Source organism: Streptomyces sp. NBC_00210 (assembly GCF_045160975.1).
GTDB lineage: Bacteria > Actinomycetota > Actinomycetes > Streptomycetales > Streptomycetaceae > Streptomyces.
Genome location: NZ_CP108120.1, coordinates 5,171,103 through 5,228,483, shown reverse-complemented (window position 1 = coordinate 5,228,483; position 57,381 = coordinate 5,171,103). Strand labels below are relative to the sequence as shown.

Genomic DNA, 57,381 nt, shown 5'->3' with positions numbered 1-57,381 from the left:
GCGACCGTGCCCTCGCCGACCCCGCCCAGCTTGATCAGCGCACTCGGCTTCATCGCGCCCTTGCCGAGCTCGACCGGGCTGGACGAGACACCCTTCTGGAACGACATGGTCAGCTGGTAGCCGCTGCCGCTCTTGACAGCCTTGATGTCGATCGGCGAGACGGCGCCCTTGGGACCGATCGGCGTCTGACACTGGTAGTCGACGTCTACGACACTGGCATGGGCAGCAGGGGCGGCCACCAGCACCACCGAGCCCGCCACCGCAGCTGCCAGCGCGAGAGCTGTCCGCTTCTGGTACGACACCTCAGAGTTCCCCTCACGCCGGAAGTCGCCACAAGTCACTGATGAGACAAACTGACGACACATCAGATCGGGCGCTCAAGGTACGCCTGGGACCTTGGGGAGGGAAGACAAAGAGCACGCCGTATTGACGTGCTCCACAAGAGCTTCAAAACCTTCTTCACACCCTGCGAACGGGGTGAGGCAGGCGAGGGGGTGTCTTTTGGATCAGGCCGGATCAGTGAGTGGGGGTTCCCCCACGCCCCCAGGCGTAGGGGGAGGGTCTGGCGTGGTGCATCGCAAGGCGGAGGATGGGGGCCCCCCGCCGAAGGCAGGGGGAGAGTCCACGCGGAGCGTCGGCGACTGACGACAACGCAGCGTGGGGGTACCTCCCGTGCCCGAAGGGCTACGGGGGAGTGCCGTGCCAGGGCACGCGAGCCCGGCAAGATCCGAAAGACACCCCCTACGAGGGGGCCGCGAGCTCCGCCCACACCGTCTTGCCGGGAGCCCCGGGCACCCGTACAACTCCCCAGTCCAGACAGAGCCGTTGGACGATGAACATGCCGTGCCCGCCGGGCCGTCCCGCCCGGTGCGGGGTGCGTGGCGCGGGCTGGCCGGCGCCCCGGTCCGAGACCTCCAGGCGCAGCACCTTGCCGTCGCAGCCGACTTTCAGCTCCTCCGGACCCTCCGCGTGCAGACAGGCGTTGGTGACCAGTTCCGAGACGACAAGGAGCACATCCTCGGCCGCCGCCCGGCGGTCGGCCGTGGCGGCGGGCAGCCACCCCCAGTCGTACAGCGCCTGGCGGGTGAAGTCTCGGGCGAGCGGAACGATGCCGCTGGCGCTGCCCAGGGCAAGGCGGCGCACCGCCCCGCCGGGGACCCCGGAGGAGGCGGTGGCGCCGTGCGGCTCGGAGCCGCGGTCGCCCGGCGGCTGCTGCCGGGTGGTGCTCATCAGCGCTTCACCTCACCGATTCACCAAATTCGCCATTACGTCGATACTGAGAGTTCCGGGCCGTCATCGTTCTGCGGGGTTCTCCTGCCCTGCCGAATCGTGACAACACCCACCACGCCGCACGTTGCGCGGGACGCGAACAACAACAGAGGGGGCCGTCAGCCGGAGAGAGCCTCTTCGAGGGAATCGTGCACGGTGAAGACGGCCTCCGCCCCGGTGATCTCGAAAACCCTCGCCACTACCGGCAGCATCCCGGCCAAATGGACCCCTCCCCCGGCGGCCTCCGCCTTCAGCCTCGCGCTGAGCAGCACGTTCAGGCCGGTGGAGTCGCAGAACTCGAGCTGTGAGCAGTCGATGACCAGACGTGCACGCCCCCGCTCGAGCGCATGATCGAGCGGCGCGCTGAGCAATTCGGCGGTGTGGTGATCCAACTCACCCGCCGGTTTCACAATCTCGCTGTGACCCTCGGTCCGGACCTCGACCTGAAGCCGGCCCCGATTCGCGCTGCCGACCGTGCCGCGGTCCATGCCGTCCCTCTTCGCCGTGTCGTTTGCTGCGTCATCACTGCGCACTTGCCGATTGTCGTCGCTTCGTCGGCCGTGTCGCTCGGTACGCCCGGCACCGTCCCTCGACGGCGCCGACGTCCGTCGAACATTACGCCCTCGACACGCAGACCTGCCAGCCGAACTCCCCATCAAAACGGACATATCGAACATACGACACTTGCGACGGCCGGTGAGGAGCGGGTAGGCCTAGATAAGACACAACGAACCACGACCGGCTTTGGAGGCGCCGCTCACCGCAGCGCATGTATTGGCATCGGCAGCCATATGCCGAGAACGATGGAGGACCACCATGTCACCCCGGCTCGACGAATCGCGTACCCCCACCGCGCCGTCGACACTGCCCGCCCCCGCCACCGCCCCTTCCGAGGGCCCGGAAGGCCTGGAAGGGCTGCCTGAGATCCCCCCCTTCGACGAGGTGGCGGCGCTGGACGCCCGCGCCCTGTCGAAAACCCTCTTCGGACGGCTGGAGTCGCTCGAGGAAGGCACCCACGAGTACGCCTACGTACGCAACACACTCGTCGAACTCAACCTGGCACTGGTCAAGTTCGCCGCCTCCCGCTTCCGCTCCCGCAGCGAGCCGATGGAGGACATCATCCAGGTCGGCACCATCGGCCTGATCAAGGCGATCGACCGCTTCGAGCTCAGCAGGGGCGTGGAGTTCCCGACCTTTGCGATGCCGACCATCATCGGCGAGATCAAGCGCTTCTTCCGCGACACCTCGTGGTCGGTGCGGGTGCCGCGTCGGCTCCAGGAGCTGCGGCTCGACCTCGCGAAGGCGGGCGACGAACTCTCCCAGCAGCTCGACCGCGCACCCACCGTGGACGAACTGGCAGAGCAGCTCGGCATCAGCAGGGACCAGGTCGTCGAGGGCATGGCGGCGAGCAACGCGTACACCGCGAGCTCGCTGGACGCGCAGCCCGACGAGGACGACTCGGAAGGCGCGCTCGCGGACCGCATCGGCTACGAGGACCACGGCCTCGAGGGCATCGAGTACGTCGAGTCGCTGAAGCCGCTGATTGCAAGCCTTCCGCCACGGGACCGTAAAATCCTCTCCCTGCGTTTCGTCGCCAACATGACCCAGGCGGAGATCGGCGAGGAGCTCGGGATCTCGCAGATGCATGTGTCCCGGCTGCTGTCCCGCACCCTGATCAGCCTCAGGAAGGCCCTGACGCTCGAGGAGTGAGCAAGGACCTGCCGGGGACGCGCCGCGCAGGCCGTTCGAAGGGCCCATTCCGTCAAGGAATGGGCCCTTCCTCGTTATTGACGGGGCAGTCCCGTTTGGTCCACATTGAGCGCGGGGTTAGTGGGGGGACAACATGGCTCTTGGGGAGGGCTGCCCGGCGGCGTACGCACCACTGGAAGCGCTGATGCGCAACCGCCTGGGCAGGGAATGTCTGTATGTGCCGTCATGCCGTCTCGGGCTCTATGTGGCGCTGCGCCACTGGTGCCCGCCCGGCGCCCGGGTGCTGATGTCCCCGGTCAACGACGATGTCATCTTCTTCGTGCTGCTCGCCGCCGGACTGCGTCCCGTACAGGCACCGCTCAGGCCGGAGGACGGCTCCATCGACATGGCGGCCGTGCCCGAGTCCGTATGGCGCGGCCTGGGTGCCGTGCTCACCACCAATCTGTACGGAAATCCCGACCCGGCTCCCGAACTGCGCGCCCGCTGCGGCCAGTTGGGGATCCCGCTCATCGAGGACGCCGCGCACGCGATCGGCAGCCAGACGGCCGGGCAGCCGGTCGGGAGCTTCGGCGACGTGTCCGTCTTCAGCCTCTCCAAACACACCGGGGCCAAGACCGGCGGATTCCTCACCGTCGCCGACCCGGCGCTGCGGGCGGGGCTGGAGCGGGCACGCGACGAGCTCCTCGAACCGGCACGGCTGACGGCGGAGCTCGCCTACGGCCTGCGACCGTACGCCGAGGCGGGCGTGCGGGGGCTGCGGCTGGTGGGGGCGGCCCGTGCCACCCTGCGGCTGCTCGGTCTCGAGGAGCGCCAGGACATCCGGATGGAGCTGCGGCCCGGCGAGCTGAAGCAGGCACTGGCCGCCGCGCCCGCGCCGGCCCTGGAGGACTTCCACTCCTGGATACGCGTGGACATGCACGACTACCGGCTCAGACCGGGCGGGCTGCGGCTGCGGCGCACCGGGCGGCTGCTGAAGCGCCTGGAGAGCCGGCTGGAGGCACATCGCGCCGGGGCGCTGCGGCTGTCGGCCACCCGATGGGCGCTGCCGCGACCGGGCCCCGTGCAGCCGCTGTTCCGGGTGCCGCTGCTGGTGGAGGACCGCGACGCCGCCATCGCGGCGCTCGCCCGGCACCGAATGACCACCGGCTATCTCTACGACCCGCCGCTCGACGCCTACGCCGGCGAGGTCTTCACCGATCCCTCGCCCGCGCCGGAGGCGGCCGCCTGGTTCGCCCGGCACGCCCTGCCCGTCGACCCGCTCCGGGCGGAGGCGGCGATATCCGTACTCACCGAGCTGGGCGCCCGGCCCGCCACGCCGCCGTCCGGGGCCACGGCCACACAGCCGCCCGTGCGGGGCGACCGCGGTGTCTGACACCACCCGGCTGCGCAAGCCGTCGGACGCCGCGCCGCCGCCCGAGCCGTCCGCCCCGGATGTGACCGGGGCGGACGGCGCGGCGAATGCGGCGAAGCCCGCCAGCGGCGACTCGATGTTCCGCAACGCCTACGCGCTGATGCTCTCCACCGGCGTCTCCGCGGCCCTGGGCCTCGGCTTCTGGCTGGTCGCCGCCCGCTACTACACCGAAGAGGCGGTCGGCCAGGGCTCGGCGGCCATCGCCGCCATGCGGCTGCTGGCCTCCATCACCGCGACCACCATGATCGGAGCAGTCGTACGGTACGTCCCGCGTGCCGGACGGGCGACCGGACCTCTCGTGTGGCGCGCCTACGCGGCCAGCTCGCTGGTGGTCTGTGTCGCGAGCGCCGCCTTCCTCTTCACGCTCGATCTGTGGGGCGCCTCGTTCGCCCCGCTGCACGGACTGACCGCCGGGCTCTTCTTCACCGTCGCCTGTGTCGCCTGGGCGCTGCTCACGCTCCAGGACGGCGTACTGACCGGTCTGCGCAAGGCGGTCTGGGTGCCGGTCGGCAACGCCGTCTTCTCGACCGGCAAGCTGCTGCTGCTCGTCGCCTTCGCCACCACCATGCCGGTGCTCGGCATCTTCGTGTCCTGGGCGCTGGCCATCGCCCTGTCGGTGCTGCCGCTCGCCTGGCTGATCTTCCGCCGCCTCATCCCCCGCCAGGCAGCAGCCGACCGCAACCGCGAGCCGCCCGGCATGCGGGAGCTGGTCCGGTTCCTCGCCGGGGACTCGGTCGGGGCGCTGTTCAGCCTCGCCATGATCAACCTGCTGCCGGTGATCGTCGCGGTCCGCTTCGACGCCGCGCACAACGGCTTCTTCTACACGGCGTACACCGTCGGCGGAACGATGGAGTTCATGGCCATCAACATGGCCTCGTCGCTCACCGCCCACGCCTCGCACAGCCCGGAGAGCCTCGCCGAGGGCGTGCGCGGCGCGCTGCGCCGCATGGCGATCCTGCTGGTGCCCGTCGTCCTGATCCTGATCGCCTTCGCCCCGCAGATCCTCACGCCCTTCGGCGCCCACTACGCCGAGCACGGCACCACCGTGCTGCGACTGCTGGCCGCCGCCGCCCTGCCGCGGGTGGCCGTCGAGCTGTACATCGGGGTGCTGCGCGTCCAGGGGCGTACGGGCGTGCTCGCCGTCCTCCAGGGCACGATGTGCGCGCTGGTCCTCGGCAGCGCGGCCGTGCTGCTCGGCCACACCGGGATCTCCGGCGCGGGCTGGGCGATGCTGCTGTCGATGACCTTCATGGCCACGGTCTCGGCGCCGGGACTGCGCGCCGTGCTGTCGGGCCGCGAGCCGCGGCCCTCCCGGCTGGCCCGGCTGCTGTACCGGGGGCGCGAGGAGGAGATCGAGTACGGCACGACCTGGGCCCGGAAGGCCGCCGACCGGCGCCGGCAGGCGGCGGCCGAGTACGCCAAGGAGTACGGGACGGACTGGGCGCGGCAGACCGCGTATCTGCGCGGCGCACACGACGACACCGCCACACCCGCCTTCGGCATCGTGCACGTACAGGATCCGGCGGCCCGGGCCACCGGCGGGCGCCCGGAGGCCGAGCCCGGCGAGGAGCGCCTCGCCACCGCGCTCTGGGCTCTTCTCGGCCTCGCGGCCGTGCTCTTCTGGGGCCCGATGTTCCACGCCCCGGACATCACGATGGACCAGCTCTCGGGTACCCAGCTGCTGGCTGCGCTGCCGCCGGTCACGCTCACCGCGGGCATTTTGCTCATCGTCGTGTACTGCGCCGCGCTCTCGCTGCTGCGACCGCGCCCCGTGCTGCTCGGCGCCGGAATGCTGGTCACCTTTGCCGCGCTGCACACCGCGCCCGCCGTGCTCGGCTGGGAACCGGAGCCCGGCGAGGGTGCGTGGTACGAGACACTGGCCGGCTTCCTCGCGTCGGCCGCAGGTCTCGACAGCCCCGAGCCGTTGCTGCGCTGGCTGCCGACCGTCTGCCAACTGCTGTGTCTGGTCGCCGTGCTGGCGATGGTGCGAGCGGTCGGGCTGCCGGTCGCGGCGCAGTGGGGGACGCTGTGGCTGCTCGCGGTGTGCGGCTGGGCGTTGCAGAGACCTCTCGCGCCCTTCGCGCTCCCGCTCCAACTGCTGCTGACCTGTGCGGCGTTGGCACTGATCTGGATACGCGCGGCGCGTTCGGCGCCGGCTCGGAACTGAACCACCAGGGGGACAAGCGTGCACCAGCCAGCCACCGACGCCGGGAGACCTGTGGCCGCCCCCCACCACCAAGCCGGGAACGGCTCAGCAATGGATCTCGCCGATCTGCCCGTTGCCGACCACACGCGCTGGACGGGCCCGCTGGGCCTTGCCGCCCCGCTTGTCGGCGCACTCGCGCTGTGGGCGTACGCCGTGGCCCGGACCGACACCTCACGGCTCGGCGACTTCGGTCTTGTCGGGGCGCTGCCCGCGGCCTTCTGGATCGCGCTGGCGCTGCTGACGGCGGGCTTCTGGATCTGCGTACGGGATCCGCTGCGCGCGGGCCGATGGTCACTCGCGTACACGGTGGGCCTGATCGTGCTGGAGCGCGCCACCCAGGCGCTGGTCTACCCCACCCCGCTCTACTCCTGGGCGTGGAAGCACGACGCGGTCATCGAGCATCTGCTCACGGCGGGCGGCATGCAACGCGGCGACCAGCTCGGCGACATGGCGGTGTACGACCAGTGGCCCGGCTTCTTCGCCGCGCAAGCCGCCCTGGTGCGGCTGACCGGTGTGGAGAACGCCGCGATGTACATGGCCTGGTGGCCGCTTCTCTCCAGCCTGCTGCTGCTCGCACCGCTGCTGCTGATCTACCGCACCTTCACCCAGGACCGCCGGCTGATCTGGACCGCGGTCTGGCTCTTCTACGTCGCCAACTGGGTGGGGCAGGACTACTTCTCGCCGCAGTCGCTGGCGCTCGCCCTGTATCTCGGCGTGATCGCGATCGCGCTGAGACGCGGCGAGCGTCCGACGCGGGGCCGCCGATCGCGGCAGGCGCTGTGGACCGCCCTGCTCATCCCGCTGATCACCGCCATCGTCATCTCGCACCAGCTCACCCCGGTGATGCTGGTGGCGTCTCTGGCCGTGCTGTGCGTGACCCGGCGGTACCGGGACTGGACGCTGCTGGTCACGCTGCTGCTGGTGTTCCTGGCCTGGAATCTCACGGCCTCGCTGCCGTTTCTGCGCGAGGCGGTGCCCGAGATGGTGAGCTCCTTCGGGGATGTGAGCCACAACCTTCAGACGGGGTACGGGTCGACGCCGACCGGTACCGGACCGGTGATCGTCTCCTGGGTCTCCCGGCTTCTTTCGGCCTCCGTACTGCTGCTGGCACTGATCGGCGTGCTGCGCAGACGGGTGCTGCGGCATCGCGCCCGGCCGCTGCTGCTGCTCGGCGCGGTCCCGCTGCTGATGCTGGTGGCCAATGACTACGGCAGCGAAATGATCTTCCGGGTGCTGTTGTTCATGCTGCCCGGCGCCTGCTTCTTCGCGGCGTCGGCGCTGCTGCCCGACGTACGGCCGCTGGCCGCCGAGCCCGGCGGGCACGGGGCGCCGCAGCCCGTGTCCGGCCTGCGCGCCGTGCTGCCCGGTGCCGCGCTGCTCGCGCTCACGGCGGCGTTCGTGCCCAGCTACTCGGGCAAGGACCGGCTCAGTTACTTCCCGCCGCAGGAGGTCGCGCTGGTCCGGCAGGTCATCGACCAGGCACCCAAGGGCTCTCTCGTCGTTGCCGCCCACCGCAACTACCCGCTCGCGTACGCTTCGTACTGGAATGTGCAGCATTACTGGTTCCTCGACGATGCCAAAAGCCATGTCGAGGAGATCCTGAGAGACCCGGCCGCAACCCTCGCCCGCGACATGGCCTCGGTCGAGCCGCCCGGCCGGGCGTACTTCCTGCTCACGCAGGGCCAGATCGCCAACTCCGAGATGAACGGCATGCTCACGGGCGATCAGCTGCGGAGCATCCGGAAGTCCGTCGCGGCCTCGCCGCTCTTCCAGCAGGTGGGCCGCAACAGCGCAGGCGTCGTCTACGAACTGAAGCGCACGGAAGCCCCCAAAGACGCCGAAGGCACCGAAGGCACCGAAGGCACCGACAGCTCGGCGGGGAGGACCCCATGAGACCTCAGACGCTCGCGATCCGGCTGCTGCCGCCCTTCGTGGGCTGGTGCGCCATCGGCGCCACCGCCCTCCCCGCCGGATCCCCGCTGCGGGCCGCGCCCGTTGCCGTGTTCCTGCTCGCCGGTCCCGGAGCCGCCGTCCTGCGCGTCTGCGGACCCGCCCTGACGCGTCATCGGGCGATAGGACCGGTGGAGAGCTTCGACCACCGCTTCGAACGGGACTCCGACCGTCTTGAGCAGCTCGTCCTGGCCACCCTGCTGAGCGTGAGCGCCGCGGTCGTCAGCGCCACGGCACTGATGGCCGCCCACGCGTTCAGCGGCCAACGGGTCCTGGTGCTGCTCACCCTGCTGACGATGCTCGCCGCCTGCTGTCCGCAGCTGCGCGGCAGCCGGACCAGGACCGCGCGGGCATCGTCACCGCCCCAGAAAGGCGCACCTCTGTGACGTTACCCCGACGCCCCTTTCCCGGGGCGCCAGGCATCCATCGCAAGCCGCACGACCGACGACGGCTGTGGGCCGTTTCCACGGCTCTCCTCAGTGTGCTGCTGGTGGGCGTACTCGCCCTGAAGTCGTCCGGAACAAGCGACTCCAACCCCTCGGCGAACAGCCCTCAATGCCGCCCGACCAAGCTTCTGGTACCGCGCTGCGGCGCCTGGTTCGGCGCCTATGTACGGCACAGCAAGCCCGACCTCGAAAAGAACGTCCTCGCTTACGAGAAGCGCATCGGCCGCACGCTGGACATCGTGTACACGTACCACGACATGTCCCTCGGCGGCCTGGAAGGACAGCTGCTGACCGAGCAGGAGCAGCGCGTGGGCAAGAAGCGGATGCTGCTGCTGTCCTGGGAGAGCAAGCGGTGGAACGGCACCCCGGCCGAGCAGCCGCGGTGGAGTCAGATCGCCGCGGGGGCACTGGACAAGAGCGTGATCGACGTCCAGGCCGGGCGCATCAAGGCGTACGGAAAGCCGCTCTTCCTCTCCTTCGACCTGGAGATGGACACCCGTACCCCGGCCAGCGGCACACCCGCCGAGTACGTCGCCGCCTACCGGCACATCCATGACCGGTTCCGCGAGCTGGGTGTGACCAATGTGGTGTGGACGTGGATCATCACCGGCTACACCGGCCACAGCGAGCTGTTCCGGGGGCTCTATCCGGGCGACGCGTACGTCGACTGGATCGGCTACAACCAGTACAACTACTACCGCTGCCACAAGGCGCAGTGGCAGAGCTTCGCGCAGACCCAGACGGCCTCGCACGACTGGATCCGCGAGAACATCTCCGCCGGAAAACCGCTGATGCTCTCCGAGTTCGGCACGGCGGACGAGCCCTCGAAGCCGTCCGCGCAGGCCGAGTGGTACGAGCAGGTGCCGCGCGTGGTGAAGCGACTTGAGGGCGTGCACGCCGCGCTCCAGTGGAACTTCCGCGACCCGGGTCCCGGCTGTGATCTCTCCCTGGCCAGGGACGAATCCTGGAAAAGCCTGCGCAAGGCGGTCGCCGACCCGTACTTCAACCAGGTCGGACCCGGATCCTGACGGCCGTGCGAACCGTCGGCCGATCCGTCAGCCCGCGAAGACCGGGCCCTTGACGGCGGCGCGGGCACGCCGGAAGAGCCGGTACCCGATCGTCGGAAGCGAGTCGGGGTACGGCGCGACCGGCGCACCACGCCCGTCCATCCACGCCTCGATGTCCGCCACCGTGTGGCCGCGGCGCAGGATGAGGCGGGCGATGCGGTACGACTCGTCGGTCTCGGAGCTCAGCGCATGCCGTACGGCCACGGCCGAGGCATAGCCGGCGCCGAGAGCGGCGTTGCGCACCGCCCGGCTGTTGTAGCCGTGCGGATAGGCGAGATGCGCCACCTCATGGCCGAGCAGGTCCTCGAGCACCGCCTTGGGCTCGCCCAGTTCGCGGCGCAGGGCCCGGGGCGGGAGGGTGTCCAGCTGCGGGTGGGTGACGGTGTGGGCACCGACCTCCAGGCCGTGCTGCTCGAGCAGCGGTGCCTGCGAGAGCGTCATCATCGGCGCGGGCGGCAGCAGACTGCGCCGGCCCGGCGTGATCGCTCCGGTGGTGAGGTACGCGGTGGCCGGCAGCGAGCGGGACGCCAGCGCCTCGGCGGTGGGGCCGGGCAGATCGGCGAAGCCGTCGTCGAAGGTGAGTACGACGGGCCGCTCCGGAAGCGGTGAGTTGCCCGCGAAGTGGCCGGCGAGCGCGCTGATCCCGACCGGTGTGCGGCCGCTGTCGACGATCGCGTCGAGCTGCGCGCCGAAATCCTTTGGAGTGACGGTGAATTCGGCGATCCAGTCGGGCGGGTCGTCCATCACGGCGTGGTAGAGCAGTACGGGAATCCGGGGTGTCGTCATCCGTCCCCCTGAGGCCTGGCCCGCTCTTCCCAGGGCAGTGGCAGGCCCCGGACCCTGCGGCGTGCCTTCGCATACCCGATCGGCCCGGCGAGCATGCCGCGGCGCTCGAGCCGGGAGAGATGGCGCGGCCATGGGTAGTCCTGCGCGCCGTGCCCGCCCGGCACCGCCGCTCCTGCCGCGTCGCGGTGGGCGGTGATGGTGCGGGCGTGCGCCAGTCCCCGGGGGAGCCTGCGCAGCAGCGCGGGCAGCATGGCGGGATGGCGGGCGAGTACGGCGGTGAGATACGCGGTCAGGCCCGCGCCGTATCCGTACGCCTGGTTCTTCAGGTCCTGCCAGGTCTCCCGGTGGTGGTGCCAGACCAGCGCTTCGGGTGTGTAGCGCAGCCGGTGCCCGGCGACGAGGACGCTGACGAAGGCGTAGAGGTCGTCGCCGCCCATGGCGGGGGTGCCGGTGCCGGTGGCGGGGTCGAAGCCGCCGATGTCGCGCAGGGCCGCGGCCCTGAAGGCCATGTTGGCGCCGGAGCCGAAGCTGCCCGCGGTGAACGGGAAGAGCGGTTCGCCTGCGGGCGGGTGCGCCGGATCGTACTCGCGGGCCGCGAAGCCCTTGGCGAAGCCGCCGTGGCTCTCCAGGAGGATCTGTGCGGGTGTGCGCAGCCTGGCGGGCAGGATCAGCCCGGTGGCGCAGCCGAGCCCCGGATCGGCGGCGAAGGGCGCGGTGAGCGCGGTGAGCCAGTGCGGGTCCGCCACCACGTCGTCGTCGGTGAAGGCGATGACCGCGCCGTCGGCGACGGCGATGCCGCGGTTGTGGGCCATCGCGAGACCGGGCACGGACTCACGGGCGTACCGGACGCGCTCGCCGTATTTGCGCTGGACGAGGTCCTGGGTGGCGCTGGTCGCGGGCGCGTTGTCGACGACGACGATCTCGAAGTCGGGGTGGTCCTGGGCGAGCAGCGAGTCCAGCGCGCGGGCCAGCTGGTCGGCGCGCTCGCGGGTGGCGACGACGACGCTGGTACGCGGCAGATCGCCCGCGGGGCGCCCGGCATCCCGTGCTTCGGGCGGGCCGGGGGCGTCGTCGCCGAGCGCGTTGTCTCCGGGCGGGGCCGTCGGCCCGCGGCCACCGAGCTTCGCGCGGGCGGTGGCTGCGACGGCGTCCGCGGGCCGCTTTCCGGGCGGGACTCGGCAGACGACGGTGGCGACGGGCCGCCCGCGCAGGCGTACCAGGGCGTAGACGTCACCGCCGCGGACGGCCGGTCCGCCCGGCAGGGCGGGGCCGAAGCTCAGGACGGCGCCGTCGGGCCCGTCCAGGTCGAGCTCGGTGACCTGGAGCTCGGCCGGCCGCGGTCCGAGCGGTGTGCTTTTCATGGCTCTCCCCCGTCACTGGCCGCGGAGCCGGCCGATCTGCTTCAGCGTCTGCTGCGCGTACCCGGCGAGCCGCGGCCGGTTGCGTACGAAGCTGTGCGCGAGACGCGAGGGCTCACGGCTCATCCAGTACAGGGCGGCCCGCGCCCCCGGCCGTACCGAGAACCCTTCGTGCACCCGCAGCTCGCCGGTCTTCAGCGAGTCCTTGTACTCCGAGGACCCGCGCCCCAGGTCGAGCATCCCGATGCCCTCCGCGGCGGCGGACTCGGCCATCCGCAGATGCAGGATCAGGCCCGGTGAGTACTTGGCGAAATCCGGGTCGTACGCGGGAAACCAGCAGGACAGGACGGTGCGCGAGCGCAGCCCGAAGTGCGCGGCGACGGGCCGGTCGGCGACGTACAGCACGGAGAGCACCCCGGTGCAGCCGGGCGTGCGCGTCTCGTGCAGCAGCCGGACCAGGGTGTTGATCCACTCCTTGGCGAAGCGGTCCCTGCGGCCGGTCCTGCGGTACTGCGCGGACTTCCACCCCATCAGTGTGCGCAGCGCGGCCGGGTCGCGCTCGTCGAACACGAAGCGCACCTCGCCGGCCTGCCGTCCCAGCTTGCGCTCCTTGGCCAGGGTCGTCCTGAGGAACTTGGGCGACTGGGCGCGCAGCACCTCTTCGTAGGCCGCATAGCCCGCGCCGACATCGATGACGGGTGAGGTGAACTCCTCGGCGGCGGAGGGAACGAACAGTGCCTGGTCGGCTTCGAGATTGTCGAACTCCCAGGCGGAGAGTGCGCAGGCGCGCAGCAGCTCGCGGGGCGCGACGTGCACGCCGGGGCGCAGCACGGCGCCCTGGCAGTCGGAGACGCCCAGGCCTATCGCCCGGCCGTGGCCGAGCGGTCCGCGTTCGTACGGGAAGAAGCCGGCGGGCTGTCCGTCCTCCCAGAGCACGGCCACTCTGGCGGCGGGCCGCACCCGGCCGACAGCCAGGGTGAACTCGGGCTCCATGAACGGGTTGGCGGGCGCCCCGCTCTTCGCGCGCAGTTCTCGCCAGGCCTCTATCTCCGCCTCGGCAAGATCGTCGGGTTTCACCACATCTATACGCACAGCACTGCGGACACCGCTCAACTCGACCCCCCGGTCCTCCCCTTTGAGCCATTCCCCGTACAGGACGGTACCGGCCCATATACCGACAGGATAGGTAGCGTCACCACTTTTGTGACGGATCCGTGAAGGAGTCGAGAAGGAGGGATACGGATGATGTTCGAGTGACGGAGGGGGGTGCACGCCGCCCGCGATCCGGCCCTCGGCGGGCGGCAGCCCCGGGCCGGTGACATGCTGCTCATCGGCCCGGCCGGGACCAGGGCGTGTTTTAGACGTCCCGCCCAACGCGGAGTCAGGAGAGCTCAGTTGACCACTTCACGTGATACGCCGCACCGGATGGACCCGGCCGGCGGCTGCCCGCACGCGGACAACGCCCGGCTGCTCACCGAGGGACCGGTCGCCGAGATCGTGCTGCCCGGCGACGTACCGGGCATGGCGGTGCTCGGCCATGAGGCGCTCAGGGAATTCCTCGCCCACCCCGATGTCGCCAAGGGTGCCCAGCACTTCACGGCGCTGCGCGACGGCCGGATTCCCGACGGCTGGCCGCTGAAGACCTTCGCGACCGTGCAGGGCATGACCACCGCGGACGACGCGGACCACCGCAGGCTGCGCTCGCTGGTGAGCAAGGCGTTCACGGCCCGCCGGGTGGAGGAGCTGCGGCCCCGGATCGAGACGGTGACGGCCCAGCTGCTGGACGACCTGGCCGAGGCGGCCGCGGCGGGCGACGGCGTGGCCGATCTGCGTACGCACTTCGCGCTGCCGCTGCCGATGGGCGTCATCTGCGAACTCCTCGGCGTGGACGCCGAGTTCCAGGACCGGCTGCACCATCTGTCGAACCAGGTGGTGAGCACCTCCATCGGCCGCGAGGAGGCGATGGCCGCGAACCGCGAGATGGTCGCCGTCCTCGCGACGGTGACCCAGACCCGGCTGGACAACCCGGGCGACGACCTGACCAGCGCGCTGCTCGCCGCCCGCGAGGAGGACGGCGACCGGCTGAGCCCGCACGACCTGATCGGCACCCTGCTGCTGATGATCATCGCCGGGCACGAGACCACGCTGAATCTGATCACCAACGCCGTCCGCGCCCTGTGCGGCCACCGCGATCAGCTCCATCTCGTGCAGTCCGGCAAGGCGTCCTGGTCGGACGTGGTCGAGGAGACGCTGCGCTGGGACAGCCCGGTCAGCTACTTCCCGTTCCGCTACCCGACCCGGGATCTCACGCTCGACGGGACCGTGATCCCCAAGGGCACGCCGGTGCTTGCCGGTTACTCGGCGGCCGGCCGCGACCCGTCCGCGCACGGCCCGGACGCGGACCGCTTCGACATCACCAGGACGGGCGGGGCCCGGCATCTCTCGCTGGGGCACGGCCCGCACTACTGCCTGGGCTCGCCCCTGGCGCGGATGGAGGCGACGATCGCGCTGGAGCGGCTGTTCACCCGCTTCCCGGAGCTGGACCTGGCGGTCCCGGAGGCGCAGTTGCGTCGGCACGCGAGCTTTGTGGGCAACAGCGTGCGGGAGTTGCCGGTACGGCCGCGGCCCCGGGCCTGAGCCGCCTGCCGTGGGCGGGCGTCAGCGCCCGCCCAGAGCGGCGTCCACGGCGGCCTCGGCATGCAGCCGGGTCGTCGGGAACACGGGCACCGGGCTGTCCTTCTCCCCGATGAGCAACTCGATCTCGGTGCACCCGAGTACGACACCTTCCGCCCCCGCGGCGACGAGCTTGCCGATGACGTCCTGGTACGCGGAGCGGGACTCCTCCCGTACGACTCCGCGGCACAGCTCCTCGTAGATCACCCGGTGCACCAGCGCACGCCCGTCGGCGTCTGGGGTGAGCACCTCGAGACCGTGCCCGGCCAGCCGGTCCCGGTAGAAGGCCTGCTCCATGGTGAAGGCGGTCCCGAGCAGCCCGACCCGGGTGAGTCCCTCGGCGCGTACGGCATCGGCGGTGGCATCCGCGAGATGCAGCAGCGGCACGGAGACGGCGGCCTCCACCTGGCCGGCGACCTTGTGCATGGTGTTGGTGCAGATCAGCAGCAGGTCCGCGCCCGCCGCCTGGAGGCCTCGGGCAGCGTCGGCGAGGATCTCACCGGCGCGCTCCCAGTCGCCCGCGACCTGGAGCTCCTCGATCTCCGCGAAGTCGAGGGAGTGCAGGATGCAGGGGGCGGAGTGGAGACCGCCGAGCCGCTCCCGTACGAGCTCGTTGAGCAGCCGGTAGTACTCCGCGCTGGATTCCCAGCTCATGCCGCCGATCAGCCCGATGGTCTTCATCGCCCCACTGTGCCACGCGGCTCGGCCGCCCTTGTAGCAATTAACAAAATATAATGAAAGCGACAAAAGACCTGTTCTCGGGGGCTCTCCCGTGGGAGGCACCATGATGGCGTTGCACAACGCAGAACCTGCCCAGCCCCTCCAGCACCGAGACCTCTGGCCCGGGATAGCCGGTCTCGCGGCCGCGGGGCTGCTGATCGCCGGGTATGTGCTGTGGTGGAACACCCCCGACGTGAGTGGCACGGGCGCGCTTCGGAGGGTCCTGTTCTTCTATCTCAGCGAGAGCAACCGGGACGCTTCCGAAGCCACGGCGTTCATCCTCCTCGCGGCAGGACTGTTGTTCCTGTTCTTCCTGGTGGCCATCTCCCGCCTTGCCGGGAACCGCTCGCACCTGGTGCTGGTGGGAGGGACGGTCTTCGTGGCGTTCCTGATGGTCGCCGCGCTCGCCGGGAACATCTTCGCCATCACGGTGAACCACACCGATGTCTTCCCGGTGCTGCCGGGAACTTCGCTGATCGCGATCCTGCTGCTGAACGTGGCGTACGGCGCGGTCATCGCGTCGATGGCGGGTGCGGCGGTGATGCTGTTCGCGGTCTGGCGCGCGGCCCAGGACAGCCATGCCATCCCGGCCTGGCTCGGCTGGTCGGGCCTGGTGGTGGCGGTGCTGTCGCTGGCGGGACCGTTCAGCGCATGGTTGACGCCGGTGCTGCTGGCGGCGTGGGTGCTGGGGGCGAGCGTGGTGCTGATCCTGAACGCGATCGAGAGCAGGCGCGAGGGGCAGACGGGGAAGACCGAAACTCCGGCGGGCCCGCCGCCTGAGCAGGCCGAGGGTGAGGGGCTTGGGCAGCCGTAGCCTCGGGGCAAGCAGCACGACGAAAGGACGCGCCCATGACCCCGCTCATCGCCGTCACCGGAGCCGGCGGACAGATCGGCGGGCGTCTCGCGCGGCGGCTCTCCGAGCGAAGGGTGGGGGCGCGGCTGCTGGGCCGTGATCCCGCACGGCTGCCGGAACTCGCCGGGTGCGTCAAGGCGCCGCCCGCGTCCTACGGAGACGGGGAGGCCATGCGGCAGGCGGTCGACGGGGCCGGCGTTCTCTTCCTGGTGTCGGCGCACGAGTCGGCCGACCGGGTGCGGGAGCACATCACCGCCGTGGACGCGGCCGTCGCGGCGGGGGTCGAGCGGATTGTGTACATCTCGTTCCTGGGCGCCGCGCCGGACGCCACGTTCACCTTCGCGCGCGACCACTGGCACACCGAGCAGCACATCCGCGGCACGGGCCTCGCGTACACCTTCCTGCGGGACAGCCTCTATCTGGCCGCGCTGCCCGCCATGACCGGCGCGGACGGGGTGATCCGCGGTCCTGCCGGGGACGGGAGGGTCGCGGCAGCGGCACACGAGGACATCGCCGATGCGGCCGCCGCCGTACTGCTCGGGGACGGGCACGACGGAGCGACGTACGACATCACCGGGCCCGAGGCGCTCACCCTCGCGGAGGCCGCCGCCGAGCTGAGCCGCGTCACCGGGCGCGAGATCCGCTATGTGCCTCAGACCCGCGAGGAGGCGTACGCCTCACGTGCCGGATACGGAGCCCCGGAGTGGGAGGTCGCCGGGTGGGTGTCCTCGTACGAGGCCATCGCCGCCGGTGAATTGGCCACTGTGTCCGATGCGGTACCGCGGCTCACTGCGCATCCGGCGATGTCGTTCGCGGACTATCTGACGCTGAATCCGGGCAGTTACCGGCACCTCTTGCCCTGACGCCACACGTGCGACACGAGCGGTACGCCCGGCCGGTACGCGAGGTGGACATGGCTCGGCGCGTCGAGCAGTACGAGGTCGGCGCGGGCGCCGGGGCTGATGCGGCCGACGTCGTCCCTGCGCAGGGCCGCCGCGCCGCCCGCCGTCGCGGACCAGACCGCCTCGTCCGGGGTCATCCCCATGTCCCGTACGGCCAGGGCGATACAGAAGGGGACGGAGGACGTGAAGGACGAGCCCGGGTTGCAGTCCGTGGACAGCGCGACGGTCGCGCCCGCGTCGAGGAGGCGGCGGGCGTTCGGCCACTCGGCGCGCGTCGAGAACTCCGCCCCGGGGAGCAGCGTGGCGACGGTCGCGCCGCCGGCCAGGGCGTCGACGTCCGCGTCCGTGAGGTGCGTGCAGTGGTCGGCGGACGCGGCGTCGAGCTCGACGGCGAGCTGCACGCCGGGGCCGTGGCCGAGCTGGTTGGCGTGCACGCGGGGGTGCAGGCCCTTGGCCTTGCCGGCGGTGAGGATCGCGCGGGCCTGGTCGCCGTCGAAGGCGCCCTTCTCGCAGAAGACATCGACCCAACGGGCGTACGGAGCACAGGCGTCGAGCATCTCGCCGGTGACGAGGGCGACGTAGCCGGCGGGGTCGTCGGCGTAGTCGGGCGGGACGATGTGGGCGCCGAGGTAGGTGACCTCGTCGGTGTGCTCGGCGGCGATCCGCAGGGCGCGGGCCTCGTCCTCGACGGTGAGGCCGTAGCCGGACTTGGTCTCGAAGGTCGTGGTGCCCTGGCGCAGTGCCTCGTCGAGGTAGCGCGTGAGGTTCGCTTCCAGCGCCTCGTCGGTGGCGGCGCGGGTGGCGGCGACGGTGGTGCGGATGCCGCCGGCGGAGTAGGCGCGGCCGGACATCCGGGCGTTGAACTCCTCGGTGCGGTCGCCCGCGAATACGAGGTGCGAGTGGGAGTCGACGAACCCGGGGATGGCGGCGCGGCCGTGGGCGTCGTGGGCCTCGTCGGCGCCGGGGGCGGCGGCGGCGGGGCCCACCCACGCGACGCGGGTGCCGTCGAGGACGACGGCGGCGTCGTGGATGAGGCCGAGGGGGCCGTCGCCGAGGGCGGGGTCGTTGGTGACGAGGCTGCGGATGTTGGTGATAACGGTGCTCATGGGTTCCTCTCCGGGGGTTGTTTCCCCTACCCGCCCCTTCCCGTAACCGGGGCTCCGCCCCGGAGCCCCGGACGGGCTTGATTCTCAAGCCCCCGGTTACGGGAAGGGGCGGGGTGGGGGAAGAAAACACGGCCTCACGACCGCAGCGCGCCGATCGACGTCGCCAGCGCCTGCGCAACGTCCGGGATCTGCGTGTGCACCCCGTCCCGCACCACCTGCCGGCCTCCCACAATCGTGTGGCGTACATCCGCCGACGTCGCCGCGAACACCGCCGTCTCGACCGCCAGGCGTGGCAGCGGACCCGCCGTACGGATCGAATCCAGCGCCACCGTCGTGAAGTCCGCGAGCGCGCCCGGCTCGATGCGGCCGGCGTCCGGGCGGCCCAGCGCGGCGTGGCCGTCCGAGGTCGCCGCGCGGAGCAGGGCCGCCGCCGTCCAGTGGCCCCGGGTCCGGGTGCGCAGGCGTTCGTTCAGTTCCATCGCGCGGGCCTCTTCGAGGAGGTCGATCACCGCGTGGCTGTCGGAGCCGAGGGAGAGCGGGGAGCCCGCGTGCTGCAGGGCGACCGCCGGGCCGATGCCGTCCGCCAGGTCGCGTTCCGTCGTCGGGCACATGCATGTGCCGGTACCGGAGGAGCCCAGCAGCGCGATGTCCTCGTCCGTCAGGTGCGTGTTGTGGACGCCCGTCGTACGCGGGCCCAGTACTCCGTGGTCGGCGAGCAGCCGCGTGGGGGTGCAGCCGTGCGCCGCGAGGCAGGCGTCGTTCTCCGCGGTCTGCTCGGAGAGGTGGACATGGAGCGGGGCCCGGCGCGCGGTGGCCCATTCCGCGACCGTGCTCAGCTGCGCGGCGGGGACGGCCCGTACGGAGTGGATCGCCGCGCCGATCAGCGCATGGTCGCTGCCCTTCAGCGCGGAGACCCGCTCCGCCCATGCCTCGGCCGTGCCGTCGGAGAAGCGCAGCTGGTGCTGGTTCGGCGCCTCACCGAAGCCTGACGAAAGATACGCCGTGTCGAGCAGCGTGATCCGGATCCCTGCATCCGCCGCCGCCGCGATCAGCGCCTCGCCCATCGCGTTCGGGACGGCGTACGAGATGCCCCCGGGCGCGTGGTGCAGATAGTGGAACTCGCCGACGTTCGTGATCCCCGCCAGCGCCATCTCCGCGTACACCGCTCGCGCGAGCTCGAAGTACGTCTCCGGGGTGAGCCGCGAGGCCACCTGGTACATCACCTCGCGCCACGTCCAGAACGTGCCGGAGCCCACCTGCACGGTGCCGCGCAGGGCCCGGTGGAAGGCGTGGCTGTGCGCGTTCGCGAGGCCGGGGATCGTCAGGCCGCGCAGGACCTGGGCCCCCTGCGGCGGGGCCTCGACACCCTTGCGTACGGCCGTGATCCGGCCGTCCGCCACCTCCAGGGCCACGCCCGGCTCGACGTTCGTGTCCAGCCAGACGTGCTCCGCCCAGTACGTCAGCTGCACGCCAGGCCCTCCAGTACGTCGGCGAGTGCGAGCACCCCGGCCACGCAGTCGTCTTCGGCGGCGAACTCCGCCGGGGAGTGCGAGACGCCCGTCGGGTTCCGTACGAACAGCATGGCCGTCGGGATCGAGCCGGACAGAATGCCCGCGTCGTGTCCCGCGCCCGTGCCGAGCACGGGGACCGCACCGCCCAGGATCTTGTTCAGCTCGTCGCGCAGGGCGTGCTCGAACTCGACCACGGGCGTGAAGGACTCCCGTACGACCCTCAGATCGATGCCGTCCCGCTCGGCCCTCTCCTTCGCGGCCTGCTCGATCGCGGCGACGACCGTGTCCAGCGTTCCCTGGTCGGCGGCGCGCGAGTCGAGCCAGCCGCGCACGAGGGACGGGATCGCGTTGACGCCGTTCGGCTCGACGGCGATCTTGCCGAACGTGGCGACCGCGCCCGCGAGTTCGGCCTCACGGCGGGCGGCGAGGACCGTCTCGGCATACGTCAGCATCGGGTCGCGGCGGTCCACGAGACGGGTGGTGCCCGCGTGGTTGGCCTCGCCGTGGAAGTCGAACCGCCAGCGGCCGTGCGGCCAGATCGCGGAGGCGATGCCGACGCGGTCCCCGGACAGGTCGAGCGCCCGGCCCTGCTCGACATGGAGCTCGACGAACGCGCCGATGCGGGCGAGGCGGTCGGGGTCGGGGCCGATGCGCGACGGGTCGTACCCGGCACGCTCCATGGCCTGCGGGAGGGTGATCCCGGCACCGTCGCGCAGTTCGTACGCCGCCTCGCGGGTCAGCTGCCCGGAGGTGAGCCGGGAGCCCACGCAGGCGAGTCCGAAGCGGGCGCCCTCCTCGTCACCGAAGTTGGTGATGGCGAGGGGACGGGTGAACTCCGCGCCCCTGCCCCGGAGTTCGTCGAGGGCGGCGAAGGAGGAGACGACGCCGAGGGGGCCGTCGAAGGCGCCGCCGTCGGGGACGGAGTCGAGGTGGGAGCCGGTGACGACGGCGTCACCGGCGGCGACGTCCTTGTATGTCGCAGTACCGAGCCAGGCCCACTGGTTGCCGTTGTGGTCGACCTCGTAGGCGAGGCCGCGGGACTCGGCCTGCGCCTGGAACCAGGCACGGCAGTCACGGTCGGCCTCGGTCCACGCGTACCTCCGGTACCCGCGGGTGTCGGCGTCGCGCCCGATCGGGGCGAGGTCGCCCCACATCCGGTGGAACGAGTCCCCGGCCGCGCCGGTGCCGCCCGATGCGGGCGTACCGGCTGGATTGACCGCGTCCGACGTCACGCGTCGCCCTCCTGCATCGGGACCCGCACGCCGCGCTCGTCCGCGACCGACTCCGCGATGTCGTAGCCCGCGTCCACATGCCGGATGACACCCATGCCCGGGTCGTTCGTCAGCACCCGGCGGATCTTCTCGCCCGCGAGCTTCGTGCCGTCCGCCACGGAGACCTGGCCCGCGTGGATGGAGCGGCCCATGCCGACGCCGCCGCCGTGGTGGATCGAGACCCAGGACGCGCCCGAGGCGACGTTGACCATCGCGTTCAGCAGCGGCCAGTCGGCGATCGCGTCGGAGCCGTCGAGCATCGCCTCGGTCTCGCGGTACGGGGACGCGACCGAGCCGCAGTCCAGGTGGTCGCGGCCGATGGCCAGGGGCGCGGCCAGTTCGCCGGACGCCACCATGTCGTTGAAGCGCTCGCCCGCGCGGTCCCGCTCGCCGTAGCCCAGCCAGCAGATACGCGCAGGCAGGCCCTGGAAGTGGACGCGCTCGCCGGCCATCTTGATCCAGCGGTGCAGGGACTCGTTCTCCGGGAAGAGCTCGAGCATCGCCTTGTCGGTCTTGGCGATGTCCGACGCCTCGCCGGACAGGGCCGCCCAGCGGAACGGGCCCTTGCCCTCGCAGAAGAGCGGCCTGATGTACGCGGGCACGAAGCCGGGGAAGGCGAACGCCCGGTCGTAACCGGCCAGTTGGGCCTCGCCGCGGATCGAGTTGCCGTAGTCGAAGACCTCGGCGCCCGCGTCCATGAAGCCGACCATCGCCTCGACGTGCTTGGCCATCGACTCACGTGCGCGCTGGGTGAAGTCCGCGGGCTTCTCCGCCGCGTACGACGCCATGTCCTCGAAGTCGACGCCGATCGGCAGGTAGGCGAGCGGGTCGTGGGCCGAGGTCTGGTCGGTCACGATGTCGATGGGCGCGCCCTCGGCGAGCATCCGCGGCAGCAGCTCGGCCGCGTTGCCGAGCAGGCCGATGGAGAGCGGCTTGCGGGCGTCGCGGGCCTCGACGGCGAGCTGGAGCGCGTGCTCCAGCGAGTTCGCGCGCACATCCAGGTACCGGTGCTCGATACGGCGCTCGATCGCTCGCGGGTCGACGTCGATACAGATCGCCACGCCGTCGTTCATCGTCACGGCGAGCGGCTGCGCGCCGCCCATGCCGCCCAGACCTGCGGTCAGTGTGATCGTCCCGGCGAGCGTGCCGCCGAACTTCTTCGCGGCGACGGCGGCGAACGTCTCGTACGTGCCCTGCAGGATGCCCTGCGTACCGATGTAGATCCAGGAGCCGGCCGTCATCTGGCCGTACATGGTCAGACCGAGGGCCTCCAGCCGCCGGAACTCCTCCCAGTTCGCCCAGTCGCCGACCAGGTTGGAGTTGGCGATGAGCACGCGCGGCGCCCACTCGTGCGTCTGCATCACGCCGACCGGACGGCCGGACTGGACGAGCATGGTCTCGTCCTGCTTCAGCGTCTGCAGCGTGCGCACCATCGCGTCGAAGGAGCGCCAGTCACGCGCGGCCTTGCCCGTGCCGCCGTAGACGACGAGCTTGTCGGGGTGCTCGGCGACCTCGGGGTCGAGGTTGTTCTGGAGCATGCGGAGGGCGGCTTCCTGCTGCCATCCCAGGGCGCTCAGTTCCGTACCGCGCGGTGCCCGTACGGGGCGGGGTCCTGACATGGCAATGCCTCCTCGCGACTGCGACCATCACTGTTGGCGGTTCTATTCACATCCTGAGGCTCTGAATAGTCTTAGTCAACAGCTGCGGTGCGGCCGCTCGGATGATTGGCTGGCCGACATGCCTTTCGACCGCCGTGATCAGGCCGTACGTGCAGCAGTCGAGCAAGGCCTTCTCAGCGAGGCTCAGCCCGTCGCCGCCCTCCTCGACGTGGCCGGAATCCGCGCCTCGGCCGCGGCGCTGCGGGCCGCTTTCGCCGCCGTCACCGACGCCCCCGTGCTGCACGCCTTCGCCGTGAAGGCCGCCCCTCTCGTGCCCGTACTCGCGCTGCTGCGGGCCGAGGACATCGGGGCCGAGGTGGCGAGCCCCGGCGAGCTGGCGCTGGCCCGCGCGGCCGGCGTCCCGCCGTCCCGTACCGTCCTCGACTCCCCCGCCAAGACCCCCGCCGAGCTGCGCGAGGCCCTGGCGCTGGGCATCGCGGTCAACGCCGACAACCTCTCGGAGCTCGAGCGCATCGACGCCCTTGTCACTGCGGCGCCCAGCTCGTCGCCGCTCGGGCTGCGCGTCAATCCGCAGGTCGGCGGCGGCGCGATCGGGGCGCTGTCCACGGCCACACCGACCTCGAAGTTCGGTGTCGCGCTGCGCGACGAAGGAGCCCGCTACCGGGTCGTACGGGCCTGTCTCGACCGCCCCTGGCTGACCCGGCTGCACGCCCACTCCGGCTCCCAGGGCATGCCGCTGACCCTGATGGCGCAGGGCATCCGCGCCGTGTACGAACTCGCCGAAGAGATCAACGCGGCGGCCGGGCGGCAGCAGATCGACACCGTCGACATCGGCGGCGGCCTCCCGGTCAATTTCGCGTCGGACGAGCAGACCCCGACCTTCGCCCAGTACGCGCAGCTGCTGAAGGAGCTGGTCCCGGGGCTGCTCGACGGGCGCTACGGCCTGGTCACCGAGTTCGGCCGGTCCCTGATCGCCAAGCACGGCACGCTGCTGGCGCGCGTGGAGTACGCCAAGAGCGCGGGCGGCCGCGCCATCGCGGTGACCCACGCGGGCGTCCAGGTGGCGACGCGCACCGTCTACGACCCGGTCTCCTGGCCGCTGCGCATCGCCGCGTACGACTCCGAGGGCCGCCCGAAGGCCGGTGCGGCCGTCGAGCAGGACATCGCGGGGCCGGCCTGTTTCGCGGGCGATCTGCTCGCGGAGGCGCGGCCGCTGCCGCTGCTCGAACAGGGCGATGTGATCGCGGCACTGGACACCGGCGCGTACTACTTCTCGAACCACTACGGCTACAACAGCCTTCCGCGGCCCGGTGTTTACGGCTTCTTCGACGACGGTGACGCGGCGGTGCGGTTCGCGACCGTACGGGCTCCGCAGAGCACGACGGAGATCGTCGCGGAATCGGGCGGCGCGCAGCACGGCGCACTGGTCACACCCGGACACGCCTGAGCCCGTACGCTAGCGGTGCCGGGGCATGTTCCGATGGAAAATGCCCCAACTCCCCTCATCCGCAGCCACGTTGCGTAACCTCCTCGTCACTGCGGCACATCAGTGCGTGGAACGCCGTGGCGGGGAGGGGAGTCGGCGTGCGCGGAATCGACGAGTGTCTGCTGGAAGCCATGCTGGTGCCGGGCGCGCGCGGCGCGGCCATCGTGGACTGGATCAGCGGGCTCGCGCTCGGCACGGTCGGTGAGGCGCCGGGCAGCGACCACGAGGCCACCGCAGCGGAGACGGCCGAACTGGCCAGGATGGCCAACGAGTACACCGCGTTCGCGCCCGAGGAGTCCACGCCCACGGTCGAGGACCTCATCGTCACCACCCGCACCAACTACCACGTGGTGCGCTTCGTCGAGACCGGCTTCGACAGCAGCGTGTTCCTGCATCTCTGGCTCGACCGGGACATGGGCAATCTCGCACTGGCCCGGCTGCGCCTGAAGAACCTCGCCGAAGGGCTGGTGCTCCAATGAGAGCGGCCGTTTCCCCGATGCTCGTCAGACTCGCGGACGAGCGGGCCACGGGCGTGCTGGTACGTGACGGCGGCACCCTCTATCTGGCCGACGGCCAGGTCGTGCACGCCGAGAGCCCCGATGCGCCGGGCCTCGACGTCCTGCTGACCGCGAGCGGCCGGCTGCGGCCCGACAGCTGGGCGGACGCGGTCGCACAGGCGGCCTCGCGCCGCGAGGTCGGCCGCTATCTGGTCGACAGCGGCCAGGTGGCCGACGGCGAGCTGGAGATCTGCCATCTCGGCGCGCTGTTCGACGCGGCCTTCTTCGCACTGGCGCGCGCGAGCGGGCCCACGCGCTTCCGCTACGGGGTCGCCCACTGGATGGGCCGGGTGCGGCCGGTGCCCACCCGGGTCGTCGAACGCGAGGCGCTGCGGCGCAGCCGGCTGCTGGACTCCCTATGGCCCCACCCCGCAGTCGACACCGCCCCCGTGCAGCGCCGGCCGGACCCCGCAGGGCGGGCGCTCAGCCCCCGTCGGCAGTCGCTGCTGGACCTCGCCGACGGTGTGCGCACCCCGGCAGCCATCGCGCGGGAGCTGGGGCGCCCCGCCTTCAACACCCTGGTCGAGGTACGAAGGCTGGCCGCCGCCGGGCTCATCGGGACGCCCGACGGGTCCGGGACCGCGGCGCCCACGGGGCCCGCCGCCCCTGCAGCTGCAGCTGCCGAGGCCACCGAGCCGCCGTCCGTCCTGGACTCCGCCCTGCTCCGCCGGCTCCGCGACGCACTGGAGGCAACCCTGTGAGGCAGCGCACCGTCCACCAGGTCCCCTTTCCCCCGTCATGAGGCGCGCGATGAGGCTGCGCGCCGAGAGGAGAGCGCTCATGACGGCCGAGGCCGACGTGCTCGCTGAACTGAAACGGCTGCGCGTGCACGTGCCGCAGCTCACCGGCGCACTCGCCGCCAGCTCGGACGGTCTTGTGCTGGCGGCGGACACCGCAGAGGCGGAGAGCGTCGCCGCGCTGACGGCCGCCGCCCTCGGCGTCGCGGTGCGGCTGACCGAGGCGACCGGACAGGGGGGCTTCCGCGAGCTGCTGGTCCAGGGCGAACGGGGGTACGTCGCGACCTACGCGGCGGGCTCCTCGGCCGTCCTCACCCTCCTGGCCGAGCCACGCATCAACGTGGGTCGGCTCCACCTCGAGGCCCGCCGCTCCTGCTCGCGCATCGGTGAGCTGGTCGACGGCGCCCTCGAACGACCGGAGAACACCTGACCCATGACCGACACACCATCGCGAACACCCAGCAGACGGAAAGGAAGTGCGCATCTCATGGCCAACACCGAAAGCGCCCTCAAGGAAGCCATCACTGTCATCGACGGGGCCCTCGGAGCCGCGCTCGTCGACTACAGCAGCGGAATGGCCCTCGGCACCGTGGGCGGCGGAAAGGACCTGGATCTTTCGGTGGCTGCGGCGGGCAACACCGATGTCGTGCGCGCCAAGGTGCGCACCATGGAGCAGCTCGGGCTCAAGGACGGGATCGAGGACATCCTGATCACGCTCGGCACCCAGTACCACCTGATCCGGCTGATGAAGGGCCGCGGAGCCAACGGCCTGTTCCTCTATCTGGCACTCGACAAGGACCGTGCGAACCTCGCGATGGCCCGCCACCAGCTGAAGAAGATCGAGGCAGAGCTGGAGGTCTGACCGCCCGCAGTCCGACGGCCCGGCCGTCCGCCCTCCGGGGCGGACGGCCGGGCCTTTTTGCGCCGCGGGAGCGGGGGCGCAGAGGACCTACTCCGCGAACAGGCCCCGCGCCGCCGCCTTCGCGTCGAAGTCCTCGAGCCGCGCCTGCGCGTCCGGCAGGTCGTCGCACATCGCCTCCAGCAGCACCCGGCCCAGCAGCATCGGTGCGCACGCCGTGTCGAAGGCCAGGCCCGTGCCGACCGCCGCCGGGATCAGCAGGTCGCTGTGGGCCGCCACCGGGGCGAAGGCCGAGTCCGCGACCGTCACCACCTTCAGGCCCACCGTGCGTGCGTACGCCAGGGACTCCACGACCTCCTTCGGATGCCGCGGCAGCGCAAAGCACATCAGTGCGCTCGCACCGGCGCGGCGGGCCGCGTCGATGCGGTCGGCGAGCATCGTGCCGCCCTCGTCGAGGAGGCGAACGTCCGGGTGGACCTTGGCCGCGAAGTACGCGAAGCCGCGCGCCTGCGAGGACGCGGCGCGCAGGCCGAGCACCGGAAGCGGGCGGGACGCGGCCAGCAGCCGGCCGGCGCGCTCCACCGGTGTCGGGTCGGCCAGCAGCTCGGACAGCTGGCGCAGATTCTCGATCTCGGCCTGCACCGCCTGCTGGTACTCGTTGAGGCCGCCCTGGTCCGGCTCGCTCTCGGCGGGCGCGACCTCCCGCAGATGCTTGCGCAGCGCCGGATACCCGTCGAAGCCGAGCGCGACGGCGAAGCGGGTGACGGACGGCTGGCTCACCCCGGCCAGCTCCGCGAGCTCCACGCTGGACAGAAACGGCACGTCGCCCGCCCGGCGCACCATGCTGTGCGCGATCCGCCGCTGCGTCGGGGTGAGCCGATGGCCCTCGAAGAGCTGCTGCAGTCGTGCGGCAGGGCTGTCGTTCATGCCGTCCCCCTCGTCAGTTCGGTCATCAGGTCGGTGAACCGGTCGAGCAGCGCCGCCGCCCCCGTCACATCATCGGTCAGCGGCCGGTCCGCCGGTTCCTCGTCGAGGACCGTCTCGGCCAGCTCAAAGGCCCGGCCGACCGGGAGTTCCGGGTCGGGCCGCAGGCCCCGCTGTCGCAACGCCCGTACCGCGGCGACGAGTTCACAGCCGACGACGAGCCGGTAGGCACGCCCCGCCCGCAGCGTCTGCCGCGCCGCCAGCGAGGCGAAGCTGGCCTGCTCCTCGACGCCACGGGACAGTACCGCGTGGCCGAGCGACGCGGGCGCGGAGAACGCCCGCAGATCGCCGAGGGCCGCGCCGGCCGCGTACTCGAGGATCATCACGCCGGAGCTCGCCGCCTCCGCGTCCGCGAGGAAGGGCCGCAGCCGGGTGAAGGCGGGCTCGTTCAGGGCGGAGAGCCGGGAGGTGGACAGCCGGGCCGTCTGGGTCAGCGCAAGCCTGAAGTGGTCAAGGTCAAGGGCGAGTTGGGCCATATAGAAGCCGCCGTGGTGATACGCGGCGAGGTCCGAGGGGCGGATCAGCGGGTTCTCCGCGGCCGCGTTGATCTCGACGGCGAGGGTCCGCTCCAGGGCGTCCGCCGCGTCCTGCGCGGGCCCGTGGATCTGCGGGAGGCAGCGGAATCCGTACGGGTCCTGGATCCGGCCCAGCGGCGGGGTCGGCCGGTCCGGTGCGCCGAGCAGGTGCCGCATCCGGGCCGCGACGGCGTACGTGCCGGGGTGCGGGCGGGCCGCGTGCACGGGCTCGGCGTAAGCCTCGTAGGAGCCGTCGACCGCGAGCAGGGAGAGGGCGGCGACCAGCTCGGTGGCCGAGACGAGCGCGCGCAGTTCCTCGAGGGCGAGCGCGGCCTGGCCGAGGGTGAGGGCGTTTGAGCTGATCAGGGCCAGGGCGTCGTTGTTGTCGAGGGCCTGCGCCTCGGGGGGCGGGCCGCCCTGCCAGGGATGCTCGCCGGCCAGTGCGAGGCCCATCTGGGCGAGCGCCGCGATGTCGCCGGTGCCGACCGAGCCGAATTCGTTGACGAGGGGGTGGGCGCCACTCTCCAGCGCCTGGCAGAGCGCGGTGATGACGCCGGGCCGCAGTCCGGCGCCGCCCGCGAGGAGCTGGTTGGCCCGTACCGCGAGCATGGCGCGGACCTCGCGGGCGGGCAGCGGTTCACCGATCGCCCCGGCGTGGGAGCGCAGCAGGCGCAGGCCGTGGTCGGCGGCGGCCTCGGTGGGCACGTCCTCGTTGCGGTTCGCTCCGACGCCGGTGGAGCGCCCGTAGACGCGGCCGGACGCGGCGAGCTCGCGCGCGACGTCCCAGGCGACCTCGACGCGCTTCATCGCCTCGGTTCCGGGGACGGGACGGGCCGCGCCGTCGGCCAGCCGGACGATGTCCGCGACCGGGAGGCTCTGTCCGTCGAGGACCACGATGCCGGTGGGTGAGTCCACGATGTGGGACGACATCATGCGCAAAGCCCTCCTTTTCGGACGGATTGTCTTGCCTTCCGAGCATCCGTAACGAGCGATTCACTCCGAGGCATTGACAACTTATTCAGCTACCGAGAACTCTGCATGACTATATGCAGGCCGGGCAAGGGACCACTGATGATCAAATTCGAAGCAGTGAACAAGCGCTTCCCCAACGGCACGACGGCAGTCCACAACCTGAATCTGGAGATGGCCGACGGCGGGATCACCGTCCTCGTCGGATCCTCCGGATGCGGTAAGACCACCACACTTCGCATGATCAACCGGATGGTCGAGCCGACCTCCGGCACCATCCACGTCGGCGGCAAGGACGTCCTGAAGCAGGACGCGGCACAGCTGCGCCGCTCCATCGGTTACGTCATCCAGCAGTCGGGACTCTTCCCGCACCGCACGATCCTCGACAACATCGCGACCGTGCCGCTGCTGCTGGGCTGGGGGCGGAAGAAGGCCCGCAGCCGCGCGGCCGAACTCCTGGAGACGGTCGGCCTCACCGCCGAGTCCGGCAAGCGCTACCCGCACCAGCTCTCCGGCGGACAGCAGCAGCGCGTGGGCGTGGCCCGGGCGCTGGCGGCGGACCCGCCGGTGCTGCTGATGGACGAGCCGTTCGGCGCGGTCGACCCCGTCGTCCGTACCCAGCTCCAGGACGAACTGCTGCGCCTTCAGCAGGAGTTGGGCAAGACGATCGTCTTCGTCACGCACGACATCGACGAGGCCGTGCGGCTGGGCGACCGGATAGCCGTGTTCCGCACGGGCGGCCATCTGGTCCAGTGCGCGACCCCGGCGGAACTGCTGGCCCGCCCGGCGGACGAGTTCGTGGCGGACTTCCTGGGCGCGGAACGCGGTCTGAAGCTGCTCTCGCTCTCCACCCTGGCGGACGTCCCGCAGAGCCCCGCGCCCGAGGGCGGCCGCTGGGAGCTGGTCCTCGACACTTCCCGTACCCCGCTCGGCTGGCTCGACCGGGACGCGGGCGGATCCGAAACCCTGGTCCCGGTACGCCCGTTGCGCGACGGCGACTCACTGCTCTCGGCGCTGAACGAGTCGGTCGCCTCACCGACGGGCCTGATCGCCCGGGTCGACGGGGCGGGCGTGCTGACGGGCGTAACGCCGCGCGACGTGATCCACGCCCATGCGGGCGACTGGCACGCCTCGGCGTCGAGCAGGGCCGCACAGGCCGGAGCCCTGGCGCTGGACACCGAGGCCAAGGTCGCGCCGAGCTCCGCGGACACGACCACCTCCGGGAACGGCGCCTCCGGCACCGCGAGCACCGTCACTCCCAAGGGCGGCACCTCATGACCATCCAATGGTCGTGGATATCCGACCACGCGTCCGATCTCACCACCCTCAGCCTCTCCCACCTCCAAGCCGCCCTCACCGCCGTTCTGTTCGGGCTGCTCATCTCCCTCCCCCTCGCCGTCCTCGCCCACCGCGTCCGCCCCCTGCGCGGATTCCTCCTCGGGCTCTCCAACGTCCTGTTCACCATCCCCTCCATCGCCGTCTTCGTACTGCTCCTCCCGCTCTCCGGGCTGACCCGCACCACCACCGTCATCGGCCTGACGATCTACACCCTCGTCGTTCTGCTCCGTAACACCGTCGAGGGCCTCGACTCCGTGCCGGCCAGGACGAAGGAGGCCGCCAGGGCAATGGGCACCCGCCCCCTGCGCACCCTCCTCACCGTCGAGCTCCCCCTCGCACTGCCCGTGATCATGGCGGGCGTACGGATCGCCACCGTCATGTCGATCTCGCTCGTCTCCGTCGCCACCTACATCGGCGACGGCGGCCTCGGCCAGCTCTTCACCGACGGCTTCCAGCGCAACTTCCCCACCCCCGTCGTCGTCGGCGTCGTCCTCACCCTCCTCCTCGCGCTGATCGCGGACGCGCTGCTCGTCGCCGTGCAGTACGTCCTCACCCCCTGGACCAGGAAGGGCAGGGCCTGAGATGTACGAGCTCTTCAAGGACCTCGGCTCCTGGCTGACCAGCGGCGCACAGTGGTCCGGCAGCGACGGGATCGCCCACCGCCTCGCCGAGCACCTCCAGTACTCGCTGCTCGCCACCCTCATCGCCGGCGTGATCGCACTGCCGATCGGCCTGCTCATCGGGCACACCGGCCGCGGCGCGTTCCTCGCCATCAACCTCTCGTCCTTCGGCCGCGCCCTGCCCACCGTCGGACTCGTCGTCCTCGTCTTCCTGGCCAGCGGCCTGTCCATGACCCCGGTGTACGTCGCGCTGGTCGCCCTCGCCGTCCCGTCGATCGTCACCAACACCTACGCCGGGATGAGTGCCGTCGACCCCGAGGTGAAGGACGCCGCCCGCGGCCAGGGCATGCGCGGCCACCAGGTCCTCCTCCAGGTCGAGATCCCGCTCGCGCTACCGCTGATCATGACCGGGCTGCGGCTCGCCCTCATCCAGGTGGTGGCGACGGCCACCATCGCCGCGTATGTGAGCTTCGGCGGCCTCGGCCGGTACGTCTTCGACGGCCTCGCCCAGCGCGACCTCGTGCAGGTGCTCGGCGGCGCCGTACTCGTCGCGGTCGTCGCGGTCGTACTCGACCTCGGCCTCGCCGCCCTCCAACGCGCCCTCTTCAGCAACCGCCCCGCGTAAGGACCTCCCATGAACCGACGCACTCTGCTCGGCGGCCTGTTCGCCGCGGCCTCCGTCCCCGCGCTCGCCGCCTGCAGCAGCGGCATCACGTCCCTCGAAGGCAAGGGCGGCGACCTGTCAGGAGGCGGCTCCAGCAAGGACGGCGTCACCATCGGCACCGCCAACTTCACCGAGAACCAGATACTCGGCTACCTGTACGCGGTCGTCCTCGAAACCGCCGGCGTAAAGACCAGGGTCCGCCCCAACCTCGGCACCCGCGAGATCCTCATCCCCGCCCTCAAGGGCGGCGACATCGATCTCCTCCCCGAGTACCAGGGCGCCCTGCTGCACTACCTCGACCCGAAGGCGAAGGCCACCGAGGAGGGCGAGATGCAGAACGCCCTCGCCGTCGCCCTCCCCGCGGGCCTGCAGGTCCTCCCGTACGGCATGGCCGAGGACTCCGACGCCTTCGCCGTCACCCGCGAGACCGCCGACAAATACGGCCTGAAGACGCTCGGCGACCTCGCCAAGCAGAACGGCAAGCTGGTCATCGGCGCGGCTCCCGAGGTCAAGAAGCGGGTCGTCGGCGTCATCGGCCTGAAGGACGAATACGGCGTGGAATTCAAGGAGTTCAAGTCGCTGGACTCCTCCGGCCCGCTGGTCAAGGGCGCGTTGAAGAAGGGCGACGTCGACGTCGCCAACCTCTTCACCACCGACACGGACATCGTCGCGGAGGGCTGGGTGGTCCTTGCCGACCCCAAGAACCTGATCCCCGGTCAGCATGTCGTCCCGCTGATCGCCGACCGCAAGGCCGACTCCACCGTGCGCAAGGCGCTGGCCCGGCTCGGTGCCGTACTGACGACGGAGCAGCTGACCGAGCTCAACCGCCTGGTCGACAAGGACAAGAAGGACCCGGAGGACGTGGCGAAGACGTGGGCCGAGCAGCACGGTCTCGCCAAGAAGGGGGCGTGACCTCCGGCTCCCCCTAGGGGAAGACGGTGGGGCTACCCCCACTGACGGGGCGGGCCCCCGTCCGTAGCGTGAACGGCTATGGAAGCCCGCGACCCTGAGCTCAAGAAGGAGCTCGACGCCACCCTGCATGCCCGCCGTGAGCTGGGCGAAGAGTATGAGTCCGCGCTCGTGGACTCTTTTCTGGAGAAGGTCGAGCAGCGCCTCGACACCGTGGTGGACCGACGTGTCCGCCGCCGGCTCGCCGAACAGCAGACGGTGCTGGCCCGGGGCACCCGCCCGCGGCAGTCCGCCGACTCGAACTTCGGCGAGCGCTTCGGCTTCGGGATCATCTCGCTGATCCTCGCCGTCCCGCTTACGGCGATCGCCGTGGTCAACGCGGATCTGGTGGGCCTGACTGTGACCTGGCTCGGCATCGTCGGCGTGAATGCGGCGCACGCGGCGCGGGGGTGGCCGTGGCTGCGGCGGAGGCGCGGGGAGACGTCCGACTGGGAGGATTGAGGGCCCGCCTGCGGCGAGTTGGACGGCCCGCTTCATCCGCACGCCGGCCCGCCCGGGCCCTGCCAACCCGAAGACCAACGAACTCGATGTGGAGCGTGTCAGGACTGCTGTACGGGGCGCGTCATGGAGGCGCCGTGAATATGAGGCGGCCAGGGCCCCACCCTCAAGGCCTTGGGTTCTAGGAGTCGTTGCAACACCCCAGTTCAAGGGGTGCGATGGACTTCGAGATCCGCGAGGACCGGCAGCCGCAGGGACGCAAGAAGCTCACTCGTGAGCGGGCGGCATACTTCCGGCTCGTGCAGCAGGGCGTAAGCAATACGGAAGCGTGCCGGATCGTCGGGATCAACCGGCGGACCGGGAAGCGCTGGCGATACGGACGCAACCCGTCCGGCGGGAACAAGGCGGCACCACCGATCCGTTCGGTGGTGCCGCCTTCCGTACCCTCGCGGTACCTGCGCGAGGCCGAGCGGATCCACATCGCCGACCGGCTGCGGGAGAAGGCCACGATCCGCGCGATCGCCGTCGAACTGGGACGCAGCCCCTCAACCATCAGCCGGGAGATCCGCCGCAACCGGCACCCGGGAAACGGGCAGTACCGGCCCTTCGCCGCCCAGGCCCGCGCCGATGGCCGCCGGCCCCGCCCCAAGCCGGGCAAGATCGGCCAGAACCCCGAACTGCGGGCCGCGATCCAGGCCGGCCTGGACGAACGGTGGAGCCCGGAGCAGATCTGCCACGCTCTGCGCAGGTACTTCCCCGACCGGCCGGAGATGCACGTGGTCCACGAAACCGTCTACCAGGCCCTCTACGTCCAAGGACGCGGAGAACTACGCAGACAGCTCGCCGGCGCCCTGCGCAGTGGCCGCGCCCGCCGCAAGCCCCACCGGCAGGCCAACTGCCGCCAGCCCCGCTTCACCGACCCGATGGTCATGATCAGCGACCGCCCGGCCGAGGCGGAAGACCGGGCGGTGCCCGGCCACTGGGAGGGCGACCTGATCATCGGCAAGGACAGCGCCTCAGCGATCGGCACCCTCGTCGAGCGAGCCACCCGCTACGTGATGCTGCTGCACCTGCCCGACGGGCGCGGCGCCGAGCAGGTCCGCGACGCCCTCCAAGAGACCGTGCAGCGGCTGCCTGCCCACCTGAAGCGGTCCCTGACCTGGGACCAGGGCAGCGAGATGGCCGCCCACAAGAGCTTCACGCTCGCTACCGACGTCCCCGTCTACTTCTGCGACCCGGCCAGTCCCTGGCAGCGCGGATCGAACGAGAACACCAACGGCCTGCTGCGGCAGTACTTCCCCAAGGGCACCGACCTGTCCGTCCACACCCGCGACCACCTCGACGTCGTCGCCGCCCAGCTCAACGGCCGGCCACGCAAAACGCTCGGCTGGGAAACCCCAGCCGAGCGCCTGCATAAACTCCTCGCGGCCTGAACAACCGACCACGTGTTGCAACGACCCCTAGTACTCCAGCAGGATTTCGCTGTCTGACCTGCGGGTTTCGCTGGGCGGCTGGAGTGTAGCGGGCTGTGGAGTGGTCAGGGGCGGTCTCACGGAGGCCGCCCCTCGAACGTGCGACAACGCCGCAGGTAATGACAGCGACGGGCGACTGCCTGGCGTCGTCGGCGCCAGTTCGACCAGCTCATCGCGTGGCGTCGGCCTCGGCGTCCGCGCAGGTGCGGGGGCCGGGGACGACAAGCTGCCAGGAGTCGCCGAACCTCCGCCACTGTGAGCGCGATGGCCCCGGCTGCCTCACCGGTTCCGCCCCCTTTTCCCTGGCCTGGTGTGCCGTGGCTGCCAGGAAGGCGTGCGCGAGCATGGCGAGGGTGATGTGCCGGTACCAGCCCACGTAACGGCGGACTTCGTACTGGTCCAAGCCGCACTCGTTCTTCGCGGCCTGGAAACACTCCTCGATCGCCCAGCGCGACCCGGCGATCCGCACCAGTTCCCGGGCGGTGGTCTCCAAAGGGGCGTAGGCGAGGTAGTAGGCGACTTCGTCGGGCTTGCGGATGCTGCGACGGGCCAGCGCCCACCGCATCCGATGGGGGACCTCGCCCTGGTAGTCGAACTCGGCGACGGCCGGCAGCCGCACCGCCGCCCAGTGGTAGACCCGCGGTCCCTTCGCGCCGTCTCCGCATGAGATCTTCTCCCACGCCTCGGCCGGGGCCTGTGCGAACAGGCCCTCGATGCGGGGACAGCCCACAGTGAACTGGGACTTGGGCACGGCCAGCACATAGCCGACGCCCGACTGCTCCAGCAGCCGACGGAAGCGACTCTCCTGGCCGTAGGCGGAATCCGCAGTGACCCAGGCGATGGGCAGCGGTGAGGCGAGGGCCCGCAGCACCATGCGCCGGGCCAGTTCGCCCTTGGTGGCAAACGCCTGGTCGTCGGGGACTTTGGCCGCGCGGCAGCGTTCACGGTCCTCGGCCCAGGACTTGGGCAGATACAACTCCCGGTCCACCAAGGCGCGCCCGCGGCCGGAGGCGTAGGCGGCGAAGACACCGATCTGGCAGTTCTCGGTGCGGCCGGCGGTTCCGGAGTATTGGCGCTGAACCCCGGCGGAGGTGGTGCCCTTCTTGATGAAGCCGGTGTCGTCGATGATGAGGACCCCGCCGTCCTCACCGAGCTTGTCGGCGACGTATTGCTGCAGGTCGTCGCGGATGTCGTCGGGCTCCCACTTTGCGCCGGCGAGCAGGTGCTGCAGACCGTCGGGGGTGGCATGGCCTGCCTGTTCGGCCAGCTGCCAGCTGTTCTTTCGGGCCACCGGGGCGAGCAGTCCGCGTACGTAGTCACGCATGCGGCGGCGAAGCTCCACACGGCCGAAGTGATGACCGATGGTCACGAAGAGGTCGTCCAGTTCAAGGTCCCACTGCTCGGCAGCACTCTCGAAGATCACGTGGGGAGCTTTCCCAACCGCTGTCATTACCTGCGGCGTTGTCGCACGTTCGAGGGGCGGCCTCCGTGAGACCGCCCCTGACCACTCCACAGCCCGCTACACTCCAGCCGCCCAGCGAAACCCGCAGGTCAGACAGCGAAATCCTGCTGGAGTACTAGGCACTGTTTCTCGGATCTCGGGACGTGAGCGGGGGGTTGGGGTCAGGCTCGGGGTATGGGCCGTGGGGATCTGACAAATGCGGAATGGGATCGGCTGGCTTCGTGCTTACCTCGTGGTGGTACTCGTGGGGGCCGGTGGAGCGATCACCGTCGGGTGATCAACGGGGTCCTCTACCGGGTGCGGACGGGTGTTCAGTGGCGGGATCTTCCGGAACGGTTCGGGCCGTGGGAGACGGTCTATAAGCGGCATCGCCGCTGGTCCGCGGATGGAACGTGGGAGATGCTGCTGTCGAAGGTCCAGGCCGCCGAGGACGCCGCGGGCCGGATCGACTGGGACGTCTCGGTGGACTCAACAGCGGTGCGGGCCCACCAGCACGCCGCCGGCGCAAGGAAGGCTCGGCCGGCCGCGGTTGTTCAAAGGGGGCCGTCCGGGGGACGAACCAGGCCGATCCGGTGCTTCGGAAGCTGGCCGCCCGATTGGCGGAGGTGGTCAGATCGGCGAATGCCTGGGACGCTCCCGCGGAGGCTTCACGACCAAAATCCACCTCGCCGCGGAGGGACGATGCCGACCCCTCGCCCTCGTCCTGACACCCGGACACTACGGCGACGGCCCTCAGCTCGAGCGCGTGCTGGAGCAGGTATCCGTGCCTCGCACCGGAGTCGGGCGGCCCCGCACTCGCCCCGACCATGTCCTGGCGGACAAGGCCTACACGTCCCGAATTAACCGTCGTTACCTGCGACGACGTGGAATCCGGCACACCATCCCCGAACGTCTCGACCAGCAAGAACACCGCCGCAACCGCGGTTCCCGAGGCGGCCGGCCCACCGGTTTCGACAGCGAGCGCTACAAGAAGCGCAACACCGTCGAACGCGCCATCAACCGGTTGAAGGGCTTCCGAGCCGTCGCCACCCGCTACGAGAAACGCGCCTACATCTACCTCGGCACCGTCACACTCGCAGCACTCCTGATCTGGCTCCGCACATGATCCGAGAAACAGCGCCTAGAAACCGCCGGCGCGAGGTGGGGCCCTGACCTGTGAAGCGAGCGCCTCGGTCAGATCACTCGGTGCCGGACCGGCGGCGGCGCATCCACCACACCAGGCCCGCACCGGCGGCGATCACCGCGGCGGCGATGCCCGTGATCAGGCCGATGGGGGTGTCGGATCCGGTGTGGGCGAGGTCGCCGCCGGGGTCCCTCGGGGTCTCGGTGGGTGCCGGCGTGTCGCCGCCGGAGTGGCTGACCGACGGCTGGGGCGTCGGGGTTCCACTGTGGGTCGGCTTCGGGGACGTCGGCGTGGGGGTCGGGTCGGTTCCGCCTCCGCTGGTGTCGCCGGAGGAGTCACCCCCGAGGTAGAGGGTGTCGGTGTCCCGGTAGGAGGTGTCGTCCGACTTCATGGACGTCCGGGTGGTCGTGTCCAGGGTGCGGTTTTCGACGTTGAAGCGGACGCGGCTGATGTTCCGCTTGGGCTGCTTGGAGAAGTCGACGCCGCCGACGATGTACACCTGGACACCGTGGTCGGTGTCGATCTGGTAGGTGAACTCGCCGTCGGTGTAGATCTTCCGGTACCGCTTGAAAAGTTCGTTCTTGTCCCAGTTCTGGTTGGGGGCGCGCAGCGGCCACTGCTTCACGTTGTTGCTGTTGATGATCGACCGGAAGTCGGTCGGTGTCTTGGCGTCCTGCTGCCGGATCCACTCCGCGGCGACGCGGGAGGTGTAGACGCGGCGCAGGTCGGCGTACTGCGGGGCCGTGTTGATGGTCTTCTCGACCTCGGGCACGATCATCGAGTCGACGACCCGCTGCGCGGCCTTGATCTCCGCCTCATCGGGGTCGCAGATCGGCTCCCCCGGGCCCTGGGTGATGGTCTTCTGCGCGGTCGACTTCAGCCGCAGCGGGGCATCCAGGATGTAGATGCCACCGTCCTGCTCGCGCACCTTGGCGGGCTTGGGCTCGATCCAGTTCCGCAGGCCCGGCATGCACGGGTAGCCGTTCTGCTTGGGCAGGGCCGCCCAGTACCGCTTGCCGAGGTCGGTCTTGGGGTCCATGGCGTTGTAGAAGTCGTGCTTCATCCGAAGGTCGGCTTCCAGCAGGACCCTGCCGGCGTCGGTGGAGGCGAACTTGGAGTCCATGATGCGGTCGGGCTCGTCCGGGTTCAGGTTGACCCAGAACTTCTCCGGCGTCAGCGCCAGCCACGTGAACATCGCGTCGGAGGCGAGCTGCATCTTCGCCTGCCCGCCATAGCCCGGGTTCTCGTCCGAGACGGGCATCATGTCGGCCTTCATGGAGTACTGCATGCCCTTGCCCTTGGCCAGGCCGCCGACATAGCGCAGTTCCAGGGTGGTGAAGTCCACGCCACCCGGGCCGCCGCGCGGGAGGGTGCCGCGGGTGTCGAGACGGCGGGCTTCGGCCTGGATCTGCTTGGCTTCGTTCAGGGTGCGGCCCGACCCGTTGACACGGTCGTTGAGCGGTCCGCGGGTGCCGCAGTTGCTCGCGGCGGCGAGCCGTACCTGTCCGGCCGGTCCTCCCTGGCAGCCGGGCGCGAACCACGTGTCGTAGCGGGAGTAACCACGGATCGGCTTGGTCTGCGGGATCGCGTTGTACTGGCGCTGGAAGCCGCGGACCTGGTTCGTCTTGCCCGGCCGCATCCGCTCAACCTCGCGGTTGAACGTGTCGATCTTGTTGCGCTGGCCCTTGCTGAAGTTCTTCGCGCCGCTGTAGCGGAAGGTGTGGTCAGGCATGGACTTCGCAACGACCCGGTCCTGAGTGAGCTGCTTGTTTCTCAGTTCGCTGTTGGACTTGAACTCGTTGAACTCCTTGGTGCGCTGGTTGTAGGCGTCGTACTTGCGCCACCCGATCCGCTTGCCGTTCTCGTCGAAGATGTCGACGTAGACCTCGCACAGCCAGTCCGGACCGATGAGCTGGAAGTCCTTGACCAGACGGCCTTCGAACGAGGCTCCCTTGCTGTTGTTGATCTCGTTGCGGATGTAGATCTTGTCGAACCAGCGCTCGAAGCTCTGCGGGCGCGGCTTGAGCAGGTAGCGGGCGTAGATCTCCATCGCCTTGTCGGCGGGATCCCCCGACGCCTTGGCCTGGGCCTCCCACGCATCGACGTTCTTCTCCGGATCCGGGTTCTTGGAGCGCGCCTTCGTCTGCTCCGCCGCCGTGGGAGCCTTCAGCCCGTCGAACGCCTTACCCGGCAGCGGGAAGTTGAAGTTCTTCGGGTCCCCGTTCCACTTGTCGAAGTTGGTCCCCGCGCTCGTGGGGAAGCCGGAGTTCGACGGGGTCTTGCCGTACGTCTTGCCCAGGTGCTTGGCGTCGCACCGCTTCCCGGTCCCCGGCCTCAGCTTGGCCGAGGTGGGCACAGCGGATGCGTGCTCGACCGGGATGCCCGGCAGCCCCGTGAGGATTACGGCCCCGGCCAGACCAAGGGCGGCCGTGAAGCGGGCAACCAGCCGCCACCGTTTCGGTATGTGCAGCGCTCTGTTCAAAATGCTCTGTCTTCCCTCGTTGTGGGGGCGTTGAGGGGTAGTGGGGCGGCGCATGAGGCCCCCGTGACGTGAGCGCCGCCCGGCCCACCATAAACCTCCACACCGGCAGGTAAGACAGGGATAAGACCGTGTCGGCAAGTCAACTTGCGTGGGACAGTGGGGAGTTGTCAGTCACCCGGGATGAACAGCCTCTCCATGCGGCGGGTGTAGGTCTCGGTATGCCGGACCCGGAACACGCTCGCCTCGGGCTGGGGCCAGGACCACGGGTCGGCCTCCCCAAGGGCCAGGGACACGAAGTCGGCCCACTCCACCTCTTCGGGCTCGGCGTCCAGGTCGACGTCGATGTCCTCCAGCATCTGATCCGTGATCCCGAGCGCGGCGGCAACCGCGTGAGGATCGCCGGCCAGCTCCCACGGGTCCATACCGGGCCAGCCGGAGGCGTGGAACATGGCACCGTCCGGCAGCCACACGATGTCCTCGGTGTGGGACTCGCCGCAGTCGACCTCCACCCGGCCGACGATCCGCGCATCCGGATACCGCTCCCGCAGCCTGCCCACCTCATACAACAGCGGCGTGTTGTTGCCGTTGTCGGCCAGCGCAGGGTCACTGATTCCCAGCACGTTCCCCCACGCCCCGGCCAGGATCACATCGAGATCTGCCCGCTCCGCGGGATACAGCACCTCATTCGCAGGCCTGGCGCCCAGCTCCTCCAGCACCTCATCAACCGCGCCGAAAGACCGGGCGAACTCACGTGCCCGGACAGCGTCGTTGCCTGGAAGACCCCGGGCGTCCACCTCGAAAGGGGGCTGAAGGATCGTGATGTCACAGCGGCCCATCCCGCCGTGCACCATGCGATCCGGCGGCGAAGTCCAGTAGTTGTTGATGTCACCCATGCCGCACACCGTAAAACCTGGTCCGCGAGAGCGGCGCCGGTTCAGGCGCAAAAATGCGCGGGGACCGCCGCACCCCCGGGTTGCCCCGGGGGGCGGGACGACGGCGGTCCCCGCGTGGGACACGGTCCGGGTCAGGGCCGGTCTCCGCGTCCAGGGCGTCTTGGGAGGTCCGGGAGCCGCTCCGGTTGTCCTAGACGCCGCTGTGGGTGCCGGCCGGGATCCCTGCCCGGTCCCCCTGCCGACACCCACCAATGTGCCGGACCCGTGTTAAGCGGGTGCTGCGCGTACGTGACGCGCGCGTACCGATTGTGCGAAACCCGCGTCCGTACGGGCTACTTGGCGCCCTTGGCGAGGAACGCCAGCAGGTCCTGACGGCTCACCACACCCGTCGGCTTGCCCTCTACCAGCACAATCGCCGCGTCAGCCGCACCGAGCACAGACATCAGGTCGCCGACCGGCTCGCCGGAGCCGACCTGCGGCAGCGGTGCGCTCATGTGCTTCTCCAGCGGGTCGCCCAGCGAGGCGCGCTGCGCGAAGAGCGCGTCCAGCAGCTCGCGTTCGACGACCGAACCGATGACCTCCGCGGCCATCACGTCCGGGTGACCGGCGCCCGGCTTCACGATCGGCATCTGCGAGACCTCGTACTCCCGCAGCACCTCGATCGCTTCGCCGACCGTCTCCTCCGGGTGCATGTGCACAAGGCTGGGGATCTTGCCGCCCTCCTTGTCGCGCAGCACATCGGCGACGCTCGCGGACGGGCCGGCGTCCTCCAGGAAGCCGTAGTCCGCCATCCACTCGTCGTTGAAGATCTTGGAGAGATAGCCGCGGCCGCTGTCCGGCAGCAGTACGACGACCACGTCGTTGGGGCCGAGCCCCTCGGCCACGCGCAGCGCCGCGACCACCGCCATGCCGCAGGAGCCGCCGACGAGCAGGCCCTCCTCCTTGGCGAGACGGCGCGTCATCTGGAAGGAGTCCTTGTCGGACACGGCGACGATCTCGTCGGTCACGGTCCGGTCGTACGCACTTGGCCAGAAGTCCTCGCCGACACCCTCGACGAGGTACGGCCGACCGGAGCCGCCGGAGTACACCGAGCCCTCCGGGTCAGCACCGATGATCTTGACCTTGCCGTCGCTGGCGTCCTTCAGATAGCGGCCGGTACCGGAAATCGTGCCGCCGGTGCCGACGCCCGCGACGAAATGGGTGATCTTCCCGTCCGTCTGCTCCCACAGCTCGGGGCCGGTGCTCTCGTAGTGCGAGCGCGGGTTGTTCGGGTTGGAGTACTGGTCGGGCTTCCAGGCACCCGGGGTCTCACGTACGAGCCGGTCCGAGACGTTGTAGTACGAGTCGGGGTGCTCGGGGTCGACGGCGGTGGGGCAGACGACAACCTCGGCGCCGTACGCCCGGAGGACATTGATCTTGTCCGTGGACACCTTGTCCGGGCAGACGAAGATGCACTTGTAGCCCTTCTGCTGGGCCACGATCGCAAGGCCGACGCCGGTATTGCCGCTGGTCGGCTCCACGATGGTGCCGCCCGGCTGCAGCGCGCCGCTCTGCTCGGCCGCTTCGATCATGCGCAGCGCGATCCGGTCCTTGACCGACCCGCCGGGGTTGAAGTACTCGATCTTGGCCAGGACGGTCGCCTGGATGCCTGCGGTAACGCTGTTCAGCCGTACCAGCGGGGTATTGCCGACGAGACTGATCATCGAGTCGTGGATGCGCACAATGTTCTCCGGGATCTCCGTAGTGATGCGGCCAGGGTAAGCCGGACCGGCACGTGATTGGGCGACGGTTGCGACGGGGCAGTTAGCTGATGACCGAAGTAGCGCGGTTGGAGGTGGCTCGGACTGTGTCGAGGGCGAGGGTGGCACGACGCATCGCCGCGGGTGCGGCGTACGGCGGCGGCAGCATCGGCCTGCTCGGAGCGGCGGCCGTCGGAGTGGTGCTGGCGGAGGTCCAGCTGGCGAAACGCTCGGTGGGCGGGGGCACGGCCCCGGTCCCGCCGCGCGGCGACGGTCTGTACGGGCTGGCCTTCGGGCGCATCGATCCACTGCACCTGTGCGTGCTCGGGGACTCGACGGCGGCGGGGCAGGGAGTGCGCCGCGCGGGCCAGACGCCGGGGGCGCTGCTCGCTTCCGGGCTGGCCGCGGTCGCGGAGCGGCCCGTGGAAGTACGCAATGTGGCGCTGCCGGGGGCACAGTCGGACGATCTTGAGCGCCAGGTGACGTTACTGCTGTCGGACCGGGGGCGGATGCCGGACGTCTGCGTGATCATGATCGGCGCGAATGACGTCACCCATCGGATGCCGCCCACGCAGTCCGTCCGCCATCTCGCCTCCGCGGTGCGCAGGCTGCGCACGGCCGGCGCGGAGGTGGTGGTGGGGACGTGCCCTGATCTGGGCACGATCGAGCCCGTGTACCAGCCGCTGCGCTGGCTGGCCCGCCGGGTCTCGCGACAGCTCGCGGCCGCGCAGACGATCGTTGTCGTCGAACAGGGCGGACGTACGGTGTCGCTGGGCGACCTGTTGGGTCCCGAGTTCGCGGCGAACCCGCGGGAGATGTTCGGGGCGGACAACTACCACCCCTCGGCGGAGGGCTACGCGACGGCGGCGATGGCGGTGCTGCCGACGCTGTGCGCGGTGCTGGGCCTGTGGCCGGAGTCGGACCGGCTGGAGCCGGAACGGGACGAGGACATGCTGCCGGTGGCGAGGGCGGCGGCCACGGCGGCGGCGGAGGCGGGCACGGAGGTCACGGGTGCGCGTGCGCCCTGGGCGCTGCTGAAGCACCGCCGGCGTCGTCGCCTGCCAGCCGCGCCGGGCCCGGTCCCGACCGAGGAACCGGCCTCGCCGAAGGTACGCCGGGCGTAGGGCTGCGCTTGGCTGTCGGCCGGGCGCGCCCCTTTCCGTAACTCGGGGCCAGCCCCCAGACCCCCGTATGCGACCTTCGGCCGCATGTCCTCGATCCCCCCCCCGGACTTCGTCCGGGGGGGAACCCCCGGGACGGGCTTAAATTCAGCCCCGCCGGCGTTTGGGGAGTCGGGGTAGGCGCACGCCCGCAGGGCGTAGGGGGAGGGTCCGGGGCGAAGCCCCGGGGTGCCAACTGAGCGCTCGCTTAGAAAAGAGGCCCTCATCACACGCCTCCCCCCGTGACCCAAGCCATACGTACGGGTAACTTCCCAACCAGCCCCCTCAACCCCAACCCGCCTCGCCCTCTGGAGCCGTGATGCCCGAAGCCGTGATCGTCTCTGCCGCTCGCTCCCCCATCGGCCGCGCTTTCAAGGGCTCCCTCAAGGACCTGCGCCCCGACGACCTGACCGCCACCATCGTCCAGGCCGCCCTCGCCAAGGTTCCCGAGCTGGACCCGCGCGACATCGAGGACCTGATGCTCGGCTGTGGCCTCCCCGGCGGCGAGCAGGGGCACAACATGGGCCGCATCGTCGCCGTACAGATGGGCATGGACCATCTCCCCGGCTGCACGATCACCCGCTACTGTTCCTCGTCGCTCCAGACCTCCCGCATGGCGCTGCACGCCATCAAGGCGGGCGAGGGCGATGTCTTCATCTCCGCCGGTGTCGAGATGGTGTCCCGGTCCGTCAAGGGCAACAGCGACAGCCTTCCCGACACCCACAACCCCCTCTTCGCCGAGGCCGAGGCCCGCACCGCCGCCGTCGCGCAGAGCGAGGGCGCGAGCTGGCACGACCCGCGCGAGGACGGCCTGGTCCCGGACGCGTACATCTCGATGGGGCAGACCGCCGAGAACCTGGCCCGCATCAAGGGCGTCACCCGCCAGGAGATGGACGAGTTCGGCGTCCGCTCCCAGAACCTCGCCGAGGAAGCCATCAAGAACGGCTTCTGGGAGCGGGAGATCACCCCGGTGACGACCCCCGACGGGACCGTCGTCAGCAAGGACGACGGCCCGCGCGCCGGCGTCACCCTGGAGGGCGTGCAGGGGCTGAAGCCCGTCTTCCGCCCCGACGGACTCGTCACCGCCGCCAACTGCTGCCCTCTCAACGACGGCGCCGCCGCGCTCGTCATCATGAGCGACACCAAGGCCCGTGAGCTCGGTCTGACCCCGCTCGCCCGGATCGTGTCCACCGGCGTCTCCGGCCTCTCCCCCGAGATCATGGGCTACGGACCCGTCGAGGCCAGCAAGCAGGCCCTGTCCCGCGCCGGGCTGACCGTCGACGACATCGACCTGTTCGAGATCAACGAGGCCTTCGCCGCCCAGGTGATCCCCTCGTACAAGGACCTGGGCATCCCGCTGGACAAGCTGAACGTCAACGGTGGCGCCATCGCCGTCGGCCACCCCTTCGGCATGACCGGCGCGCGGATCACCGGCACGCTGATCAACAGCCTGCAGTTCCACGACAAGCAGTTCGGTCTGGAGACCATGTGCGTGGGTGGTGGCCAGGGCATGGCCATGGTCATCGAGCGCCTCAGCTGAGTACCGACTGAGCCTCTGCCGGGCCCCGGAAGGGCCATGAGAGACCCTTTTCGGGCCCGCGCGGAACTCAAGTCGTGACTGAATCTCCCCCAGGATGTGACCTATCTCCTGGGGGAGAGCCATTTACGCAGGTCACAGTAGTGATGCGGCTAAACACCAAGCCCAAAGTCCTGTCCAATTCGTGACGTAATGCACTGACAGGGGGAGCGGGCTCACCGCAAGCTGTTGTAGGAAGTCCGGGGGATCGATTGAAACCGGGAGTACGTCAGTGAGCGCCATGTCTCTTGCCCTGCTGCTGACCACCGCCGCCGCGACGGCTGTGGGCGCCGCTGCGCTGCACGCCGCGCACGGGCTCCGCAAGCAGGTCACCTCGCTTCGCACGGAGCTGTCGGCCTCGCACGGGACCGGCCGCCTCGCCACCGTGCCGCAGGCCCGCCCGACCCCAGCCGCCGAGATACGGGCCGCGGTGGCCGAGGCGCTCGCCGAGGAGCGTGAGCGGGAGCTGGCGGAGGCACGCGCCTTCTGGGCCGCGCAGGAGACCCGCGACGTCGCCGACGCGCCCTCGCTGCTCGGCGGCCTGGCCGCGCCGGGCGATGAGCTTCCCTTCTACGTTCCGCGCCAGTCCGACTTCGTGGGCCTGGAGGCGATGGACTTCGAGGCGGTCGAGGCGCTCGACGACATGGCGGAGCTGCCCGAGGTGACGGAGTTCGCCGAGGACTCCCCCGAACTGGCCGCGGCCCGCCGCCGGCACCCCTCGCACCCCGACTTCGTACCGGTCCAGACCCCGGTGGTCACCGACCACGAGCGCACGGTCGCCCGCCTGGAAGCGCTCGCGGAGACGCGTACGGAGCTCGCCGACGTACGCCCCGGGCCGCTCGGCACGCTGGATGTGTACGTCTTCGCCGACGGCACGACGCTCTGTATGACCCCCGGCCACCGCGAGACCGCCGAGCGGCTCGCCGAGGCCCTGCGCACGGGCGACATTCCGGTCCTGCTGGGCGGCTCCAGCGTCTCCGGCGCGTACGCCCTGACCTTCGCGTGCGGCGAGGAGAGCGTCTACATCCTCGCGGACCGCGTCATCGCCTCGCTGTAGCCCTGTAGCCCTGTAGCCCCGTAGCCCCGACCGGCGGTACGAATACGGCCCGCCTGCGCCCTGCCGTACGGCCCGGGCCTCGCGGGATGCCGTATCGGCCTGAACAGCCTCGTCACAGGCGCAGCGCCCCCGATCGGCCCCGTCCGCAGGCGGGTCCCTCCGCGGCCCGCAGAACGGCCGCACCGGCCCCGCGCGGCGCCGCGCAGTCCGCGCTACAGCCCCGCCCGTCCCTCCGCCGCCCGCACAAGGGCCACCGCCTCGGACAGCTCCTGCACGGAACCTGAGCCGGAACCGGAACCTGAGCCGGAATCTGGACGGGCTTCCCGAAGCGCTTCAGCCAAATCATGGCCCGCGACCATCAGCTGATCCGCGATCGCGAACAAACCTCCGTCCGGCATGATCCTCGGCACGCTCCCCGGCGCCTCGATCCGCTGGGCACGCAGTGCCAATTCCCTGGCCAGCGCCAGCCCCTCCGCCGCCGCGCCCCGCTGCAGGCGGCTCTGCGGAGCGGCCCGCAGACGATCGGCGAAGCGCTCCACCGCGGCCGTAAACTCAGTCGTATCCAGCACCCCGCGACCCTATGCGCCGCCCCCGGACTGTTGCCAATACGCGAACGCTCAGGCACGGTGGCGTGAAGGAGCACACGCGCAACGCGTCCGGAGGCGCCGATGTCCCAAGTCTTCTCCGAAGAGACCCATCGAAATCTGCTCTCCCGAATCCCCCACTGCACCGGTCGTGATATTTCCGACTGGCTTCGCACGGTCGATGAAGGCCCGTCCCTCTTCCGCTTCGAGGAGAAGGTCAGCTGGCTCCGGAGCGAACACAACCTCGCTTACGGACACGCCAAAGCCATCATTCATGAGTACGACCTGAGGCGGGCAGCGCGCAAACTGCTCTAGTTCTAGGTCCCAAGACGCCGAAGGGCCCGGCCGGCAGTGCCGTACGGGCCCTTCGTCACGCCCGGTCGAACCGGGCGCAGGACGACTAGTCGTCGCCGCTGAAGATCGCCACCAGGCGCAGCATCTCCAGGTAGATCCACACCAGCGACATCGTCAGACCGAACGCCGCCAGCCACGACTCCTCGCGCGGGGCGCCGTACGCGATGCCGTCCTCGATCTGCTTGAAGTCCAGCGTCAGGAAGAAGCAGCCGATCAGGATCGCGAGGATGCCCACGATCGCGCCGAGCGGGCCGAAGCTGCGCAGACCGCCGTCTCCGGCGACGCCGAAGACCACCAGCAGGAGGTTCACGGCCATCACGACGATGAAGGCGATCGCGATGGTCATGCCGATCCGGGCATACCGCGCGGTGACCCGGATCCAGCGGGCCTTGTACATGAACAGCGTGGCGCCAGTGACCGCCAAGGTGCCCAGCACCGCCTGGAAGGGCGCACCCGACCAGACGCTGTTGTACATCTCGCTGATGACGCCGAGGAAGATGCCCTCGAACGCGGCATAGCCGATGATCAGCGCGGGCGACGGCGTCCGCTTGAAGGACTGGACGATCGCGAGGACGAAGGCCACCAGGGCCGCCCCGATGGCCAGCCCGTAGCTGGTCGACGAGACAGGCAGCACCACCCAGGCGAGAACGGCGCCGACGGTGACGGTGCCCAGGGTGAGCGCGGTGCGCGAGACGACGTCGTCCATCGTCATGGCGTCCGTGCGGACCGGCGCCGGGGCGCCGAACTGCGTGTCAGTGGGTGCGTAAGGGTTGGTCGCGTACGGGTTGGCCGCGCCCTGTGCGTAGGGGTTTCCTACGGCGGGGCCCCCGGCCTGCGGCTGCTGCGCGTTGAAGCCGGCGTAGCCGTTGTCGCGGCTGAACCCCCGTCGCGAGAAGACCGGGTTACTGCTCCTCATCTCACTCCTCCATGGCCACCCTGCGCGGCCTTGGAGTCAAGAGTAATGCGGAAGCAAAAGGAGCACCCTAGTGCTCGGGGAGGATCTTTCCACGATCGTGACCGGCCGGCGGCGGGACCAAGATCGCGACCCGCCCCGGCGAACGGTCCAAGTGGGCGGTCAAGTGCCCGGAACCGGACTTGAACCGGTACGCCCCCGAGGGGCAGCGAGGTTTAAGCTCGCCGTGTCTGCTTTCCACCATCCGGGCGTGACGCGCGGCTTCGCGTTGGTACCCGAGCCTATCCGGGTGGATCACCCCGCCCGCGGGCCTCTGGCCCGATGTTGTCTTATTTTATTGGCTTCTGAGGGTGCGTCAGCGCAGGTAAGAGCGCATTCTTACGCGCCGCGCGCTGCCCCCGGGCGCCCCCGCGTCCCCATGGGATTGACGGAAACTCGCCTCCTCGAGCCCCAGGTCTCCTCCCTGGTCCCGTCTCTGGTCGCGTCTCAGATCCCGACTCTCTCGTCTCAGCTCGCGCCCGCTCTCGTCTCTGGTCTCGTCCGCTCTCGTCTCAGGGACGCCGTCATACCAAAGGAGGAGGGACGGGCCGGGGGGTCCGACCCAAGAGGGCCTCGGGAACGGGCACCGGGACTGACGATCCGTAACCGGGCGGCGGACAGGATGGGGTGGTTCCCAACGACCACCCCGCAAGGAGAGTTCCCTCGTGACCACCACCCCCATCGCTCACCGCGCCACCGCAGTGGCCGCCCGCGCCACGGATCTGTCCAAGGTGTACGGACAGGGCGAGACCCAGGTGGTCGCGCTGGACCGGGTCACCGTGGACTTCCGGCAGGCGGAGTTCACCGCGATCATGGGACCCTCCGGCTCCGGCAAGTCCACGCTGATGCACTGCGTGGCCGGCCTGGACAGCTTCAGCTCCGGGTCCGTACGGATCGGTGAGACCGAGCTCGGGTCGCTCAAGGACAAGCAGCTGACCCAGCTGCGCCGGGACAAGATCGGCTTCATCTTCCAGGCGTTCAACCTGCTGCCGACGCTGACCGGTCTGGAGAACATCACACTCCCGATGGACATCGCGGGCCGTAAGCCCGACAAGCAGTGGCTGCAGCAGGTCATCGAGATGGTCGGCCTGCAGGACCGGCTCAGCCACCGCCCCACCCAGCTCTCCGGCGGCCAGCAGCAGCGCGTCGCCGTCGCCCGCGCCCTCGCCTCGCAGCCAGAGATCATCTTCGGTGACGAGCCGACCGGAAACCTGGACTCGCGCTCCGGCGCGGAGGTGCTGGGCTTCCTGCGCAACTCCGTACGGGAGCTCGGGCAGACCGTCGTGATGGTCACCCACGACCCGGTGGCCGCCTCCTACGCCGACCGGGTGATCTTCCTGGCGGACGGCCGGATCGTCGACGAGATGATCCACCCCACTGCCGACGGCGTCCTCGACCGGATGAAGGAGTTCGACGCCAGGGGCCGGACCAGCTGACCGACCGCTGCTCCGCAGACCCCTCCGGCTCTCACCTCAGGACTGACACAGACATGTTCCGTACCGCCCTGCGCAATGTGCTCGCGCACAAAGCCAGGCTGCTGATGACCGTGCTCGCCGTGATGCTCGGCGTGGCCTTCGTCTCCGGCACCCTGGTCTTCACCGACACCCTCGGCAACGCCTACCGCAAGCAGTCGGCCAAGAGCTACGACAACGTCGCGGTCGCCGTCACCACCTTCGCCGACCAGGGCGACGGCAAGAAGAACGCCGGCATCGACACGAAGACCCTGGAGAAGATACGGGGTCTGGACGGGGTCGCCGGCGCCACCGGCCGGGTCTCCGGCTTCGCCGGGGTCGCCGACCAGGACGGCAAGCTGATCGGCAACGGCTGGTCCAACACCGGCGCGAACTTCGCCCCCGGCAAGGACGGCAAGGACGCCTCGTACACCTTCACCACCGGCTCCGGCCCGGTGAAGGACAGTCAGATCGCCCTCGACACGGACTCCGCCGCCGAGGGCAAGTACCGGGTCGGCGACACCGTACGGGTCGCCACCAACGGGCCGGTGAAGGAGTACACCCTCACCGGTGTCTTCACCACCGAGGACGGCGCCGTGAACGCGGGCGGCAGCCTCGTCCTCTTCGACACGTCCGTCGCGCAGAACCTTTATCTGCAGCCCGGGTACTTCAAGGACGTCACCATCACCGCCGCGGCCGGCGCCTCCGACCAGAAGATCCTGGACGCGGTCAAGCCGCTGCTGCCCAAGGACGCCGAGGCGCGGACCGGCAAGCAGCTCGCCGGCGAACAGGCCCGGGAGATCGAGGAAGGCCTGAGCAACCTCAACACGATGCTGCTCGCCTTCGCGGCCATCGCCCTCTTCGTCGGTGTCTTCCTCATCGCCAACACCTTCACCATGCTGGTCGCCCAGCGCACCAGGGAGCTGGCGCTGATGCGCGCCGTCGGCGCGTCCCGCCGCCAGGTCAAGCGCTCGGTGATCCTGGAGGCGGCGGTGGTCGGCGCGATCGCCTCCGTGGTCGGGTTCGCGCTCGGTCTCGGGCTCGCCACCGGGCTGCGCTCCGCGATGACCGCGTTCGGCGCGAAGGTGCCCGCCGGACCGCTGATCGTCTCGCCCACCGCGGTCGCCGCGGCGTTCGGCGTCGGTGTGCTGATCACCGTGCTCGCCGCGTGGCTGCCCGCCCGCCGGGCCGCGAAGATCCCGCCGGTTGCCGCGATGGGCAGCGCCCACCTGCCCGCGACGACCAAGTCCCTGGTCGTACGCAACACCATCGGCAGCGTCATCACGCTGGCCGGTGTGGGCGCGATCGCCGCCGGTGCGGCGGTCGGCAAGGACAACGGCCGGATGATCATCGGGGTCGGCGCGTTCCTGTCGCTGATCGGCATCATCGTGCTGATCCCGCTGCTGTCCCGTCCGGTCATCGCGCTGGCGCGGCCGCTGCTGAACCGGGTGTTCGGGGTGGCGGGCAAGCTGGCCGGCCAGAACGCGGTCCGCAACCCGCGCCGCACCGGCGCCACCGCCTCGGCGCTGGCGATCGGTCTCACCCTGGTCACCGGGCTCACGGTGCTCGGCGTCACGATGGGCCGGGCCGTGGACAAGATGACGACGGACAACCTCCGGGCCGACTACATGGTGGCGATGGCCGGCGGCGGCGCGCTCGACAAGTCGGCGGTCACCGCGCTGGAGAAGGCGAAGGGCGTCAGCGCGGTCTCCCCGCAGGAGGCCACCTCGCTGCAGATCAAGGGCACATGGCATGCCGCGTCCGCCGTCACCCCGGGCGCAGTGGAGAAGGTCATCGACTTCAAGACGGTCGCCGGCTCGCTGGCCACGCTCGGCAAGGGCCAGCTCGCGGTCGCGGAGAAGACGGCGACGTCGAACGGCTGGAAGGCCGGTGACGTGGTGCCGGTGACGTTCGGCGACAACGGCGACGGCGGCAAGGCTCAGACGAAGAACTTCACCGTCGGCGCGGTCTACGAGGACAACGAGTTCCTCTCGCCGGTGCTGGTGTCCACGGCCGTTCTGGCTCCGTACGAGGCGAAGCCGTACATCCCCGAGATCTGGGTGAAGATGGACGGCGGCGCGACCAAGGCGAACGAGCAGGCGCTGGTGGACGCGCTGGGCGACAGCCCGGCGATCAGCATCATGGACAAGCAGGACATCCGCAACAAGTTCGGCGGCATGATCAACACCATGCTGAACATCATGTACGGGCTGCTGGCGATGGCCCTGATCATCGCGGTGCTCGGCGTCATCAACACCCTGGCGATGTCCGTCTTCGAGCGTCAGCAGGAGATCGGCATGCTGCGGGCGATCGGCCTGGACCGCCGGAAGGTCAAGCGCATGATCCGCCTGGAGGCGGTGGTGATCTCGGTCTTCGGCGCGGTGATCGGTGTCGGGCTCGGATCCTTCCTGGCCTGGGCGATCGGCGAGACGGTCAGGGCGAGCGTCCCCGGTTATGAGCTGGTCGTGCCGTGGGACCGGATCGGGATCTTCCTGCTGCTGGCCGGCGTGGTCGGCGTGCTGGCGGCGCTGTGGCCGGCGCGCAGCGCGGCGAGGCTGAACATGCTGACGGCGATCAAGACGGAGTAGTTGCCGCTGCCGGTGTGGCGGACCCCCGGCCCGGCCGGGCTGGGGGTCCGCCACATCTGTTCTCAGCGCCAGTCGCGGGCGCGCAGGGGCAGTCCGGAGGCTCCGTCGTCCGGGGTCTTCACCGCCAGGATCTGGTTGACGCCGATCCGGTTGCGCTCGAAGGACAGCGCGCAGGCGGCCATGTAGAGCCGCCAGACACGGGCCCGACCCGGGGAGCTGTGGCGTACCGCCTGACGCCAGTTCGCCTCCAGGTTGGCGACCCAGCGGCGCAGGGTGAGGGCGTAGTGCTCGCGGATGGCCTCCAGGTCCCGCACCTCGAACCCGGCCTGCTCGAGGAGCGCGACCGTGCTGCCCACGGGTGCGAGCTCGCCGTCGGGGAAGACGTAGCGGTCGATGAACTCATCCACGTGGTAGGCGGATTCGTCCTTCTCGGGGCGGCGGGCGATCTGGTGGTTGAGGAGGCGGCCGCCGGGCTTGAGGAGGGAGAGGAGCTGGGTGGCGTACTCGTGGTAGCGGACCGCCCCGACGTGTTCGGCCATACCGATGGAGGAAATGGCGTCGAACGGGCCGTCCCTGACGTCCCGGTAGTCCTGAACGCGGATCTCGATCCGGTCGGTGAGGCCCTCTTCGGCGATGCGCTTGCGGGCGTAGGCGGCCTGCTCCCGGGAGAGGGTGACGCCGGTGACCTGGACGCCGTACTCGCGGGCGGCGTGGATGGCCATGGAGCCCCAGCCGCAGCCGACGTCGAGGAGCCGGTCGCCCTCCTTGAGGGCGAGCTTGCGGCAGACGAGGTCGAGCTTGTCGCGCTGCGCGTCTTCGAGGGTGCCGCCGTCCGTCCAGTACGCGCACGAATAAACCATCGACGGCCCGAGGACGAGCTCGTAGAAGCCGTTGCCCACGTCGTAGTGGTGACTGATGGCCTTCTTGTCGCGTCGCTTGGTGTGCAGCGGACCGCCCCTGCGTCGGCGGACTTCCTCGACGGGCGGGGGCGGGGGCGGGAGCACACCGCCGATCCTCAGCAGGCCGCGGGCGGCGGCGCGCAGGCGCGGGTCGCGCAGGGGATGGACGGCGCGAGTGTCCTCGCCCTGCTCGGCGCGCTCCCAGACGATCCCGGCGAGCAGGTCGAGGGCGGCGTACAGATCTCCGTCGACATCGATCTCCCCGGCGACCCAGGCCCGGGCGAGCCCGAGCTCCCCCGGCCGCCACAACAGCCGACGCAGGGCACGCCGGTGCCGCACGACGAGTACGGGCGCGCCTGGCGGCCCGGCCTCACTGCCGTCCCAGGCCCGCACCCGAACCGGGAACGGGGCTCCCAGCAACTCCTCGGCAAGAGTGATCAGCCGCATCGCGGCGTCGCCCATGGCGCACACCTCCGTGACGATGGATCCCAGAACTGCTCCAGCGCGCACTTCAGTGAACAATCCGACCACATTGCGTGCTTCCCGCGCAGTTGCCATACGCCAACAAAATGCCTCGACCTGCGGCCGGGCCCGGTACGCGGCCCGGTGCCGCGGCCCCGGGCCCGCGCTCAGAGGGCTGCGCCTGTGGGAGCCACCCCCCGGCGCGCAGAAGCGTGCCCCGGCGCACGGGCAACTCCGCGCCCCGGGAGCCGTGCGGAAAAGTCGCGGTCCGACGCGGGGCGAGCGGCGGGGAGCTGCCGCCGGAAGCGCCGCCCAACGCAGAGTGGGCGGCGCGAAGCTGCCGGGCCGGGGAGGGGGGCCGCGCCCCCGGTCAAGGGCGGGCGGGTGGGCAAAGTCGCCCCGGGCATGCCGAAGGGGCCGCCCGCACCACGGATGGCGGGCGGCCCCTTCGGGGTGGGCTAGGTCCTGTCCGGTCGATCAGGCCGGATCAGTGAGTGGGGGTCCCCCCACGCCCCCAGGGCGTAGGGGGAGGGTCTGGTGCGTGCAGATGCAAGGCGGAGGATGGAGCCCACGCGGAGCGTCGGCGACTGACGACAACGCAGCAGATGCGCGTGCCAGGGCACGCGAGCCCGGCAAGATCGGCCGGACAGGACCTAGGAGGCCTTCGCCTTTTCCGGAGTCGGCACGGACGCCGACGGCGCCGGCTTCGCCGCCTCGTAGAACTCCTCGCGCGGCGACTCCATCGCGCCGAGCGAGACGACCTCACGCTTCAGGAACATCGCCAGCGTCCAGTCCGCGAAGACCCGGATCTTGCGGTTCCAGGTCGGCATCGCCATGCCGTGGTAGCCACGGTGCATGTACCACGCCAGGCGGCCCTTGAGCTTGATCTTCACCTTGCCCATGACGATCATCGCGACGCCCTTGTGCAGGCCGAGACCGGCCACCGCACCCTTGTTGGCGTGGCTGTACTCCTTCTGCGGGAAGCCCCGCATACCGGAGATGACGTTGTCGCCGAGGACCCGCGCCTGACGCAGCGCGTGCTGGGCGTTCGGCGGGCACCAGGCGTTCTCGACGCCGGCCTTGCGCGCCGCCATGTCCGGAACCTGCGCGTTGTCGCCCGCGGCCCAGATGTAGTCGGTGCCCTGGACCTGAAGCGTCGTCGCGGTGTCGACGTGGCCCCGCGGGCCCAGCGGCAGGCCGTAGCGCGCCAGCGCCGGGTTCGGCTTCACACCGGCCGTCCACACGATGGTGTTGGAGTCGACCTCGAGGCCGTTCTTCAGCACCACGTGGCCGTCCACGCAGGAGTCCATCGACGTCGACAGGTAGATCTCGATGCCGCGGCCCTCGAGGTGCTCCTTGCCGTACTTACCCAGCTTCGGGCCCACCTCGGGAAGGATCTTGTCCGCCGCGTCGACCAGGATGAAGCGCATGTCCTCGCGCTTGACGCTCGCGTAGTACTTGGCCGCGTCGCGCGCCAGGTCCTCCACCTCGCCGATGGTCTCCGCGCCGGCGAAGCCGCCACCCACGAAGACGAAGGTGAGCGCCTTGCGGCGGACGTCCTCATCCGTCGTGGAGTCGGCCTTGTCGAGCTGCTCGAGCACGTGGTTGCGCAGGCCGATGGCCTCCTCGATGCCCTTCATACCGATGCCCTGTTCGGCGAGGCCGGGGATCGGGAAGGTGCGGGAGACCGCGCCGAGCGCCACAATCAGGTAGTCGAAGGGCAGCTCGTACGCCTCGCCGACCAGCGGCGATATCGTCGCGACCTTGCGGTCCTGATCGATGGTGGTGACGCGGCCGGTGAGCACCTCCGCCTTCGGCAGCACGCGTCGCAGCGGGACGACGACATGCCGAGGCGAGATGCTGCCGGCGGCAGCTTCGGGGAGGAAGGGCTGGTACGTCATGTACGAGCGCGGGTCGACGACCGTGACGGTCGCCTCGCCATAACGCATCTTCTTCAGAATGCGTCGAGCTGCGTACAGGCCTACGTACCCACCGCCTACAACGAGGATCCTGGGACGCTCCGTGGTGCTCATGGCATCGAGTATCCACCCCCCTCGGAGGGGGTGCTCGTGAGCCCCTTCACAAGCTAATGACCCACCTCTGCTACACTGCGCGGCCCACGTGACCGAGGTCATGGCGTCGCAGGGGAACCACGGTATAAGGGCGGACGTTGTTCACCCCTCGTGAGCTGCCCCGACGCGGCCGCCCCGACGTGGACCACCGGCCCGCCCCGCATCCCCGCAAAGCGTCCCGCGCCGCCCGCAATACGCGCCCGAGGGCCTCATCGACAGGCCGGAGGGGCCTTTCACCTCTCTTAGCCGCCCTTCAGGGCCCCATCAGGGCACTTTTCCTTGTGAAGAACTTCACGAAGTTCGTTCCAGGACCGGCTCTACGCGATCGACGAGGCGATCCCGTCCAGGATGTCGTGCTCGCTGACAACCACTTCCCGCGCCCCGGTCCGCTCCATGATCGCGAGCAGTACGAGCGCCCCGGCGCCGATGACATCCACCCGTCCGGGGTGCATCACGGAGATCCGCGTGCGCTCCTCATGGGTGGACTTCAGCAGCGCCTCGGTGACGTCCCGTACCTGCTCGTAGGAGATCCGCGAATGGTGGATCGCCGCCGAGTCGTACGCGTCGAGGCCCAGCGCGATGCCGGCCACCGTCGTCACCGAACCGGCCAGGCCGACCAGCATGCGGGCCTCGCGCAGCGGGACGCTCTCCTCCGCCAGGTCGAGCGCCGCCTCGATGTCCGTACGGACGGCCGCGATCTGCTCCCCCGTCGCCGGGTCGCTGAGCGTGTGCCGCTCGGTCAGCCGTACACAGCCGATGTCGACCGACCGCGCGGCCTGCACATGTTCCTCGCCGACGACGAACTCCGTCGAGCCGCCGCCGATGTCGACCACCAGGCGCTCCTCATGGCCCGGCAGCCCCCCGGTGGCACCGATGAAGGAGAACTCCGCCTCCTGGTCCCCAGTGATCACCTCGGGCTCCACGCCCAGGATGTCGAGCACGCCACGCACGAAGTCGTCGCGGTTCTCGGCGTCGCGCGACGCGGAAGTGGCCACGAAGCGGAGCCTCTCGGCGCCGTACTCCTTGATCAGTGCGGCGTACTCGCGGCATGCGGCGAACGTCCGATCCAGTGCCTCGGGCGCGAGCCGGCCGGTCTTGTCGACGCCCTGCCCGAGCCTGACGATGATCATCCGCCGTTCCAGGTCGGCCAGTTCACCGCTCTCCTGGTCCACGTCGGCGATCAGCAGCCGGATGGAGTTCGTACCGCAGTCGATGGCGGCGACCCTGGTCACTTCTTGTCCTCCTCTTCACAAGGGCTCACACAGGGGCCCTTGCTCCACCACTGAGGCAGCATCGCGATCGCCTCGTCGCCCAGCGGATTGACGCCGGGCCCGGCCGCGAGCGAGTGCCCGACCAGCACGTGCAGGCACTTCACGCGGTCGGGCATGCCGCCCGCGCTGGGGAAGCCCTCCAGCACCTCGATCGCGTCACGGCGCGCGATGTAGTCCTCGTGCGCCGCGCGGTACGCGGCCGCCAGCTCCGGGTCGGTGGCGAGGCGCTCGGTCATCTCCTTCATCACGCCGTTCGCCTCCAGCGTGCCGATCGCCGACGCGGCCCGCGGGCAGGTCAGGTAGTACAGCGTCGGGAAGGGCGTGCCGTCGGGCAGCCGGGGCGCGGTCTCGACGACATCCGGCTGTCCGCACGGGCAGCGGTGCGCGATGGCGCGCAGTCCGCGCGGCGGGCGGCCGAGCTGCTCCTTGAACGCGGCGATGTCCACGTCGGTGGGCTCGGTCGGTGCAGTGGTGGGAGGAGGGGTTTCCATGCCTGCGTCTGTCTTCTCGTTCGGTTCGTGATCGGGCGGCCCGGCGGGTCCGCTGCCGTGCGGTACGGCTGGGGCCCCGGGCCCCATGATTGCTGTGCCGCGCTAGCGGCGCGTGTCGGCGTTGTCGACGCCGTCCCAGACGTTCGAGTACCAGGGACGGTCGGCCGCCCCCTCTTCGGTGCGGCGCTTCTCGGCGGCGTCGGGGTCGATCATGGTGTAGCCGGTCTCGCCCGGCAGCACCAGATGCAGATGCTCGCGGGCGAGACGCTGGATGTACTTGTCGTCCTGAAGGCGCGCCT

The 57,381-nt window shown here is 70.4% G+C and carries 50 protein-coding genes, 1 tRNA gene and 1 pseudogene (2 of these 52 running past the window's edge); 27 read left to right on the top strand and 25 right to left on the bottom strand.

Annotated features, from left to right (window positions below; all coding sequences use genetic code 11):
* The 3 genes from OG729_RS23725 to OG729_RS23715 form a co-directional block, all read right to left on the bottom strand.
* Positions 1-302 carry the start of a peptidase gene (locus tag OG729_RS23725; RefSeq protein ID WP_405808017.1) on the bottom strand. 364 nt of this gene lie to the left of the window's left edge, so the window shows 302 of its 666 coding nt (coding positions 1-302); its start codon is at positions 300-302; its stop codon lies beyond the left edge, outside the window.
* A 439-nt stretch (positions 303-741) separates the two neighbouring features.
* Complete coding sequence (locus OG729_RS23720; protein ID WP_360882089.1) at positions 742-1,230, bottom strand: ATP-binding protein; 489 nt, start codon at positions 1,228-1,230, stop codon at positions 742-744.
* A gap of 158 nt (positions 1,231-1,388) precedes the next feature.
* The gene (locus tag OG729_RS23715) at positions 1,389-1,757 is read right to left on the bottom strand and encodes an STAS domain-containing protein (RefSeq protein WP_405808016.1); all 369 of its coding nucleotides are present in this window, start codon (positions 1,755-1,757) and stop codon (positions 1,389-1,391) included.
* A 328-nt stretch (positions 1,758-2,085) separates the two neighbouring features.
* Here OG729_RS23715 and OG729_RS23710 point away from each other — a divergent pair, with 328 nt between their 5' ends.
* The 6 genes from OG729_RS23710 (at position 2,086) to OG729_RS23685 (ending at position 10,020) form a co-directional block, all read left to right on the top strand.
* Positions 2,086-2,979 (top strand): RNA polymerase sigma factor SigF, encoded by an 894-nt coding sequence (locus tag OG729_RS23710; RefSeq protein ID WP_360882093.1) that lies wholly within the window; start codon positions 2,086-2,088, stop codon positions 2,977-2,979.
* 184 nt (positions 2,980-3,163) lie between these two features.
* Positions 3,164-4,351: a DegT/DnrJ/EryC1/StrS family aminotransferase gene (locus tag OG729_RS23705; RefSeq protein ID WP_405811253.1), complete on the top strand. Its 1,188-nt coding sequence runs from the start codon at positions 3,164-3,166 to the stop codon at positions 4,349-4,351.
* Positions 4,344-6,557, top strand: coding sequence for a lipopolysaccharide biosynthesis protein (locus OG729_RS23700; protein ID WP_405808015.1), 2,214 nt, complete (start codon positions 4,344-4,346; stop codon positions 6,555-6,557). Before OG729_RS23705 ends, OG729_RS23700 begins: the two co-directional genes overlap by 8 nt.
* Positions 6,558-6,647: 90 nt before the next feature.
* Positions 6,648-8,489: a glycosyltransferase gene (locus OG729_RS23695; RefSeq protein WP_405808014.1), complete on the top strand. Its 1,842-nt coding sequence runs from the start codon at positions 6,648-6,650 to the stop codon at positions 8,487-8,489.
* Positions 8,486-8,932 (top strand): hypothetical protein, encoded by a 447-nt coding sequence (locus tag OG729_RS23690; protein WP_360883025.1) that lies wholly within the window; start codon positions 8,486-8,488, stop codon positions 8,930-8,932. The genes OG729_RS23695 and OG729_RS23690 overlap by 4 nt, the downstream gene beginning before the upstream one ends.
* Complete coding sequence (locus OG729_RS23685; protein WP_405808013.1) at positions 8,929-10,020, top strand: glycoside hydrolase family 26 protein; 1,092 nt, start codon at positions 8,929-8,931, stop codon at positions 10,018-10,020. The genes OG729_RS23690 and OG729_RS23685 overlap by 4 nt, the downstream gene beginning before the upstream one ends.
* Positions 10,021-10,047: 27 nt before the next feature.
* On the opposite strand, the gene OG729_RS23680 is transcribed toward OG729_RS23685, so the two are convergent.
* From OG729_RS23680 to OG729_RS23670, 3 genes are read right to left on the bottom strand one after another with little or no spacing between them, the layout of a single operon-like run.
* A complete protein-coding gene (locus OG729_RS23680; protein WP_405808012.1) occupies positions 10,048-10,845 on the bottom strand; it encodes a polysaccharide deacetylase family protein in 798 nt (265 codons plus the stop codon).
* Complete coding sequence (locus OG729_RS23675) at positions 10,842-12,206, bottom strand: glycosyltransferase (RefSeq protein WP_405808011.1); 1,365 nt, start codon at positions 12,204-12,206, stop codon at positions 10,842-10,844. The genes OG729_RS23680 and OG729_RS23675 overlap by 4 nt, the downstream gene beginning before the upstream one ends.
* A gap of 12 nt (positions 12,207-12,218) precedes the next feature.
* Complete coding sequence (locus OG729_RS23670; RefSeq protein WP_360883035.1) at positions 12,219-13,295, bottom strand: GNAT family N-acetyltransferase; 1,077 nt, start codon at positions 13,293-13,295, stop codon at positions 12,219-12,221.
* Positions 13,296-13,628: 333 nt separating this feature from the next.
* On the opposite strand from OG729_RS23670, the gene OG729_RS23665 reads away from it, so the two are divergent.
* Entirely contained in the window at positions 13,629-14,840 is a 1,212-nt protein-coding gene (locus OG729_RS23665; protein WP_405811251.1) for a cytochrome P450, read from the top strand.
* Positions 14,841-14,861: 21 nt separating this feature from the next.
* Here OG729_RS23665 and OG729_RS23660 read toward each other — a convergent pair whose 3' ends face one another.
* The gene (locus OG729_RS23660) at positions 14,862-15,557 is read right to left on the bottom strand and encodes an aspartate/glutamate racemase family protein (RefSeq protein ID WP_405808010.1); all 696 of its coding nucleotides are present in this window, start codon (positions 15,555-15,557) and stop codon (positions 14,862-14,864) included.
* A gap of 112 nt (positions 15,558-15,669) precedes the next feature.
* On the opposite strand from OG729_RS23660, the gene OG729_RS23655 reads away from it, so the two are divergent.
* Both OG729_RS23655 and OG729_RS23650 read left to right on the top strand, forming a co-directional pair.
* Positions 15,670-16,410: a hypothetical protein gene (locus OG729_RS23655; RefSeq protein WP_360883039.1), complete on the top strand. Its 741-nt coding sequence runs from the start codon at positions 15,670-15,672 to the stop codon at positions 16,408-16,410.
* A 35-nt stretch (positions 16,411-16,445) separates the two neighbouring features.
* The gene (locus tag OG729_RS23650) at positions 16,446-17,312 is read left to right on the top strand and encodes an NAD(P)H-binding protein (RefSeq protein ID WP_360883041.1); all 867 of its coding nucleotides are present in this window, start codon (positions 16,446-16,448) and stop codon (positions 17,310-17,312) included.
* Here OG729_RS23650 and hutI read toward each other — a convergent pair.
* The 4 genes from hutI to hutU all read right to left on the bottom strand — a co-directional run bounded on the left by hutI (position 17,291) and on the right by hutU (position 22,858).
* Entirely contained in the window at positions 17,291-18,457 is a 1,167-nt protein-coding gene (hutI, locus tag OG729_RS23645) for an imidazolonepropionase (RefSeq protein ID WP_405808009.1), read from the bottom strand. The two genes, OG729_RS23650 and hutI, sit on opposite strands and share 22 nt — an antisense overlap.
* Positions 18,458-18,591: 134 nt before the next feature.
* The gene (locus tag OG729_RS23640; RefSeq protein WP_405808008.1) at positions 18,592-19,926 is read right to left on the bottom strand and encodes a formimidoylglutamate deiminase; all 1,335 of its coding nucleotides are present in this window, start codon (positions 19,924-19,926) and stop codon (positions 18,592-18,594) included.
* A complete protein-coding gene (locus tag OG729_RS23635) occupies positions 19,917-21,122 on the bottom strand; it encodes an allantoate amidohydrolase (RefSeq protein WP_405811249.1) in 1,206 nt (401 codons plus the stop codon). The genes OG729_RS23640 and OG729_RS23635 overlap by 10 nt, the downstream gene beginning before the upstream one ends.
* Positions 21,123-21,196: 74 nt before the next feature.
* Positions 21,197-22,858, bottom strand: coding sequence for a urocanate hydratase (gene hutU / locus OG729_RS23630; RefSeq protein ID WP_360883047.1), 1,662 nt, complete (start codon positions 22,856-22,858; stop codon positions 21,197-21,199).
* A 118-nt stretch (positions 22,859-22,976) separates the two neighbouring features.
* On the opposite strand from hutU, the gene OG729_RS23625 reads away from it, so the two are divergent.
* The 5 genes from OG729_RS23625 (at position 22,977) to OG729_RS23605 (ending at position 26,500) form a co-directional block, all read left to right on the top strand.
* Positions 22,977-24,305, top strand: a complete 1,329-nt coding sequence (locus tag OG729_RS23625) for a diaminopimelate decarboxylase (protein ID WP_405808007.1) — start codon at positions 22,977-22,979, stop codon at positions 24,303-24,305.
* 137 nt (positions 24,306-24,442) lie between these two features.
* On the top strand, positions 24,443-24,823 hold the full coding sequence (locus tag OG729_RS23620) for a hypothetical protein (RefSeq protein ID WP_405808006.1): 381 nt from the start codon (positions 24,443-24,445) through the stop codon (positions 24,821-24,823).
* Between the two features lie 17 nt (positions 24,824-24,840).
* Complete coding sequence (locus OG729_RS23615) at positions 24,841-25,602, top strand: transcriptional regulator (RefSeq protein ID WP_405808005.1); 762 nt, start codon at positions 24,841-24,843, stop codon at positions 25,600-25,602.
* 79 nt (positions 25,603-25,681) lie between these two features.
* Positions 25,682-26,068, top strand: a complete 387-nt coding sequence (locus OG729_RS23610) for a roadblock/LC7 domain-containing protein (protein ID WP_360883057.1) — start codon at positions 25,682-25,684, stop codon at positions 26,066-26,068.
* A 57-nt stretch (positions 26,069-26,125) separates the two neighbouring features.
* Complete coding sequence (locus tag OG729_RS23605; RefSeq protein ID WP_360883060.1) at positions 26,126-26,500, top strand: hypothetical protein; 375 nt, start codon at positions 26,126-26,128, stop codon at positions 26,498-26,500.
* A gap of 87 nt (positions 26,501-26,587) precedes the next feature.
* Here the strand turns inward: OG729_RS23605 and OG729_RS23600 are convergent, their stop codons facing one another.
* On the bottom strand, positions 26,588-27,424 hold the full coding sequence (locus OG729_RS23600) for a MurR/RpiR family transcriptional regulator (RefSeq protein WP_360883063.1): 837 nt from the start codon (positions 27,422-27,424) through the stop codon (positions 26,588-26,590).
* On the bottom strand, positions 27,421-28,926 hold the full coding sequence (locus OG729_RS23595) for an aromatic amino acid ammonia-lyase (RefSeq protein WP_405811247.1): 1,506 nt from the start codon (positions 28,924-28,926) through the stop codon (positions 27,421-27,423). Before OG729_RS23595 ends, OG729_RS23600 begins: the two co-directional genes overlap by 4 nt.
* A 141-nt stretch (positions 28,927-29,067) precedes the next feature.
* On the opposite strand from OG729_RS23595, the gene OG729_RS23590 reads away from it, so the two are divergent.
* The 6 genes from OG729_RS23590 (at position 29,068) to OG729_RS23565 (ending at position 34,427) form a co-directional block, all read left to right on the top strand.
* Positions 29,068-30,243 carry an ABC transporter ATP-binding protein gene (locus OG729_RS23590; protein WP_405808004.1) on the top strand — a complete coding sequence of 392 codons (1,176 nt, stop codon included), beginning with the start codon at positions 29,068-29,070 and terminating at the stop codon, positions 30,241-30,243.
* Complete coding sequence (locus OG729_RS23585) at positions 30,240-30,884, top strand: ABC transporter permease (RefSeq protein WP_360883068.1); 645 nt, start codon at positions 30,240-30,242, stop codon at positions 30,882-30,884. Before OG729_RS23590 ends, OG729_RS23585 begins: the two co-directional genes overlap by 4 nt.
* A 1-nt stretch (position 30,885) precedes the next feature.
* Positions 30,886-31,548, top strand: a complete 663-nt coding sequence (locus OG729_RS23580; RefSeq protein ID WP_360883071.1) for an ABC transporter permease — start codon at positions 30,886-30,888, stop codon at positions 31,546-31,548.
* A gap of 9 nt (positions 31,549-31,557) precedes the next feature.
* A complete protein-coding gene (locus tag OG729_RS23575) occupies positions 31,558-32,499 on the top strand; it encodes an ABC transporter substrate-binding protein (RefSeq protein ID WP_405808003.1) in 942 nt (313 codons plus the stop codon).
* Between the two features lie 78 nt (positions 32,500-32,577).
* Positions 32,578-32,997: a hypothetical protein gene (locus OG729_RS23570; RefSeq protein WP_405808002.1), complete on the top strand. Its 420-nt coding sequence runs from the start codon at positions 32,578-32,580 to the stop codon at positions 32,995-32,997.
* A gap of 215 nt (positions 32,998-33,212) precedes the next feature.
* Entirely contained in the window at positions 33,213-34,427 is a 1,215-nt protein-coding gene (locus OG729_RS23565; RefSeq protein WP_405803418.1) for an IS30 family transposase, read from the top strand.
* Positions 34,428-34,635: 208 nt separating this feature from the next.
* On the opposite strand, the gene OG729_RS23560 is transcribed toward OG729_RS23565, so the two are convergent.
* Complete coding sequence (locus OG729_RS23560) at positions 34,636-35,916, bottom strand: IS701 family transposase (protein WP_405803484.1); 1,281 nt, start codon at positions 35,914-35,916, stop codon at positions 34,636-34,638.
* 186 nt (positions 35,917-36,102) lie between these two features.
* Here OG729_RS23560 and OG729_RS23555 point away from each other — a divergent pair.
* Positions 36,103-37,033: pseudogene (locus OG729_RS23555) on the top strand (IS5 family transposase).
* 73 nt (positions 37,034-37,106) lie between these two features.
* On the opposite strand, the gene OG729_RS23550 reads toward OG729_RS23555, so the two are convergent.
* From OG729_RS23550 to OG729_RS23540, 3 genes are all read right to left on the bottom strand, one after another.
* Complete coding sequence (locus OG729_RS23550) at positions 37,107-39,533, bottom strand: hypothetical protein (protein WP_405808001.1); 2,427 nt, start codon at positions 39,531-39,533, stop codon at positions 37,107-37,109.
* Positions 39,534-39,700: 167 nt separating this feature from the next.
* Entirely contained in the window at positions 39,701-40,426 is a 726-nt protein-coding gene (locus OG729_RS23545; RefSeq protein ID WP_405808000.1) for a DUF6333 family protein, read from the bottom strand.
* A gap of 332 nt (positions 40,427-40,758) precedes the next feature.
* Complete coding sequence (locus OG729_RS23540) at positions 40,759-42,147, bottom strand: cystathionine beta-synthase (protein ID WP_360883086.1); 1,389 nt, start codon at positions 42,145-42,147, stop codon at positions 40,759-40,761.
* A gap of 140 nt (positions 42,148-42,287) precedes the next feature.
* Here OG729_RS23540 and OG729_RS23535 point away from each other — a divergent pair, with 140 nt between their 5' ends.
* The 3 genes from OG729_RS23535 to OG729_RS23525 all read left to right on the top strand — a co-directional run bounded on the left by OG729_RS23535 (position 42,288) and on the right by OG729_RS23525 (position 45,958).
* On the top strand, positions 42,288-43,289 hold the full coding sequence (locus OG729_RS23535) for an SGNH/GDSL hydrolase family protein (protein WP_360883089.1): 1,002 nt from the start codon (positions 42,288-42,290) through the stop codon (positions 43,287-43,289).
* Positions 43,290-43,644: 355 nt separating this feature from the next.
* On the top strand, positions 43,645-44,865 hold the full coding sequence (locus tag OG729_RS23530) for an acetyl-CoA C-acetyltransferase (RefSeq protein WP_405807999.1): 1,221 nt from the start codon (positions 43,645-43,647) through the stop codon (positions 44,863-44,865).
* Between the two features lie 268 nt (positions 44,866-45,133).
* The gene (locus OG729_RS23525; RefSeq protein ID WP_360883095.1) at positions 45,134-45,958 is read left to right on the top strand and encodes a hypothetical protein; all 825 of its coding nucleotides are present in this window, start codon (positions 45,134-45,136) and stop codon (positions 45,956-45,958) included.
* Between the two features lie 212 nt (positions 45,959-46,170).
* Here OG729_RS23525 and OG729_RS23520 read toward each other — a convergent pair whose 3' ends face one another.
* Positions 46,171-46,527, bottom strand: a complete 357-nt coding sequence (locus tag OG729_RS23520) for a hypothetical protein (protein WP_405807998.1) — start codon at positions 46,525-46,527, stop codon at positions 46,171-46,173.
* 99 nt (positions 46,528-46,626) lie between these two features.
* Between OG729_RS23520 and OG729_RS23515 the strand changes: the two genes are divergently transcribed.
* Positions 46,627-46,857, top strand: coding sequence for a DUF4287 domain-containing protein (locus OG729_RS23515; RefSeq protein WP_360883100.1), 231 nt, complete (start codon positions 46,627-46,629; stop codon positions 46,855-46,857).
* Positions 46,858-46,942: 85 nt separating this feature from the next.
* Here OG729_RS23515 and OG729_RS23510 read toward each other — a convergent pair whose 3' ends face one another.
* Both OG729_RS23510 and OG729_RS23505 read right to left on the bottom strand, forming a co-directional pair.
* Complete coding sequence (locus OG729_RS23510; RefSeq protein WP_405807997.1) at positions 46,943-47,812, bottom strand: Bax inhibitor-1/YccA family protein; 870 nt, start codon at positions 47,810-47,812, stop codon at positions 46,943-46,945.
* Positions 47,813-47,976: 164 nt separating this feature from the next.
* A tRNA-Leu gene (locus OG729_RS23505) sits at positions 47,977-48,059 on the bottom strand.
* A gap of 454 nt (positions 48,060-48,513) precedes the next feature.
* Between OG729_RS23505 and OG729_RS23500 the strand changes: the two genes are divergently transcribed.
* Complete coding sequence (locus tag OG729_RS23500; protein ID WP_360883105.1) at positions 48,514-49,284, top strand: ABC transporter ATP-binding protein; 771 nt, start codon at positions 48,514-48,516, stop codon at positions 49,282-49,284.
* Between the two features lie 53 nt (positions 49,285-49,337).
* Entirely contained in the window at positions 49,338-51,887 is a 2,550-nt protein-coding gene (locus OG729_RS23495; protein WP_405807996.1) for an ABC transporter permease, read from the top strand.
* A gap of 62 nt (positions 51,888-51,949) precedes the next feature.
* Here the strand turns inward: OG729_RS23495 and OG729_RS23490 are convergent, their stop codons facing one another.
* From OG729_RS23490 to OG729_RS23470, 5 genes are all read right to left on the bottom strand, one after another.
* Positions 51,950-53,248: a class I SAM-dependent methyltransferase gene (locus OG729_RS23490; RefSeq protein WP_405807995.1), complete on the bottom strand. Its 1,299-nt coding sequence runs from the start codon at positions 53,246-53,248 to the stop codon at positions 51,950-51,952.
* Between the two features lie 653 nt (positions 53,249-53,901).
* Positions 53,902-55,281, bottom strand: coding sequence for an NAD(P)/FAD-dependent oxidoreductase (locus OG729_RS23485; RefSeq protein ID WP_405807994.1), 1,380 nt, complete (start codon positions 55,279-55,281; stop codon positions 53,902-53,904).
* A gap of 356 nt (positions 55,282-55,637) precedes the next feature.
* Entirely contained in the window at positions 55,638-56,552 is a 915-nt protein-coding gene (locus OG729_RS23480) for an exopolyphosphatase (protein ID WP_405807993.1), read from the bottom strand.
* Positions 56,549-57,082, bottom strand: coding sequence for a DUF501 domain-containing protein (locus OG729_RS23475; RefSeq protein ID WP_360884859.1), 534 nt, complete (start codon positions 57,080-57,082; stop codon positions 56,549-56,551). Before OG729_RS23475 ends, OG729_RS23480 begins: the two co-directional genes overlap by 4 nt.
* Before the next feature lie 102 nt (positions 57,083-57,184).
* A protein-coding gene (locus OG729_RS23470) for a septum formation initiator family protein (RefSeq protein ID WP_360884862.1) crosses the window boundary here: on the bottom strand, positions 57,185-57,381 show its end. 280 nt of this gene lie beyond the right edge of the window; only the last 197 of its 477 coding nucleotides appear in the window; its start codon lies beyond the right edge, outside the window — the gene reads right to left on this strand; the stop codon is at positions 57,185-57,187.

Coding starts and splice junctions, on each gene's coding strand:
- OG729_RS23720 (WP_360882089.1), bottom strand. CDS start 1,230: ATGAGCACCACCCGGCAGCAGCCGCCGGGCGACCGCGGCTCCGAGCCG.
- OG729_RS23715 (WP_405808016.1), bottom strand. CDS start 1,757: ATGGACCGCGGCACGGTCGGCAGCGCGAATCGGGGCCGGCTTCAGGTC.
- OG729_RS23710 (WP_360882093.1), top strand. CDS start 2,086: ATGTCACCCCGGCTCGACGAATCGCGTACCCCCACCGCGCCGTCGACA.
- OG729_RS23705 (WP_405811253.1), top strand. CDS start 3,164: ATGCGCAACCGCCTGGGCAGGGAATGTCTGTATGTGCCGTCATGCCGT.
- OG729_RS23695 (WP_405808014.1), top strand. CDS start 6,648: ATGGATCTCGCCGATCTGCCCGTTGCCGACCACACGCGCTGGACGGGC.
- OG729_RS23690 (WP_360883025.1), top strand. CDS start 8,486: ATGAGACCTCAGACGCTCGCGATCCGGCTGCTGCCGCCCTTCGTGGGC.
- OG729_RS23680 (WP_405808012.1), bottom strand. CDS start 10,845: ATGACGACACCCCGGATTCCCGTACTGCTCTACCACGCCGTGATGGAC.
- OG729_RS23675 (WP_405808011.1), bottom strand. CDS start 12,206: ATGAAAAGCACACCGCTCGGACCGCGGCCGGCCGAGCTCCAGGTCACC.
- OG729_RS23665 (WP_405811251.1), top strand. CDS start 13,629: ATGGACCCGGCCGGCGGCTGCCCGCACGCGGACAACGCCCGGCTGCTC.
- OG729_RS23660 (WP_405808010.1), bottom strand. CDS start 15,557: ATGAAGACCATCGGGCTGATCGGCGGCATGAGCTGGGAATCCAGCGCG.
- OG729_RS23650 (WP_360883041.1), top strand. CDS start 16,446: ATGACCCCGCTCATCGCCGTCACCGGAGCCGGCGGACAGATCGGCGGG.
- hutI (WP_405808009.1), bottom strand. CDS start 18,457: ATGAGCACCGTTATCACCAACATCCGCAGCCTCGTCACCAACGACCCC.
- OG729_RS23635 (WP_405811249.1), bottom strand. CDS start 21,122: ATGTGGGGCGACCTCGCCCCGATCGGGCGCGACGCCGACACCCGCGGG.
- hutU (WP_360883047.1), bottom strand. CDS start 22,858: ATGTCAGGACCCCGCCCCGTACGGGCACCGCGCGGTACGGAACTGAGC.
- OG729_RS23625 (WP_405808007.1), top strand. CDS start 22,977: ATGCCTTTCGACCGCCGTGATCAGGCCGTACGTGCAGCAGTCGAGCAA.
- OG729_RS23615 (WP_405808005.1), top strand. CDS start 24,841: ATGCTCGTCAGACTCGCGGACGAGCGGGCCACGGGCGTGCTGGTACGT.
- OG729_RS23610 (WP_360883057.1), top strand. CDS start 25,682: ATGACGGCCGAGGCCGACGTGCTCGCTGAACTGAAACGGCTGCGCGTG.
- OG729_RS23605 (WP_360883060.1), top strand. CDS start 26,126: ATGGCCAACACCGAAAGCGCCCTCAAGGAAGCCATCACTGTCATCGAC.
- OG729_RS23600 (WP_360883063.1), bottom strand. CDS start 27,424: ATGAACGACAGCCCTGCCGCACGACTGCAGCAGCTCTTCGAGGGCCAT.
- OG729_RS23595 (WP_405811247.1), bottom strand. CDS start 28,926: ATGTCGTCCCACATCGTGGACTCACCCACCGGCATCGTGGTCCTCGAC.
- OG729_RS23590 (WP_405808004.1), top strand. CDS start 29,068: ATGATCAAATTCGAAGCAGTGAACAAGCGCTTCCCCAACGGCACGACG.
- OG729_RS23585 (WP_360883068.1), top strand. CDS start 30,240: ATGACCATCCAATGGTCGTGGATATCCGACCACGCGTCCGATCTCACC.
- OG729_RS23580 (WP_360883071.1), top strand. CDS start 30,886: ATGTACGAGCTCTTCAAGGACCTCGGCTCCTGGCTGACCAGCGGCGCA.
- OG729_RS23575 (WP_405808003.1), top strand. CDS start 31,558: ATGAACCGACGCACTCTGCTCGGCGGCCTGTTCGCCGCGGCCTCCGTC.
- OG729_RS23570 (WP_405808002.1), top strand. CDS start 32,578: ATGGAAGCCCGCGACCCTGAGCTCAAGAAGGAGCTCGACGCCACCCTG.
- OG729_RS23565 (WP_405803418.1), top strand. CDS start 33,213: ATGGACTTCGAGATCCGCGAGGACCGGCAGCCGCAGGGACGCAAGAAG.
- OG729_RS23560 (WP_405803484.1), bottom strand. CDS start 35,916: ATGACAGCGGTTGGGAAAGCTCCCCACGTGATCTTCGAGAGTGCTGCC.
- OG729_RS23545 (WP_405808000.1), bottom strand. CDS start 40,426: ATGGGTGACATCAACAACTACTGGACTTCGCCGCCGGATCGCATGGTG.
- OG729_RS23530 (WP_405807999.1), top strand. CDS start 43,645: ATGCCCGAAGCCGTGATCGTCTCTGCCGCTCGCTCCCCCATCGGCCGC.
- OG729_RS23515 (WP_360883100.1), top strand. CDS start 46,627: ATGTCCCAAGTCTTCTCCGAAGAGACCCATCGAAATCTGCTCTCCCGA.
- OG729_RS23510 (WP_405807997.1), bottom strand. CDS start 47,812: ATGAGGAGCAGTAACCCGGTCTTCTCGCGACGGGGGTTCAGCCGCGAC.
- OG729_RS23495 (WP_405807996.1), top strand. CDS start 49,338: ATGTTCCGTACCGCCCTGCGCAATGTGCTCGCGCACAAAGCCAGGCTG.
- OG729_RS23490 (WP_405807995.1), bottom strand. CDS start 53,248: ATGGGCGACGCCGCGATGCGGCTGATCACTCTTGCCGAGGAGTTGCTG.
- OG729_RS23485 (WP_405807994.1), bottom strand. CDS start 55,281: ATGAGCACCACGGAGCGTCCCAGGATCCTCGTTGTAGGCGGTGGGTAC.
- OG729_RS23475 (WP_360884859.1), bottom strand. CDS start 57,082: ATGGAAACCCCTCCTCCCACCACTGCACCGACCGAGCCCACCGACGTG.